This is a genomic window from Aquiflexum sp. TKW24L (genome assembly GCF_023502205.1).
Lineage (GTDB): Bacteria > Bacteroidota > Bacteroidia > Cytophagales > Cyclobacteriaceae > Cognataquiflexum.
In genome coordinates, this window is sequence record NZ_JAMFLG010000026.1 from 1 (window position 1) to 57,671 (window position 57,671).

The window sequence follows — 57,671 nt, forward strand, 5'->3', positions numbered from 1 at the left end:
CAGCTTACCCTTCATTTAAAATTGTTTCTCGGACACTAGTGATTATGAATTATGAATTATGAATCAATGTCGTTAAAATAAGCTTTTGCGTTATACAAACCTTTTCCAAAGTTGGGACCAGACCATGAAAATCTTAAAACATCCATTCCGAACTTCGGAAAAGTTTATCGAATTTCCCCTAACTACACGACATTGAATTATGAATTAAAAATTTAACCGATTATAAACGTTTAATCGGACCATAGATAAATGTATGTTTGGTATTTTAGTAAAATACTAAACCTAACATGAAAAACCCAATCCTTGATAAAAGTTATAATTTTGCAGAAAAGATTCTGAACGTCTATTTTTTCCTCCGCGAAAAGAATCATTACAGGCTAGCAGATCAAATTGTTGGTTCGGGCACCTCAATAGGAGCAAATGTGGTAGAGGCCCAAGCCGCACAATCAAAAAATGACTTTATATCCAAAATCAGCATCGCATCAAAAGAGGCAAGAGAAACGGCCTATTGGATCAAATTACTAAATCGAAAAGAATTGATCCAAGACCATCCTGACAATCTCTATTTACAAACGGAAATCGAAGAGATTATAAAAATTCTAAACTCCATTTTGATTTCCTCAAAAAATAACCGCTAACCACCTTCATTATTAATTCATAATTCATAATTCTGAATTAAAAAAACTCCCAAACCTTCCCCACATACAACTCCCCTCCAAAACTCTCTTTCCATTGGACGAGGCTTTCTTTTGGCAAACCTGTTTTTGGGTCACTCACACCGCCGAGGTCGATGTATTTTTCACCGATATTCCGCATCAGGTAACCTATCAGGAGATCGACCGCCCTGTTTTTCCTCCCTTCATCTGTCGAAGCGATATATTGGGTGCGGGCTACCATAGGATGGGCAAAGACAGTAACTCCGGCCAATATTTCTCCTTTGTGGTAAGCATTGAATTGCCGGATTTTCTCAGGATTATTGGCAGCCAAGGAAGTTATCTCCGCAAGCGTATGAACCGGTTCATAACCCAAAATCTGCCTGTGGTAGGGCATCAGGATTTCTTCCCAAAATGTTGTAAAGCCATCATCCTCTTCAATATGGATCCCTTTGTTCATGGCTTTTTGGACTCCCCATCTTTTGCCCCTGTCCGAGATCACTTTTGGCAGTTCGATGGCATAATTGGGATCTTCGTCCACCAAGACCCCGTCTGCTGAGAGCATGAGGGCATCGTTGTCTAGCTTTTCGGCATGGTAAAACTCCGGAATCGGTTTGACCCGGATCCTGTCAAATCCATTTGCAAACAAGAACTTAATGGAAGATTGGATGATTTCCTGTTGGAGTGCAGGATCAGTGCCTTTTCGGAATATCCAACCTCCGAAAGTCAAGCCCTGATGGGACAAAAACGTATGTTCGTAGCTGTTGCCGGGAAGAACAGAGATCAAATCATTTCCATGGTAGATCAGAAGAGAAGCATCGGTAAATCGGTCTTTATGGTAATCCATAAAACTCCTGGAATGAAGAAATACCCCATTGGAACTGTCTTCGACCAGCTCATTCCAGGCATCTATATCAGATGGGGTATAGGATTTAATTTTTAACAAGGTAATGGGGGATTAAGAATGAAATGGCTATGCCGTTGGGTGATAAATGAAATCAGCATTCAGAACCGGTGAAGTCCATTTACTGCGATTGCGGGATGATAATTAATACTAATTGTGTCAGCTAAAAAAATCAGAAACAAAACTGCTTTGGTTCATTTCAATATCTATTTAATATCCAATATCCATCAATATCCATTTAATATCCAATATCTATCAATATCCAATATCTTCAAATTGATTGTCGAATGGTTTATAGCAGGAATATATAGATATTTTTCTTTGTCTTTGCGCCTTCGCGTCTTTGCGGGAATAATTCTTTGCCTCTTTACCGGGAATTACCCTTTGTGCCTTCGTGCCTTTGTGGGATTTTCTTTTTCTTTCGCGTCTTTGCGGGAAAATTTTCTTTGTGCCTTCGTACCTTTGTGAGATGTTTTTTGAGCCTTCGCTGGAAATTACCCTTCGCGTCTTTGCGGGAAAATACTTTTGTGTCTTTGTGCCTTTGTGTCTTTGTGGGGAATTATTTTTTGCGTCTTCGCGTCTTTGCGGGAAAATACCTTTGTGCCTTCGTTTCTTTGTGGGAATTGTGTCTTAAATTTTTGCAGCAACCGACCTTCCCCTCACATACTCCTCCCGCTTATACCTAACCTTACCCCTGTATGCCAATACCAGAAGCCCAATAAAAACCACTGCGGCTACAGCATACACCTCAAAGGAAAACATATTCCCAAAGTGCATCAAATACCGCTGTGCCGGAAAACTTGACCAGAATTCCTTATTTCCAAGGGCATCCTCCATCCCAACCACATTGAGTGGCAACCAAAATGCAGAGAGCAGGACATTCAGCACACTGATGACAATCACATCCTTGTTGACGATGCGGTATTTCCTCGCAGACTTCAACAGCAATACAACAATAAATGGCAGAAACGCCAACAGCAGCCTCGACTCAGGATGCAAGACAAATACAAACATCAACAGACTTACGGCCATCATGCCCATACCGAGCTTGGCGGCTTCCCTGATTATCCTTGGAAAAAAGGCAAGGGTCAAAGGAATCAGGAAACCAAAAAACAGCATGTGTCCTACCAAAAAATCCCCCGGATAGCGCAGGGTATCTTGTAACAGGCTCATGAAAATTGCCCCAAAATCCAGGTTGATATTGCTGCCCGAAAGAAGAAAAATCACAATGAAATACACGAATAAGACCCCGACAAGCCTCCCTATTTTTTGCTGTTTCGCTTTCTTTTTAAGCAATTCAAAGCTTTGTGGCCAGTCTACCTGATTCCTGACCATCACCGCAAAAACAAACAATACCAAAATTATGACCGATGCAATATGCAACACAGTGGTCCAAAAGTCTTGACCTGAAAACCTTCCCGTAAGGATGCTTACTGCCAAGACAATTCCTAAAATGAGCAAAGACGCCAATACAGGAAAAAAGGATTTAGGCCCTTCTTTGGGGTAAACCACCAAAGGTTCACTCGGTAAAAATATCAACAACAACCCTGTCAGCATCATAGTCGGCCAGACAAACCCGGCGATGATAGAGACCAAAAACAATTTTTGCCTGTTGACCTTGATGAAATAATTGGCCTGACCGATAGCAAGCATCAGGGTAGGCAAATCTGTCGAAAACGGGTTAAACCAGGGATCCTTAAGGACGGCAAAGTTTGCAAAAATCAATACAAAACCCAGGACGGTGAGGTTGTCCCCAAGCCGGAGTTTGGTGGCCAAAGAGAAATACCAATACACCCCCAAACCCAAAAACAGAAAGTGCAGAATCAGCATGCCCCGCATCAGGTTATCATAACTCTTGAGGATATGCAAAGCGCCAAATATCACATTCACAAAAGCAAAAGGCATCAACCTTTGCATCTGAAACAAATTGTAACCTCCGTCTTCTATGTCCTCCAGAAAATTACCTGCAACATCCCTGAAAAACAGACCATCGCCCATAGCACCTTCGTTGACAGGCAATTTCTCTCCCGTAATCTGAAAAATCACTATGGTGAACAGCGCGGCAATTAATGTAAATCTTATCAAGTTATACTGGGGTTGGGTGAAAGGTTATTTTTGGAATTGGCAATTTTAGGAAGATCAAATTAGGTCTCAAATCCAAATCTAAATTATTTTTTTTCAATCAGTCTCTCAATATTTATCACAATCAATAATGTATATACGCTTCTTTGCAAGTTACCTCTATTCTTATTCAGTCGGGACGCCTGCCTGCGGTAGGCAGGGAAGACATAAAACAGTATTTACACAATTTCAATTTGAGACATTTAGCCATAATTTTTTAAATTATCATCGTATTTACTTCTTTTCGGAATACCCCAATATCCATTAATATCCAGTATCAATTAATATCCAATATCCATCAATATCAAGTTAATATCCAATATCATTTAATCATCCAAATACAAGAATTCCCCCAACCTCTTCAATTTCGGCTTCCATAACAGAAACCTTTATTTTCCTTTGAACCTTCTCATAAGTTTTATTGACCAGAAAATCCAAATACTCCAAGTCTATCTCCCTTCCGATCAAAACCAACTCAATGGTTCCTGAATCGATGCCTTTTGCATAATCTCCAACGATATAAGCCTTCTCCACATTGCCCAACCTCTGAACTACCTGCACCAGCAATTGGTCCAATCCCAAAAACTTCGACACCATATTCCTGATTTCCTGAAAGAAAGGATGCTCATCGTTGGCGCGGTAAACCTTGGTTTTCCCCTCATCCCCTGCCTTCAACAAACCCGCGTCAGTCAGGCGATTGAGTTCGACCCGCACCGAATTGGTGGATTCGTCAAATTCCTTAGCCAAGGAACGAAGGTAACTGGCATTGGTATGAGAGAAAAACTTCAGCAGGAGTTTTACCCGCGTTTTGGAGGTGACTAAAGAGTCAAGCATTTATAAAGATGGAGGGGGTGATATAATGGGACCGGGTGAGAGTCCTTGGTGAAAAAATCCGGAAAACTTGAGTCCCAAATGGACATTTTCCAAAAGACCATGAGCAAGAAAAACCCAGCTCCGCCCTTTCAGTCACATTAATGGACATGGCTTAACCGAGTAATTAAATTACTCATGAGTAACAAATTTACTCGGGGAAAATAAAAAAACAAGTAGCATCAAAAGAATTCTTGAAATCTTATAAGTAGCTGATAAATAATATTTTACAAATAAATACCTAAACAAAATGAAAAATGAAATTCAGTATGGAATAAATGGATTTGGTAGCTAAAACTGGTCACTGAAAAAATTTAAAAAAATTATGGGTGTAAGGTATCCTGCTTAAAACCTTTTGAACCCTATTCTTTTCCTAGTAACCTAATTTTCTTCTACAGTCGGGACGGAAGGCGGAAATTGTCTTTCTCACCCTTGAAGCCATCAGTTTCTTTTATAAATATTTCACGCAATATCAGATAATTACCTTTTTTATTGATGATTTTCAACTGCCTGGCCCTTAGGCTTCAAAAGCTAGATCAAATGTTACCTTCTGGTTCAATATCTATTAATATCCAATATCAATGAATATCAATTAAGTACATAACCAACACAATCACTCACAATTCCCCTCCACATCACAACTACTCCCATCCAGATTTTCTGCGACCTGAAGCACAGGATTTGTCTTCATATAATCCTCCCAAGCTTTGCGGATAGTCTGATCAAAAGCTTCCTTGGGTTGCGCCCCCGAAATCCCGTATTTCCTGTCCACTACAAAAAAAGGAACCCCTCGGACACCGATTTGCCTTGACTCATAAATATCCTGCTCGACCTTGTCGGCAAACTCATTGGAACCCAAACATGCTATAACCCTCTTTTCGGGAAGCCCGACTTCAACTGCCAACTTCACCAAAGTAGCTTGATCATCAATATTGGCACCTTCCGTAAAATAAGCCTTCAATAACCTTTCCTTCATTTCTCCCCCTTTGCCCAGCGTCTTGGCAAGTTGCAGCAGCCGGTGGGCATTCTTGGCATTGGCTACCACGGTCTTGTCCATATGGTAAGTCAATCCTTCACCCGCAGCCATTTCCACCACCTGTTGGGAAACCTGCTTGGTCTGTGCCATACTCCATCCCTTGGTTTCGGACAAATATTCCAGCGTGCTTTTGGAAGGGTCAGTCACCATATCAGGATTGAGCAGGAAGCTTTTCCATTCAATTTGGACCTGATCCGCAAATTCAAAATCCTCCAAAGCAGATTCAAGCCTTCTTTTTCCTATATAACAAAATGGACACATGATGTCCGACCATATTTCTATTTTCATAATTGAGATAAATTTACTTCTTTCATAAATCCATTTTAAAATGATATGGTTCAAAAACCAAATACAAAAGAATGTCCTTCCTGCGCCATGGACATAGATCCAAAATCGGAATTCTGCCCCATTTGTGACTACCATTTCCCAAAAAGAAATCCTTTGTTCCAATGGATTGCAATACTTTTGGCCATCCTGTTGCTTTTGCTATTGTTTTTTTAAACATCCTTCATTTTTCATTCTTAATTTTCAATTCTTCATTCCTTAAACCAGCTCCAAGTGTCTTTCAAGCGAATCCTTCACAGCATCCACCACCAGATGGTAAAATGCTTCAGGATTATTGTCTACCTGTACGGCTTCCAAAGCCTTGTAGTAAGCCAACCTTGAATGAAGGTCTCCTTTGAGATTGGCGATGGTATACCCTCTTTTGAGCAAAATCAGATTCATGACCAACCTGCTGCTTCTTCCATTCCCGTCAATAAACGGGTGGATACTGACCAATCTTTCGTGCATTTCTGCAGCCAAAATCACGGGATGCAACCGCCTCTTCTGTCTGTCATAATGAAGGAAATATTCTTCCATCATTTTTTGTAACAAAAAGGGCTGTGGTGGCACATGCTCACTACCGGAGATCCTCACCGGAACAGACCGATACTTCCCTGCATTGTCCTTATCAATCCCTTTCAAAATCAAATAATGCAATTCCATCAAAACCCTGGGACTGTAGTCCAATTGGTCGGTAACCAATTGCTCCATATAAGAAATCGCCTCGGCATGATTGATGGCCTCGAGGTGCTCCCTCATAGACTTCCCTCCAATGGTAATGCCTTCATTGACCACTAGGTGTGTCTCCTGCAAGGAAAGCGTATTTCCTTCGATCCTATTACTTTCAAATGTGTAAGCGATATGAAAGAATTCCTGCATCTTTTGGAGCTGGGTGATGTTCAAAGGCCTTCTGGATTGCCATTTAGCTTTCAGGTCATCGATCTGCTTCAGCTTGTCTTGAATAGACCCACTCAATTCCTCCATGGTCAAAGCCTGCTGACCCGAAAGATAGGCCACCCTTGACTCTGCCAAGGCAAGGATTTCTCCTGCATTTTCTTCATAGGCCAACAAATTATACACTTTCTCAGCCAGCCACATTTTCCTTGCTTCCTCAAAAGGAATCTGTAGTGCTTCTGTAAGCGCCTTCAAATTATCCTCTGTCGGTAGCCTGCTTCCTTTCTCATATTTTGAGATCAAAGCAGGGTCAATCCCTGATTGAAAAGCAAGGCTTCTCACAACGAGTCCTTTCTCATTTCTTTTTTCATAAAGAACTTTTGCCAATGCACTCATCTTGTTGATTTATTTATTGTTGACAAATTTATTCAACAAATTTCGGAATAAAAACTTTTCCCAATTTTTTTTTACATTTATACACCATGAACAAAAGGAATTTTCTCAAAAACTTGTCCTTAACGGCCATTGCTGCATCTGCTTCTATTGAAACCTTTTCTAAAACCCTCGATGCCTATGCTCAGATCCCTCCCTCAGACTTGGCAAGGGATGAAAATTTTTGGAAAAAAATCAGGGAAGGCTATAAGCTCAAGCCGGATTACATCAACCTGGAAAACGGTTATTATTGCTTTATCCCCACCGAAACCCTCGAAAACTACATCGACCACATCAGGGAGATCAATTTCCAAGGTTCTTGGTACTTCAGAACTGTACAATGGGAAAATAAAGACAAAGCTGCTGCAAGGTTAGCAGCCACATTCGGCGGAAGTCCCGATGAAGTCGCCATCACCCGAAATGCAACCGAATCACTCGACATCATCATTTCTGGATATCCATGGCAAAAAGGAGATGAGGCCATATTTGCAGAGCAGGATTATGGCAGTATCCAAAATATGTTTATCCTAGCGGGTAGAAGACATGGCATCACCAATAAAATCGTCTCTATTCCAAACCACCCCAAATCAGACGAAGAAATAGTCAAAATCTACGAAGATGCCATCAGACCCAATACCAAACTGATGATGGTCAGTCACATGATAAACATCACTGGGCAAATCCTTCCCGTCAAGAAAATCTGCGACATGGCACACCGGCACGGGGTAGAAGTAATGTTGGACGGGGCTCACTGCATTGCTCATTTTGATTTTAAAATAGACGAGCTTAACTGTGACTATTACGCCTGTAGCCTGCACAAATGGCTTAGCGTGCCCTTGGGTTCAGGACTGCTTTATGTCAAGAAAGACAAAATCAACAAGATTTGGCCGCTTTTAGCTCCTTACGAACTCGACCATGCCAATATCAAAAACCTCAACCATATTGGAACACATCCGGTTGCCACCGACCTCGCGGTTAACAACGCGTTGGATTACTTCCAAAAAATAGGTGCTGAAAGAAAAGAAGCAAGACTCCGCTTTTTACAATTGTATTGGAGTGAAAAAGTCAGGGACTTCCCCAAAATAAATGTCAACACTCCCGCCGATCCTTTCCGTTCATGCGGGATTGCTAATGTTGGCATTGAGGGTTTGGACCCAACTGAAATGGCAACAATCCTGATGGACAAATACAAGATCTACACAGTGGGTATCAATTACGCCGGAGTAGTTGGATGCAGAATTACACCTAACGTGTATACATCAACTGATGAATTAGATGTATTTGTCAATGCTTTGAAGGAAATGGCAAAATCCTGATGGCTAAAACCTGTTCATTTTATTTTAGAAAATCCCCTATTATTCAACACATTTCACAATGGCTAAAAGTAACAAACGCGCAATAAATTGCTAAAAAGCCAAACTTCCCCTTGATTTTTGCCCATCCATGTAAGATTGTACTTGCACATTGAAATAACTGAAATTATTGCTTGCATCTTATTTCAAACCTTTTCACATTTGCTCACGTTTTCAAAAGCATGTCAAACCTAAATCTCATAGCTCTAAATACTACCTCAACAAAAGCCTTGCTTTTGTCGGCTGTTGCTATGCCTTTTTTCACTCCTTTGAGGAGATTTAGGAACAGCTTCAGGGTGACATCCCCGATCTAACTTTTGGTGTCCTATGTGGACGACCTACAATAGCACGTTCAATTCCTATTTATTTCCCATCAGGCTTATTAGCCTAAAAATTCATTTATTCCCAATTGGACATAATGGAAAACATTCCTTCATTTATCATCAGACCTGCTACTGAAAAGGACATTACCTATGCGGAGACCATCACCACCGAAATGGAGGAGTCGGCCAAAGCGCGTGGCACAGGTATAGCAAAACGTTCTCCTGAATACATCAAAACCAAAATGCAGGAAGGCAAAGCTGTCATTGCTTTGACCAAAGAGGGTATTTGGGCAGGTTTTTGCTACATAGAAGCTTGGGGACATGGCAAATTCGTCGCCAACTCCGGTCTGATTGTTTCCCCGGAATTTAGAAAATATGGTTTGGCTACCCAGATTAAAAATGAGATTTTCAAGCTCAGCCGAACCAAATTTCCCGATTCCAAAATATTCGGATTGACTACCGGAGCGGCTGTCATGAAAATCAACTCAAGCCTTGGCTATATCCCTGTTTCCTATTCTGACCTGACCGAGGATGAGGAATTCTGGAAGGGCTGCAACAGTTGTATAAATGTCGAAATCCTAAAAAGTAAAAACAGACAAAACTGTTTGTGTACCGCCATGCTTTATGATCCTTCCAAAAAGGCTAAAGTGGAAGATGTGGCTTTGAGAACGGATTTCAAGAAAAATCTGAAGTTGTTTGAACGGTGGACAAGACTCAAAAAATACGTCATGCTCAATCTCAAAAAAACCAAAGACAAAACCTTCAATATATTTTAAACCTATCAAGCCAGCATGTAATGGCTTAAATAAAAGATATTACAGATGAAAAAAACAGTTTTAGCATACAGCGGAGGTTTAGACACCACTTTTTGTGCCCTTCATTTAACCAAGGATTTGGGATATGAAGTACATGCCGTCCTAATCAATACGGGAGGATTCTCTTCTACAGAATTACAGGAAATAGAAACCCGGGCAAATGGCCTTGGAGTAGCTTCCTTTACCGTCCTCGATGTAACCAAAACCTATTACCAAGAAGTGTTGAAATTTCTTGTTTTTGGAAACGTCCTTAAAAACGCCACTTATCCACTCTCTGTCAGTGCGGAGCGGATTCTCCAGGCTAAAACCCTAGCAGAATACGCCAAGAAAATCGGAGCAAAATCCGTCGCCCATGGCAGTACAGGTGCAGGAAATGACCAAGTTCGTTTTGATATGATCTTTCAGACCATTGTTCCTGACATCGAAATCATCACCCCTATCCGTGACCTCAAGCTCAGCAGAGAAGAAGAAATTGCCTACCTCAAAAAACATGGCGTTTCCATGAATTTTGAGAAAGCAAAATACTCCATCAACAAAGGGATTTGGGGTACATCAGTAGGTGGTAAGGAAACCTTGACCTCCAACGAAACTTTGCCGGAAGCAGCTTGGCCTACGCAAGTCAGTAAAACTAGTTCAGAGGAAGTTGTCATAGGTTTCGAAAAAGGAGAAATCAATTCAGTAAATGGATCCACTTATGACAATCCCGTGGACGCGATCCTGAAAATCCAGGAACTTGCCGCCCCGTATGGTATTGGGAGAGATATTCACGTAGGAGATACGATTATTGGGATCAAAGGACGGGTAGGATTTGAAGCTGCGGCTCCGATCATCATCATCAAAAGCCACCAATTATTGGAAAAACACACCTTGACCAAGTGGCAGTCTTTCTGGAAAAACCAGCTTTCTGAATTCTATGGCAACCACCTCCATGAAGGACATTACCTCGATCCTGTCATGAGAAATATGGAAGCATTTTTGGAAAGCACCCAGGTGTTTGTCTCCGGTACAGTCAAAATAATCCTCCACCCCTATCGTTTTCAATTAGTAGGAATAGAGTCCTCCCATGACCTGATGTCTTCCAAATTTGGCAGCTATGGCGAAATGAACAAAGGATATACCGGTGAAGATGTCAAAGGCTTTACTAGAATTCTTGGAAACCAGACTGCCATTTTCCACCAAGTCAACCACCATGAAGAAAATTAAAACAGCCATCATCGGTGCAGCAGGATATACCGGGGGAGAATTGCTTCGCCTCTTGGTCCATCATCCCTACTGCGACTTGGTGTATGTCCACAGCAATAGCCAAAAGGGCAAAAAAGTAATTGATGTTCATCCTGACCTGATTGGCGATACAGATCTTATTTTCACAGATAATGTCGACACAGAAGGTATCGATGCGGTTTTCTTAGGACTTCCCCATGGCGAGACCAAAGGGTTTTTGGAAAAGCATCACTTCTCCACCGACACGGTCATCATTGACCTGAGTACGGATTTCAGAGATGAAAGCAATGGTTTTGTCTATGGTCTACCTGAAGTCAACAAACCAAAAATCAAAACTGCCAAAAAAATCGCCAACCCCGGCTGCTTTGCGACAGGAATCCAATTGGCTTTGGCCCCTGCCATAGCAAAAGGGTGGGTAAAGGATACTGTCCAAATCTCAGGCATAACCGGAAGTACAGGGGCAGGCAAGAAATTGGCAGAAACCAGCCATTTCAGCTACCGCACAGGCAATATGTCTGTCTACAAACTCTTTACCCATCAGCATCTCAAAGAAATCAAACAGACTTTTGGGCAGTTAAACCCTGAATTCAACCAGGAATTATTGTTCGTTCCTTACAGAGGCAATTTCTCCCGCGGAATCTGGATTACAGCCTATTTTTCTTTCGATGGGGAATTGGAGGAGGCTAAAAAAGTTTACAAAGATTTCTACCATGATGCTCCTTTTATGCATGTGTCAGATCTGGATATTGACATGAAGCAGGCTGTCAATACCAACAAATGCATCCTCCATATCCAAAAAGAAAATGGCCAATTGGTCATCTATTCGGCCATTGACAATTTGCTCAAAGGCGCATCGGGTCAGGCTGTCCAGAACTTAAACCTTGCATTTGGACTTGAGGAAACTACCGGACTCAATCTTAAAAGTATCGCTTTCTAAACTATTGACCATGAACTTATTTGACGTATATCCTCTAATCAATGTCACTCCGGTCAAGGCCCTTGGATCCAAACTTTGGGACGACCAAGGAGATGAATATACCGACCTGTACGGCGGCCATGCCGTGATTTCTATCGGACACAGCCATCCACATTTCAATAAAAGGTTAAAGGAACAATTAGACAAAATCACTTTTTACTCCAATTCTGTCCATATTCCGATCCAACAGGACCTTGCCAAAAAATTAGGGGAGATGTCAGGATATCCTGATTTTAATCTCTTTATGTGCAACTCAGGTGCTGAAGCCAATGAAAATGCGCTCAAACTTGCCTCCTTTGCCACCGGGAAATCAGGCTTCATTTCATTTTCAGGTGCTTTCCACGGCAGGACTTCTGGGGCAGTAGTCTTGACTGACAATCCAAAAATCGTTGCACCATTCAACCAAAGAGCTGATGTATTCATACTTCCTTGGGAAAATATCCAAGCAGTAGAAGACCAACTAAAATCCGGAAACATCGCAGGAATTATCATTGAAGGCATACAAGGCGTGGGGGGAATTCAGGTTCCTTCATCTGGATTTTTGTTGGCACTTGACAGACTTTCCAAAGAATATGGTGCAAAACTGATCCTCGATGAAGTGCAGTCAGGCTATGGAAGAACAGGTAAATTCTTTGCCCACCAATGGGTGAAAGGATTGGTTCCCGACCTAATCACCATGGCAAAAGGCATGGGTAACGGTTATCCGATCGGAGGGGTTTTGATCCACCCGGATTTCAAAGCTTCTTACGGGCTTTTGGGAACCACTTTTGGTGGCAATCATTTGGCTTGTGCGGCAGGATTGGCGGTATTGGAAGTGATCGAATCTGAAAACCTGATGTCACATGCCGAGAAAATGGGAGAATACCTGATCTCGGAACTGAATAAAATCACGGGTGTCACCGAAGTCAGAGGCAAAGGATTGATGATCGGAATAGACTTAAATAGAGATGCTGCTCCTGTTCGTTCTGAATTAGTCAGTAAATACAAAATATTCACAGGCAGTTCAGCAGGTAAACAGACCATTCGTTTGCTTCCACCTTTAAATATTGGGCTCAAAGACCTATCTTCGTTTGTTGAAAGTTTGAAGAAAGTGTTGGTTTAATTTATTGAACAATTATCCTTTCCTTATTTTAATTTTAAGTATGTACGCAATGAGGCAAGGAGATTGGAAATCTATATTATTGGTGTATGCAGACTGGAATGCCCGGTACTTCCGTCTTCGTCCCGATAGTTCGGGATCCGTCCCGCTTGAAGAATAACATAGGGTTATTGGCAAAGAAACGGATAACCACTGTAATTTTAACTGAACCTGAACAAAATGATCCACTTCACAAAATTTGACGATTTACCTACTGCTGAGCTATTAATCCAAAAAGCGCTTCATTATAAAAGTGATCCTTGGATCGATCAGGCTAAAGGTCAAAGGAAAAGAATTGGCTGTATTTTTCTGAATCCCTCTCTCAGAACAAGGGCAAGCACGCAGATTGCAGCGCAACAACTTGGAATGGAAGCCATTGTCATGAATATGGACAAGGAAGGATGGGCATTGGAAATGAGGGAAGGGGTCACTATGAACAAGGGCACCGTGGAGCATATCAAAGATGCGGCGGGAGTTTTAGGTACTTATTTTGATATCCTTGCCATAAGGGCATTTCCTACCTTGACCAATAAACAAGAGGATTTGGAGGATTTTGTTTTCAACCAATTCATCAAATATTCAGGTATCCCTGTAATCAGCTTGGAATCGGCCATCAGGCATCCGCTACAAAGTCTTGCGGACATGGTCACTATTCAGGAAAATATGAATCTGTCAAAGAAGCCAAAAGTCGTCTTGACATGGGCCCCTCACATCAAAGCCATCCCACATGCTGTCGCAAATTCGTTCTCCGAATGGGCAGTTGGTTGTGGTCACGACCTGACCATTACCCACCCTATGGGATATGAATTGGATGAGAAGTTTACCAAGAGTGCAAAAATCGTAATGGACCAAAAAGAAGCCTTGGCGGGAGCGGATTTCGTCTACGTCAAAAACTGGTCAGGATTCAATGATTATGGCAAAATTATGAATACAGACAGTTCATGGATGCTGACTGAAAAGCATTTGAAACATGCCAAAAACGCAAAAGTAATGCACTGCCTTCCCGTAAGACGTAATCTGGAAATGTCAGATGAAATGTTAGACGGTCCAAGAAGTCTCGTTATGAAACAAGCCCACAATAGAATTTTTGCAGCACAAGCTGTCATCAGCCATATTTTGGATCAAAAGTAATTGTGGCTCCCCCACTTAATGGGCTTCACCGAAAGATCAAACCTATAGAACCATGAATATCAGCATAATCAAAATCGGAGGGAATGTCATAGACTTCCCCGCCAAACTGGAGGAATTCCTTTTTCTTTTTTCAAGGTTTCCCGGCAAGAAAATACTTGTTCATGGAGGTGGAATCATGGCAACAAAATTTGGTGAAAGCCTCGGGGTCATGCCCGAAATGGTCGACGGAAGGCGAATCACAGACAAGGAGACGCTTGAAATTGTCACCATGGTCTATGCCGGGCTGATCAACAAACAGATTGTTGCCAGACTCCAGGGCCTCAAACAAAACGCCATCGGGATGTCAGGTGCAGACGGTAACCTCATCAGGTCAGAAAAGAGACCTGTCAAAACCATAGATTATGGATTCGTAGGTGATATCAAAGAAGTCAATGTGGACCTGATCCAAACACTATTAGACAACGATATTACCCCTGTGGTCTGTGCCATCACGCATGACAAAAAAGGTCAATTGCTCAACACCAATGCCGACAGCATAGCCTCAGAGCTAGCAACAAACCTCTCCAAATACCATAAGGTAAATCTCTATTATTGTTTTAATAAATCGGGGGTCTTGATTGACGAGCAAAATGACAACTCCATCATTCCAATGATCAACGAGGACATCTATGCTGAGCTAAGAAAAGAAAATGTCATCCATTCAGGTATGATCCCAAAATTGGACAATGCATTTGCCGCACTCAATAAAGGTGTCAACTTCGTATGGATCGGGAAAGCAGAAAATCTCCTTTTGGCGGCAAAAGGAAAACTCTCAGGCACCACCATTGAAAAATACCGGTACGACCTGTACTGACATTATTCTAATTTGAAAAATGAGTAAGTCCTATCCCCAATTACAATCCCTTTTTGAAGATGCCCTGTCTCTGTTGGTTTCATTGATTGAGACACCTTCTTTGAGCAGGGAAGAGGATAAAACCGGAGATCTCATTGGCGGGTTTTTTGCACAGCGACATATCCCAACCCAAAGAAAAGGGAATAACATCTGGGTTTACAATAAAAACTTTGACCCATCCAAACCTTCAATTCTCCTCAATTCCCATCACGATACAGTCAAACCCAATTCTGGTTACACCAATGACCCGTTCCAGGCGATCACAGCGGAAGGGAAACTTTATGGGTTAGGCAGCAACGATGCCGGGGGTTGTTTGGTAAGCTTGATTGGTGCTTTTTGTTATTTCTACGAAAAGGAAATTCCCTATAATTTGATATTGACAGCTACGGCAGAAGAGGAAATTTCAGGAAAAAATGGCATTGAAAGCATTCTTTCCCACCTTCCGGAAATGGAATTGGCTATCGTCGGAGAACCAACCTTGATGCAAATGGCTGTTGCGGAGAAAGGTCTACTCGTCATTGACGCAATTGTAAAAGGCAAAGCAGGACATGCAGCGAGGGAAGAAGGGGAAAATGCGATTTACAAGGCTTTGGATGATTTAAATACAATCAGGAATTATCAGTTCCAAAAAGTCTCCCCGTATTTGGGGAAAACAAAAGTGACAGCCACCATTATCCAAGCTGGTTCCCAACACAATGTGGTCCCTGACCAATGCACCTTTACCTTGGATGTACGGGTTACAGACAGCTATACATTGGGAGAAGCCTTTGAAGAATTGAAAAGTATTTTAAACGCTGATTTGGTTCCACGATCAAGCAGACTCAATTCCTCAAAAGTACCAGAAGGACATAAAATCATTGAGGTTGGAAAATCTTTGGGCTTGCAAATGTATGGCAGCCCTACCCTCTCGGACCAGGCATTGATCCCCTATCCATCTGTCAAAATGGGTCCCGGTGACTCCGCCCGATCCCATACAGCAGACGAGTTTATCTGCATCGAAGAAATCAAGGAAGGCATCCAAGGCTATATTACTTTACTTGAAAAGTACTTCCACATAGCCTAAAATTATTTCCTTTTATATCTATCATATTTCAATTTTATATCTATTTATATCAACCATATTTCAATTTTATTTCAATCCTATTTCCATTTTATTTCCATCATATATCAACCATATTTCCATTTTATTTCTACCATATTTCAACCTTATTTCTACTTTATCAATTTATTTCGAAATAACCTTTCAACAAATAGGACAAATTTTGAATATACAATGAATCTGCCGTGGACTATCGACCATGGACCGTTGACAATTATCAATAACTCATTAACCAATAACCATTAACTCCCTTACCAACCATGAAACTCTGGCAAAAAAATACAGGATCAAAAATTGAAGTTGAAAGATTTACCATCGGTAGAGATCCTGAGTTTGATGCCATACTCGCTCCATTTGATGTTTTGGGTTCGATGGCACATGCCATCATGTTGGAGAAAATAGGCCTATTGGAAACGGGTGATTTGGTTTTGCTCAAGAAAGGCTTGAAAGAAATTTACCTTGAAATAGAAAAAGGCCAATTCAAAATCGAAGAAGGCGTGGAAGATGTTCATTCTCAAGTAGAATTTTTATTGACTCAGCGTTATGGCGAAGTTGGCAAAAAACTCCACAGCGGCCGCTCTAGAAACGACCAGGTTTTGGTGGATCTTAAGTTGTATTACAGAGCTGCAATCAGAGAAATTGTAGAGGCTACAGAGGAGCTTTTTGGGCTTTTGATAAAGCTTTCAGAAAAACACAAACATGACCTGATGCCGGGTTATACCCACACCCAACTGGCGATGCCTTCTTCTTTTGGACTTTGGTTTGGTTCATTTGCCGAAGGTCTGACAGAAGACCTTGATTTGTTGCAGACAGCTTATCGTCTTTCCAATAAAAATCCGCTTGGCTCGGCTGCGGGTTATGGCTCTTCATTTCCTTTGGACAGAACATTAACCACAAACCTTTTGGGTTTTGAAGACCTCCACCACAATGTCATCAATGCCCAAAACAGCCGCGGAAAAACAGAAAAGACGATTGCCTTTGCGATTTCAGGTTTGTCGGGAACATTGAACAAGCTAGCTTCTGATGTCTGTATTTTCATGAACCAGCATTTTGGATTCCTGACATTTCCTGATGACCTGACCACAGGAAGCAGCATTATGCCACATAAGAAGAACCCTGATGTGTTTGAACTGATCCGTGCAAAAACCAACCAACTCCAAGGGATTCCAAATACCATCACCCTGATGCTGACCAATACGACGACAGGGTACCACCGCGATCTTCAATTGCTAAAGGAAGCTATTTTTCCGGGTATCGAGACTTTATTGGATTGTATCAGGATGAGTACTTTTATGCTCCGGGAAATCAAGGTGAAAGAAAATATCCTCGCTGATCCTTTTTTCAAGCATGCCTTTAGCGTGGAAGTGGTCAATGAACTGGTTTTGAATGGGATGCCTTTCCGTGATGCTTACAAAAAAGTCGGATTGGATATCGAAAAGGGAGATTTTCATCCTGAGCAAAACAAAGTTGCACATACCCATGAAGGCAGTATTGGAAACCTTTGCACAGCTGAAATCGAAGCAAAAATGGAAAAAGCTGTCAATAAATTTGATTTTGGAAAAGTAGACAAGGCCCTAATCCAGCTTTTGTCGATATAAATTAGCTAAAAATTTAGCGAACTGAGTAAGCCAAAACAATCTCAAGGTCCAGATTTTCATCAACTTTGACCATTCCCCCCATCTTGCTTGGTGGAGCCAATCCCAATTGGGAAAATTGGATCTTTACATTTGCTTTGACACCCTCTTTGACCCTGACCAATTCAAGATCCCTGAAAACAAGATGCTTGCCGGCCAATGTCACGAACATGTTGCAATAAAATCTCCCATTTTTCCTCACCCAATTGTTGACTCTGACTTTAGCCATTGGGAATTCTTTGGCTTTGATTGTATTGCGAAAATCCTTGTTCAGTATAAAATTTCCGCAACCGAAATTTTCCACTATAATATTGAGATCAAGGTCGGGCAACCCATTTTGGGAATTCATAACAAGGGATTCTTTTAATCCCTTTTCGGAATATTTACAGGTAAATCCGCCCAAAGAGGTTTTCCCCTTGACCGAGATCCTCTTCTCCTTTACTACATAAGTTTCAGCCACTTCATTTGCTGTAAAGAAATTAAACACTAAAAAGAAAAACATGAAACTCATACATACCGATTTTGGGAATTCTAAATTTTAATTATTTCTGCCAATCTGGTTAAAAACAATATACCTTCCACTCTGCAAAGTCTTCGGTCATTGAAGTTCAAGAATTCATTTCATCAGAAGAACTTCATGAATAGTAAGACCTTATAAAATCTACCATGAAATGTAAATAGCAATAACCTTGCAAGGAATGTGGACATGTACTAATTTGCTCAAAACAAGAAATCAATTGCTTGGCTGAAAAGTGGTTTTGAAGACCATTCATACGACCTTGTAGGCCTTATCAATCCAATCAATGGAGCTAATTGATGAAAAAAAACTCTTTTAACTTATCAATCATTCAAGATAAAGAGTGGGTAATTAGCAGGAATAATTTAAAAACCCAAAGTAAAATCCAAGGTAAGCTTCTCTTCTACTTTAATCATTCCTCCCATTTTTTTGGGTGCTTCCAGATCAAGGTCATCAAAACTAAGCACCAGGTTGGCATGGAGTCCTTCAGGAACTCTTTTCAAAACAAGCGATGAGAAATCTAATTTTTTACCTACCAAAGTGACTGAAAGGTCGCAGGTATAATGCCCATAATTGGACTTGAGGTTCTGAACCCTGACTCTCGCTGAAGGATACTTGTCAGCTTTGATGGTATTTCTAAAGTCTTTATTGATTATAAAATTACCACAAGAAAAATCCTGAACAGGTATGTCAAAAACCATTTCCTTGAGGCTAGAAGAATGGTCAATAAAAAGCGTATCCTTCAAGCCCCCTTTTGAATAATCGCAACTGAATCCACCGATCGAGGTCTGACCACTTACTGTGATCATTTTTTTGGTGACTATTACCTCTCTCTCCTTTGGCTCAGTATTTAACAATATCAAAATCAGGACTAGAAGGATACGCATCATGCTTTTTTAGAATTAGAATCCAATCACGCCTTCAATCATTAGACCTTTGAATTGACCGCCGTTTCTGATATCAGTGGCAGCGAAGTCATTGAAGTTTTGTTGAACATATTCCAATTTGGCAAGGATGTTTTTGGTTACAAACCAACCACCACCAATCTGGATTCTGTCTAAGCTTACATCTAATCCTGAGCCTGCCAATTTACCGTTAACTTCGTTGTATCTTCCGGCTACGTAGTATTTTTCGCTTCTTCCAAATCTGTAGACTAAGTCAAGACCTGTTTGGTTCCAAGTTCTGTCTACTGTTTCGTTGGCAGCCCTACCTGTTGATTGTTCAAAGTTACCAAAGAGCTCCAATCCTTGAAATTTAACAAAGGGGTTAACCACAAAGGCAGTGACGTTATCTCTTTGACCCGGGTTGAAACGTCCTGAGGTGAAGTTACCAGCAGTAGTTGCCAAGGTGTTTTCCATAACCATGTAGTATCTTGAACCTGCACGGTCACCAGACCACAATGTGTTATTGGCAGAACTTGAAGTGGTATAGACGGAACCGGTTAACCTGATTCTCAAATCATCTGAAAGTTGTTTGTCATATCCCAATTTACCTATAAAAGCAGGTGCTCTATCAGCCGGTCTGGTCACACCACCTTGGATTTCACCACCTGTGACAGCAACCATGGCCAAGATACCGTTAGATTGGAAGAACAACTCTCCACCGACTTCTGTGGTAAAGGCATCCATGATGTAGTTTCCAATGAATGGGTTGTACATGGCATTACCGTTGTCTGATCTTCTGAATTGCGCGTCGCCATAGTTGATCTGCATGTGACCGACACGTAATGTCAGGTATTTATCAAACCAATCTGTGTTGCCTACATTCAGGAAAGTCAGTTTGTCCACCTGTAAGTATCCACCTTTTACCCATGTTTCTGGGTGGTGTCTTGAAGACAGGTAAGCAATCAGATTCAATCTTAAACCATCTGCCAAGGCCACGTCAATGTTAAGGTTGGCCGTGGCTAGGTTGGTACCAGCTCCGATGTCTATAAGTTGGTTTAAGTTTACGTTGTTGGCATTCAATACTGGGTTGGCAGTATTTGTATGACTTAGGTTTTGCCATTGTTGGGTAAAATGGCCACCGATACGGACTTTCATTCCTTCAAAGGCTACGGAATCATTTTTTCCTGTTTCGAAAATGTTGATACCTCTTTGGTCATACGGTCTCCAGAATTGTAAGTCCCTTTGAAGACCTTGGGCAAATGTGGATAAGGATAACCCCACAAATACGAGCGTTGCAATAAATTTCCTTTTCATGATGTAAAGATTTAATTGATAGGTTGAAATGTTGTTTTAAATGATATTTTGACTTCGTCTCTAGTTTTTACTGTTCCCATCAGAGCAGTCGGTGGAGTGATGGAGAAGTAGGTTAATTTGGTATCAAAGCTTCCCTCGAAAGTGAATTTGTTACCATTTTGGGTTACTTTCAGAGGAAATGATGCAGGTTTGGTAACACCGGCAATTGTGAAATCGCCTTTAGCTTGAAAACTGCTTCCACTTCCTGTGATTTCTTTTAGTGCAAATCTAATTTCTTTGTTTTTGCTTGTGTCGAGTGCTTTGTAGGCATTGTTGTCTAAGCCTTTGGTTCCACTTTTTAGACTTTCTGCTTGGGCAGAAACAGTGGCGCTTTGCACACTTTTCAATTGGTTGCCTTCTACTACCAGCAGGGCTTCCCCTTTGGCTGTGCTTGTGGTCATTGTCCAATCGTGAAGAGAGGAACCACCATCAATCTGTAATGTAGGAGAAGGGGAAAGTGTGTACTTGGTTTGAGCCTGAAGGGCCGAAATTGATGATATCAGGATAAAAACCAGTATCGTTGATATCTTCTTCATGCTATTTTTCATAATCAGTTGTGTTTGTTTAATGACTCAAATTTGAGGATATGCATCTCATTAAAACATGATCAAAGTCATTTAAAAGTATGATTTTAAGCACAACGATATTATATGGATTAAGTCAAAATAAAAAAACAGAATTTCCACCAAAAATCAGGTGAAAATTCTGTTGAATCAGTCTAAGACAGGATAAAATAAATCCTTTACTTTATTTAAATAATTTTTCCAAAATTTTATACGTTATCAAATAGGTCGGACGCACTCCCTCCATGCCCAATGCACCTGATGCCAAAGTACTTCCGGTCTCCAAAGGATTGTCAGAAGCATAGTAAGCGTACAATACTTTGACATTTTTTCCGATATTCTGTCGGATCTTACTTTCTGATTGGATAGCCTTTTGGTAGTGGGCACCTTCCATTTCAAGACCAATGGCTTGCCAACTCGATTCCATCAAGTAGCTGAGTACGTCCTTGTTTTGGAGTGATGTTCCCAATACAGTAAACATGGTCCCCTCGTATACTCCCAATCCAAAACCTTCGAAATCATGTTTTTTCAGTTCATTCTTGAGGGGATAATTATCTGCTGTGCCTTCAAAAACATGGCTTGTCGGGATCATGATATCCCCTTTTTTGCCTGTCAGGATACCTGCTTTTCCCATTATAGAAGCGGAAACCACATTTAATGAATAGGTTTTCCCGTTGGGATGGTCATATGATTTGAGCAATTCATCAAAGCATTCGTATGCCTGCTCGCCAAAGGCATAATCCATAATCAGAATCACAGGCTTCTTTTTTTCCTCTTTGGGAATTGTCACTCCGGGAATAAGGGTGGACTTTGACATTTTAGAGGTGTCAATGACCTGTACATTGATATTGGTACCCGAAGCATCATGGACTTCAATGAGTCCATTTTTTAAAGCAAAATTCCATATTTCTTTACCTTTATTTGTTTTAGCCCCGGTACTGATGCCCATAGCAACAGTTTCGATCTCCTCAAACGACTTCAATCCCAAAGCCTGATGGCCGTAAATGGTATTGGTCACACTGTGAAGATTGGCAGAAATGATATGGATAGGCCGGTCAATAAGTCCTTGGTCAAACAATACAGATTTGATGGTATTAGCCCAAAGCTCACCATAGACATGATGGCCTACCCTTTGCCGTAAAGTTGAAGAAAAAGAAATCTCCCTGTCTTTGCCGTTGAAAAATTCATCCATAGCCAGCTTCCCCAGATTATAGACTACCGAAAATAGACTGCTCGTATGGGGAGAGGTTTCGAATTTTTGGACAGCGGCATGGGTCTCATCAAAAGTCCTGCCGATGACATGACTCAGATAAGAGCAAGCCACTTCCCTATCAAATTCTTCTCCGTTTACTTCTTTTTCAACAGTTTTTTCCAACATTTCCCAATTAAGGTCAAACCTTCCTTTGTGGTCTGTGCTGTTGGATTTGATTTTTTCTGACTCGATATAAAGAAAAGTGATATGTGTCAGGATATCGTAAATATCTGACCTTCCACGTGTCATCTCGACATACATTTGGTCCTGATCTACACGGTAACAGTTTCTCTTTCGCTTAGCAGGAATGATGGCTGAGAAAGTGGAATTCTCATAACCTTCCCTACTGATCAACCTGATGTAGCGGCACTGTTCAATGCCTCTTGGTAGCCGCTCCATTACATAAAGCAACCCGTCTAATTCAATCTTTTCCTCGTCGCCCAACAGTCCGTAAATCTCCGGACTCAACACCAAAAGTGAATCTACAAGCGACTCTCCTGAAACCCCCATTGGCTTGTAAGACCCCCTCATAAACAAGTGTCTCATTGTGATATAGAGTTTTTCGATGGCTGCTCTTGATTCTTGTGCGCGTGTTCTTTGCATCTTTATTAAAATTATTGATTGGATAAATTCTACAAATTTAATGATTTTTGCCCAATCTGTCTTGTTAAATTATCATTACCCCAGTATCAATAGGTTTGATTTAGACATATCTCTGTCTCAAAATATTCAAATGGTGCTGTGAATGACCGGCTATAATATAGATCAAGGCACGAACCGAAACTTTGAAGCCATTGGCATTTCCGATATTGGTATAGGAAGATTCCGGTAGGTTTTTCGTAAGAGTAACCAAGGCTTTTCTTGACTGTTCAAAGTCCTCCAACAAATCAGAAAGCAGAACACTGTTGAAATCAGCTGTGGCGACATATTGATCTTGATCAAATCCCGGAAGGGCGGCTTTTTCTCCCCGTGCAAAGCACAAGGCCCTAAAAGTCATGATCCTATCTGTATCGATGATATGTCCCAAAACTTCCTTGCCTGTCCATTTTCCCGGTTCATAGGCGAGTAGGCTCTTCTCTTCTCCCATCTGCTCATAAAATTTCCTGATCTCATCTACTTGTTCCAAAAGCAGGGAAGGAATATCCTTTCCTATGACCCAATTGACATAGCCGGTATAATAGGATTCGTATTCACCTTCGCGGGGCACTAATAATTCGTTCATGTAATTCTGTTTTAAAATTGAAATATCTACAGGTAAATTTAACCCATTCACCTTGAGCATTTCTGATTATGAAAAGAATTTTACTCCTGCTTGCTTGTTTTGCTTCAAATTTCGCTGTTGCACAGACTCAGATCATCCACCGCGATGCCGAAATAGAAAAGATGGTCAAAGAAATATCCGCCACCAATCTTGAAAAATATGTCAGAGACCTTGCCGGATTCAGAACCCGCCATACTTTGAGTACAAACAATTCAAAAGAAGGTATCTCTGCCTCACAGCAATATATTCTTAACCATTTCAAATCTTTTGAACCTGCTTCAGGTGGCAGGTTGACTTCTTTCTTGGACCAATACACTATCCCTGCTGACAACAGAAGAATCCTAAAAGACAGCCAATCCGCCAATGTGATGGCAACGCTAAAGGGAACCGACCCGAATGATGATAGGGTTTTTGTCATCTCTGCGCATGTGGACAGCCGTGCTTTGGATGTGATGAATACAGAGATCGATGCACCGGGAGCCAATGATGACGGTTCGGGCGTGGCAGCAGTGATCGAATTGGCAAGAATCATGTCACAAAAATCCTTTCCCTCCACCATTATTTTTGTGGCTGTTTCGGGTGAAGAGCAAGGATTGAAAGGTGCTGCATATCTTGCTGAAAAAGCCAAAAAAGAAAACTGGAACCTAGTCGCCATGCTCAACAATGACATGATCGGCAACAGTAATTCTTCGGAAACCAACATCAATGACAATACCCGTGTCAGGATCTTCTCTGAGGGTGTTCCTGCTGCGGAGACGGAGCAAATGACTGCTATCAGACGTTACACCAATGGTGAAAACGACAGCAAATCCCGTCAACTCGCCCGATACATGAAAGAAGTCGGGGAACGGTATGTCGATCAGCTTGAAGTAAAATTGGTCTATAGAAATGACCGATTCCTCAGAGGTGGTGACCATACTCCTTTTGCGAGAGAGGGATTTACAGCCATCAGGGTATGCGAAATGAACGAGAATTACTACCACCAACATGAAAACGTCAGGGTAGAAAATGGCATCCAATACGGTGATTTGCCTGAATTCGTGGATTTTGAATATATGAGAAAAGTAACCGGAATCAACTTGGCATCTTTGTATTCCATGGCCTCTGCACCTTCAGAACCTCAAACCGTCGGTATTGATGTCAGAAAACTCAGCAACACCTCCACCCTCAGATGGGAAGCTCCGGCAAAAGGAAAAGCAAAAGGATACTATGTCATGATGCGTGAAACAGATTCTTCCAATTGGGAAAAGAAATTTTATACAGAAGCCACTACCCTGACCATACCCTATTCCAAAGACAACTTTTTCTTTGCAGTCCAATCAGTCGGGGAAGATGGGCATGAAAGTATGGCGGTATTCCCGCAGCCGATTACGAGGTAATTTTAAAATTAATGGATATAAGTAGAAATATGGTTAAAATAAAGTTGAAATAGGGTTGTTATAGATATTAGTGGATATTGGATATTGATGGATATTGATTTTGAGACAAGGTAGAAATATGGTGGAAATAAAGTTGAAATAGAGTAGAAATAATGAAATAGGTTGCCGAGACTAAATCTCAATTCTGTAAATCAGTTTTGATGCTTAAAAATTATATCGCCGAAGGCATATTTCAATTTATTTCGCGAAGGTTATATCTTTTAAATATCGCCGAAGGCATATATCCATCTATTTCGCGAAGCATATATCCTTTTATTATCGCCGAAGGCATATATCAACCCAATTCTCTTTTATATTGAGTGATATTCTTTAATGGATTCAATGCAATTCTAATTCGCTTAAGTCCCTTTAGGGACAAAATATAGGTAGCCTTATATTTGAAAACTATTCCTAAGTGCCTTTAGGTACGGAATATATTTTGTACCTAAAGGCACAATAACCAATCTTCGAAAACTTATTTCTACCAATATCATGTCCCTAAAGGGACTTTTTGATTGGTTGAAAAATAATATAAATTTCCTGCAGAATAGACTTTGAAATTAAAGGTATAGGTCGGATGCTTAAAAATTTTATCACCGAAGGCTTATATCCATTTATTTCGCAAAGCATATATCTTTTAAATATCGCCGAAGGCATTATATCCATCTATTTCGCGAAGCATTTATCCTTTTATTATCGCCGAAGGCATATATCAACCCATTTCTCTTTTATATTGAGTGATATTCTTTAATGGATTCAATGCAATTCTAATTCGCTTAAGTCCCTTTAGGGACAAAATATAGGTAGCCTTATATTTGAAAACTATTCCTAAGTGCCTTTAGGTACGGAATATATTTTGTACCTAAAGGCACAATAACCAATCTTCGAAAACTTATTTCTACCAATATCATGTCCCTAAAGGGACTTTTTGATTGGTTGAAAAATAATATAAATTTCCTGCAGAATAGACTTTGAAATTAAAGGTATAGGTCGGATGCTTAAAAATTTTATCACCGAAGGCTTATATCCATTTATTTCGCAAAGCATATATCTTTTAAATATCGCCGAAGGCATTATATCCATCTATTTCGCGAAGCATTTATCCTTTTATTATCGCCGAAGGCATATATCAACCCATTTCTCTTTTATATTGAGTGATATTCTTTAATGGATTCAATGCAATTCTAATTCGCTTAAGTCCCTTTAGGGACAAAATATAGGTAGCCTTATATTTGAAAACTATTCCTAAGTGCCTTTAGGTACGGAATATATTTTGTACCTAAAGGCACAATAACCAATCTTCGAAAACTTATTTCTACCAATATCATGTCCCTAAAGGGACTTTTTGATTGGTTGAAAAATAATATAAATATCCTGCAGAATAGACTTTGAAATTAAAGGTATAGGTCGGATGCTTAAAAATTTTATCACCGAAGGCTTATATCCATTTATTTCGCGAAGGTTATATCTTATAAATATCGCTGAAGGCATATTTCAATTTATCTCGCAAAGCATATATCAATTATATCGCGTAGCATATACCCTTTCACCCATAAATTTCATCCGGAAAATCAGAATTAGCAACCATATAATATTGGACGGTGATAAAGAATTAGAACGGATACCCGATTGCAAAATTGAGCACCATATTTTCTCTTCTCCAAGCCGCATCAAATACGTCAAAAGAATCTAGCCATCTGTCGTCTTCAGGAAGCCAAGGTTTACGGACAGGAATAGCCATGTCAAAACGCAGTACGAAAAGGCTGATGTCAACCCTCAGACCAAGCCCGGAACCCACACCAAGTTCTTTTGCCCAATCATTAGAAAATCTACCTCCCGGAAGCGCTTCGTTTTCATTGAACAACCAGATGTTACCCGCATCCACAAAAATTGCTCCTTTCAGGTATTTGTTAAAGGGAAATCTCAATTCCACATTTCCCTCCAGCCTGATATCACCTGCTTGGTCAAAGAATCCACTTGTACTTCCCCCTTCGGGTAAAAAAGTACCGGGACCCAGGGACCTGATTCTAAATGACCTCACACTCCTTGGACCTCCCGCAAAAAATTGCTTTACGAATGGAAGAGAAACCGAATTGCCCAAAGGAACACCCACGCCTCCATACAGCCTGGTGACAAGCATAGTTTCCTGGGTGAATTTGTGATAAAACCTCAGATCCATGTCGTTTTTGATGTATTGGGCATATTCCAATCCAAAGGCAAAACCGGGATTTTCTGCGTCAAATAAGGCATTGATCCCTTTCAAAAAATTACCAGCAAGGTCAATGGTGGTGGAAAAGAATATGGCATTCTTTCTTTGGGCATCGACGAGCTGGTTATAATTGAACGTGTAATTCATCCCCATGATAAACTGCTGCTCAAAACTCCTCCTCAGGAAGGGATTAGATTCCAAGATCTCATCGAATTCCGGCGTGGTGCTGACAAGGTTGACAATACTCACGCTGATAGGATTGAATTCGTGATATACGTATTTGTTGATGTTCCAAAAATAACCAAAAGCCGAATTGTAGGAATTGATAAGGTATAAATCAGTCCTATTTTGATATTCTATACCGGCAGTAATCCTGGTTTTTGGAATGGCCAATTTGAAACGATTCATCACAGGGACAGGGAATAGTACCCTCGGAAAAACCAAAGATCCTTGTAATCCCATTTCAATAGATTGCTGTGCCTGCCGTTCCCCTGATTGTAACTGAACTTCATATCCAAACTTTGCGGTCAGATTGAATGTCTCTCCACCGTGAAAAATGTTCCTGTTTTGGTAATTAAGAATCAACGCGGGGCCCACAAAACTGTTGGACTTGGTGACACCTTGGACTTCCGCCCTTACTGCCCTTGTATTGAGCGGTGACAATAGAATCCGGGCATTGAGCGGATAGGTGCCGTCCTCATTCCTGATACTATCTGTTTCTTCAAAAGAAATATTGACAAACTTAAAACTACCTATTGAAGAAAGCCTGTTTGAAGTTTGCCTCGAAATTTGCGGGTCGAATTTGGCTCCTTCCCTAAACAGCACGTAGTTTTCCAGTAAATGTGGTTTGAAAACCTCACCTGCCTGAATGATGTCTATCCCGTTGATAGTGACTGTATCCTCATCAGCTCCATCTTCATTGAGGGCATAATTTGGAAATACCTTGATATCCCGGATGGTATACGGGAATTTGGATTTAACAGGTGTATTGGTTTTGAGTCTCAAATAAAGGTCAAATCTTCTATCCTCATATTGGTTGGTATCAGCTTCGAAAACCAGCAAATCTGCATTGAAATTGTAATAGCCTTTTGACTTAAGGTCCTGATCCACCCTTTCCCTTTCCTTTTTCATGGCCTCCAAATTAAGCTTGCTTCCTTTGACCAATTCAGTCTGATCGAGGCTGTTTTTGATCTCTTGGATGACTTCCAATGAATCCCCAAGCAGCTGATAGGTCTCGAGTCGATAAGGCTCCCCAAATTCTATGGTGTATTCGATACGCGCAAATTTACCTTTCTCGATGATTTCATATTTCTCCTTTCCAAAAAAGTATCCCAGATTTTCTAATCTGTTAAACAAGATATTGGTGGTCCGCTCAGGCTGAACATCACTGAGGTAGACCGGTTTCTCTCCAAATCTCTTGCCCAAAAACCTATTTATGAATCCGGGTTTCTCTTTGCTGCTTTTGTAATGTGCCCAAAGACCAAACCTAACTCCCAGAATTTTGCCATTCGGATCAGGTTTGATAAGACTGTTGAGGTCACTTTGGAGTAATGACCTCTCTGATTTGGTAATTGGAGCCTCCAATTTCAACTCATGACCGGTGTATAGTTTCTGACCTTCGGGAATGAATTTTTTGACCCCACATGAAAAACTCAGGAGGAGAAATAATATAAATATATATCCCAGCCGCTTACTCATTTCCGGTCTTCTTTTCACTTTCTAACTTTTCTTCCGATTCCTCCACCTCATTATTCTCCTCTTTTTTTACAGCTTCCTCAACACTTTTTCTCCAAAGCTCTTTGAAAGCATTGAATTCCTTATTGAAAATAAAGGATATTCCAGTTACCACCAATTGACCGTCTATGACGGATTCAAACTGGTTTCTGCGGTACGCTTTTGCCCTCCATTGTCCCCTCTGATCGAGCAGGTATTCGACACTCACATCACCAAAAAGCGCATCACCCTGATTCACTTCCTGATTTCCCCCTTCTACATCCACTTGGCCTCCAACGGAGATCACCAATCGGTCATCCATCAGGGATTGTTTGGCGGCGACATTGAGTTGTGTCCTGTCTTGCGCTGCACCCGTCTGAAAATCCGTGTAGGAATCCAAGTCAAAATCCAAAGTGAATCCGGAATCACCAAAGAGTTTTCCCGAGAGCGCATTGAGTTGACTGGAAAGAACTTGGCTGACAGAAGACCTCGCAAGGTTAACAGAACCTCCGGCAGAACCATCATTGCCTACTACAGGGAAAAACTGGTTGAGAACCAACAGAGAGAAAACCTGTTTTGTCAATTCATCTTCCTGTTCATTGATCTGCTGGATCATGCCATACACACTTCCCCCAAAGGCTCCCCTCTCCTGTTCGGCGAGGTCTAGCTCAAATGAAATTTCAGGCTTCATCAATTCCCCGTCAATGTTCAAATAAACCATAAACGGTAGCACCTGTCTGAATTGGGTTGCGGTACTTTTGTCCGTACCACTGAGCTGGGCCTGCATCAATTCAGCTGCCGAAGTCCTGATGTTATAGATGGCAGTAAGGTCGAGAGTTGCATCCATCGGATCACCATTCCAATTCACCGTACTGCCTGGGGCAAGTTCAAATCTCCTGTTGACCAAGTTAAATAGGTTCATTTCATAATGTCCGTTTTTCACCTCATACCTTCCCGAAAGTGATACATCTCCATTTGGATTCATCAGCATATTGAGGTCAGCCTCACCTTGGATTCTCAGGTTGTCATTGGTCCTTTCATCTACGATAAGGTTGAAAATTGTCTTTGGGTCTATCTTCAGATTCGCTTTGACATCAAAGCCTTTGATTCCCTGCGTTACGTTTTCGCCCTCCCTCCTGTATATAATATCGTAGGGATCCTGATGGTTTACAAAAATCACAACCCCAGTCCGCTCCACGAGGTCAATGCGGTCTTCAGGTACGATGAAACTCACTTCCGTCCCCTCATTGACTTTGAGCTGCATATTCACGACCGGCAAAATGACGCTTCCTCCGATCTGCAAATCAAGGTCAACCGAAGCTTTACCAAAGAAAAGGTCACTGTCTGCCCTAGTGGAATTCATGATCTGAAACCCTTTGGTTTGAAGCTTTAAGTCAAAGCCGACATTTGCGAGATTATCCGTGATGACTTTCCCATTGATGACAAAATCATCTCCCAATGCATCTTTGATTGTGAAATTTTTGAAATAAACTCCACTGTTGTCCAATTCAATCAATTCATCCGGAAAAGTAAAACTCGTATTCAGTTGTCTGACCAAAAATCCTGCTCCTTTAAAGCCAATTTCTCCCTCATAGACAGGTTCCTGTGTGGCCCCTGTGACTTTAAATCCTCCTGTAATAAATCCTTTGGGCTGGGTAAGCGCACTGTCCGAGAGAATTTCCAAAATTGACATTTGCAGTGCATTTAAATCCACTTTGAGGTCCAAGTCTGTTTGTACTGAATCCTTCAATATGGTCCCGAAAACATCCAGATCAACTTTTCCTTCTTTCAAGGCCAGACTAAAATCATATTCCATAAGGCTTAAGGCCGTAGCTTTCAAGTCCAACCTTCCAAGAGGAATGTCAACCAACTCAAATTCCCTGATAGTCAGATCAGCTAAAAACCCTAAAGCATCATAGGGATTAACTGCTGTAAGGGTTCCATTGACAATCCCTTCGACAAGGGGATTTTCGGGGTTTAGAAAACCGAGAATGGAGTGTAGCGTAAAGTTTTTGAATTCAATACCGAGATGCTCTTCATCTTCCTCAATAAACTCATTTTTAAAGCCTAAAGATTGGTCACCGTTGGAAAACACAAAATTTTGAAATTGCAATGACTTTGGGGAATAAGTCACTAAATTGTCCTCAGGTATATCCCATATTTCTTTGTTGAAAATAAGGTCTTCCGTCAAAAACCGCACTTGAATCGAATCACCCCGGTTGGTGACCTGCGATGCAAGGTTGATGACCGTCTCCTCCATATATTCGGAATTAAATAAAAAGTTGACTACTTGGTCTTTGAAATCAGCATGCACTTTTGTTTTTCCAATATTAAAAGGAGAATATAAAAGGCTATTAAATCCCAAATCAAAATTGAGGGAGTTTGCATCCCCGTTTAGGTCAAGGCTGAAGGTGTCTAAGGCGGCATTTAAGTAAAGCAAATAGGGCATCCGGATCCTAGTATGGAGATTTTGGACGGAGGAGTTGAACCCAAACTCAAACAGAAGGGTGTCCATTTCGTCTATATCTGCCAATAAAAGCTGGTCAATAAATGGCGTTGGATGGAATTTGAAAGCTGACTCGGCTACTATTTCGCCTACAAAAAGTGAATCTGAACTTCCCACAATGACCTGATTAAAATAATCCTCCATGGCCAAAGCAAGATTGGCCATTGAACCATTTACAGTAAAAAATCCGTCCAGAAAATCAGAATTAACCTTCAGGTCTGACAAGGTATCTAAAAGCGTGGCTTCTATAATAATGTCACCCATCGGAAAATCCCTATCTTCTAAGTGGAAAGTCCCGTCAGAAAGCGCTATATCCGCCAAAAATCCATCTGGATTTCCGGACATGTTACCTGAAATTTGGAATTTGGTATTGATATCCTGTCTAGTCACTCCGATCGTTTTGGTATTGAGTTTTTTGACATCCATCATGAAATTTAACTCAGGGTAAACTGTATCAATTTTCACGGTGGAATTCAAAGTGAAATCGAGGTATTCTTTGGCATATCCCATTTGCAAGGTGGCGACTGTATCCTTTGCGGAAAGCGCCATCTCAATTTCGGACAGGTCGATATCGGCCCAAGCCAATTGGCTAAAATCGACTTTCATAAGGCCTTCTATGTCATACAATCCCGTTCCTTGGCCATCAAGGCTAGACACCATGCTGATTGGCTTCAGATCGGGCAATTCAAGTATTTTTCCAAGATCTAACTCGACTATCTCCAAATTCGATTTTACAAAATACCGGCCTTGGTCTAAGATTGTTCCATTTAAGGCAACCGTTCCATCGCTTGTTTCGAGCAGCAAATCAGTCATGAAATCTGCCAAGCTTCCATTCGCCATCACTGTCAGTTGAATTTCTTCAGGCAGCGAGTAAGATTCCGAATCAAAAAATGGCTCTAGGACTTCCCCTTTGGTCTTGAATACCATTTCAGGAATATCGACATTCAGCCTATCCAAGTCAGTGGCATTCCGGATCTGTGCAGACCTGATTCTCATGCTGGTATTCGTACCATAAGCAAGGTCAAAACTCGGGATTCTCAAGTTGGTCATTGTGCCGGAGACATTGCCCGAGGCTCTGATGCCGTTTTCCCTCAATTCCTTGAAATAGATATCACTTGCCAATTCCGGCACAAAGTAAAGGGCTTCTGATGCATCAGTCTCCAATTGCTTCAAGCGGATCTCAAAACCGGAGTTTTCAGGATTGTTGATAAAAGCATCTAGGCTTTGATATGAAACCATAAAATCACCGGTCAGAGTAGATTGACCAGTCCTAGCATCAAAGTCTTCAAACCGCAATCCACTTTCATCCACCGAGATTTTGGTGTTGAAATTTTCCACCATCAAACCACTTCCTTCCTTGAAGGAGATGCCATCGATGACCACTTTTGCTTGCTGGTCTTTCAGCAAAAGGCTGTGGATTTCAAAGTTTAATACGGTCAAACTGATCGCATCAGGGTTGAAAACCCCATTTTGTATTTTTTCACCGTCAGAAGTATAATTAAATTCATTGTTTTCCAAAGAAATCATTCCAACTTCAACCCACCACTCCGGCCAAGAAAAAGTCGTTGTGGCCATTGTCTCTTTTTGTGGAAGAGTATCGGCGACAGTGGTCAAGTTCAAGTCAATTTTCGAATCCGATAAAGTGAGAGATTTCATCAGGATTTTTTGCAATTCCAGGTTTGCCTCAGGAAGGGAAAATGAAAACTCACCGATTGCCATTTGGGCTGCTATACCATCAGGGACAGAAGTGTATGATATGTTACTTTTTTGTATCAGTACTTTATCCAAAACCAAAAGTATGGAAGGTGCGGATGTTATTGTATCGGTTTCTTCTGAGGCTGGAAAAGCATGGGTTTGAAGGTAGGCGATATCCGCATTGTCAAGGAGGATATTTTGAATCCCAAAATCCATCTTGTTCAGATCGATTTTGTCAGACTCGATGCTGATTTCATCCCATCTTGCAGTGAGGTCTATCCCCAATACCCGGTCATCGTATTTTACCCTAAAGTTTTTTAATTCAACCTTACCAATAGTAAGGTCAGGAAATGGGGCAACACTGTCTGGCTGCTTGACAAGTTTTGCGGAATCGGCGGGAGTTACAAAAGCATCAATCAAAAACCCAAAATTGAAATCCTCAGAAACAGAATCCCTTGTCACATTGGCCACCAACCCGTCCCACCAGATCTTGGAAACTTTGATTTCTCCGTCCCTGATCAAAGGCATAATGGCAACTCCAGATTCAAAGTCTTTGGAATACACCAAGGTATCTCCCTCGGTATCCTCAAGATATAGTCCATTCAAATAAATATTGCCCCCAAAAGTGATGAAGAGCTTTTCAATACTTACATGCGTTCCGGTCTTTTTGGAAATATATGAAGTCGCTTTTTGAATGATTACATTTTGCCCCCAAGGGCTCCTTACAAAAAAGAAAAGACCTACCAGCAAAAGCAATATTACCGCTAATGTGATGCCTAAAGTTTTGAAAAGTATCCGAACAAACTTTTTGATAGGTTTTAAAATTTTAATGTTTTTAGCTAATCCCAAAGATAAGGTTTAAAGGCCTTTCAACCGAATTTTAATAGTATTTGTCATTATTGGAATCCAGTATGGAAATGAAGAGAACATCACCTATCGGTTATTAAATCATTACCATTTTGAAAAGGAGATAGTTTAAAATTTGGAATTTTTAAATTGTAAAAATCAAATACTTGAGATGATGATGGATATATTCTTCAGTTTGACATTTCTTTTGGTCATTTACTTTTTGACAACTTTAGGATTGATCCAAGGTTATATTCCCGGTGGCATAACATACATCAAAGAGAAAAACGGGAAAACCCAACAAATCATACATTACGGAAGGATAATTGGAATCAGTTTAATTATCGCATCTGCATTTTCAGGAGTGGTATTCTATTTTTTCATTTACCCCAACTACCAGATTTCGTAAAGATTTTATTGATTCTGTTTTAGAGATATCAAAAATTTTGCCCATTTTTCCAGTCAAAATAATTGTTTCATCCTTATCCCAACAAAATCCATGGAATATATAATCAGACCTTGCGAGGAAAAAGACCTAACTGACTTGGTAAAATTATGTGCCGCTCATGCCGAACATGAAAAGTCTGAATATTCAACGGAAGGCAAATTAGAAGGACTAAGGAAAGCCATCCTCGGAAAAAACAAGAAGCTAAACTGCTGGATTGTTGAAATCGCAGGAAAAGCGGAAGGATTTACAACATTCACTATAGATTTTTCAACCTGGGATGCGGCACCTTTTCTATATATGGATTGCCTGTTTTTGAATGATAAATGCAGAAGTACGGGAATTGGAGCTGAAATCATGCGCAGAATCAGGGAAGTCGCCAAAGAAAACAATTGTATCAATATCCAATGGCAAACTCCCGAATTCAATGTACGCGCCATCAAATTCTATGTTGGATTGGGAAGTACCGGCAAGCAAAAAATGAGGTTCTTTTTGAAGCCCTAAAAATTGGTTATTTGGTTATTGGTTATTTGGTTATTGGTTATTTGTTTAATTGGTTAATGGTTAGGGGTTAATTGGTTAAGGGTTAATTGAGAAAGTCTTTAGTTTATTTTAAATTCAAAAGAAATAAAACAGAAAAACCTCCGAAATCGGAGGTTTTTCTGTTTTCAATGGGATTTAAGCTTAATTAAATAAGTCAAATTTTACTCCGAAATTGATACGTGCACTGTAAAATTCTTCTTGTGCAGTTCTTTGCCTGATTCCCTGATAGTATCTCAAAGGCTGATTGGTCAGGTTGTTTGCCTCAGCAAAAACCCTCCAGTTTTGGGTGATGGCATAAGATGCATTGACATCAAGGAACGTCTGACGGTCATAGAATATATCTTCAAAATTGGACCCGCCTATCTCATCAATGTATCCGCTCGCATGATTTACTGATACCCTAAGAACCAATTTTTCGGTTTCAAATGACAAGGAAACGTTGAACATATTTCTTGCAGTTCCCGGCAATTTGAGGGCATCCTCTTCTCTTCCTTCTATCCCTGAAGTTCTTGAATCAGTGAAAGTGTAATTGGCAAAAATCCCAAGACCTTTCCATATTCCCGGCAGAAAGTCAAACTGTCTTTGGATGGAGGTTTCAAAACCATAGACATCGGCAGTTCCGCCATTTTCAGGCCTGGAGGATTCGATTAGGTCCCCAAACTGTGGATCCGTGATATTCAATTGGGTATTTTGGTAAATAAAATTATCTACATCTTTATAAAAACCTCCCGCTGTAAATACTCCGACAGATTCGTAGTAGTTTTCAAACATCAAATCAAAATTCATTGATGTAGTTGGCACCAAGTTAGGATTTCCCCTTTGTAGGGATTGGTTATCAGGGCTAAATATGGCAAAAGGAACCAGGTCGAAATAATTTGGTCTTGCGATGGTGTTGGCCCAGGCAAACCTTAAGATTCTATTATCACTGATATCATATTTAAAGTGGGCTCCCGGCATAAAGTTGGAATAATTTTGGGTAACAGACGCTGACTGGGTGAACGTCTCCTCGTCCTCATCCAACTCAAAGCCCCTGTATTCTAAACTTGTGTTTTCGAGCCTCAATCCAAAAATACCTGAAAACTTAGAATTGAACTGGTAATCAGTCATCACATAACCTGCTGTGATTATCTCCGAAGCTTGGTAGTTGCCAGTAATATATTCAGCAAAAGCATCCTCAAAATCAAACAAAGATTCGTTTTTAAGATCCAATCCTCCTAAAAACTCTTTGTCCACGAACCTTCCCGGTACATACTGAGGTCCGTTGAGAAACACCCTGTCATTTTGGAAGCTGTAAGGCAAAGAACCCAAATTATTGCCTCCCGCACCCAAATTTCCAATTGGATCATAAACGTCATAAGAGTCTGTTCTTTCCTTATATTTTGACCTTACCCTTCCGCCAAATTTAAAAATCCCTTTGTTGGCAGCATAAGGCATTGTAAAATCGACTCTACCATTGAGGTCTTCTTCAAATGTATTGTTGTTGGATTCATAGATTTCATTGAGACCTAGTCCCAAAGCAGCATCTTGGTTGACTAGGGTGGTCAAAACCTTGAACGGATCCCTGATATCCAAAATCACGTCTGCATTGCCTCTATGGGTGATGTACCGCTCGTTTGGTCTGTTTTCTGAAGCTTTGGCATACGTTCCGTTCCAAGTCATTTTCAGCTTGTTGAAAATATGGCTACCGGAAAGCGTGGTGTTGATTACCCTTTGGTCTTCCAGACGGGCATTCTTAACCCTATCATTGTCAATACCACCTTTTGTCTGAATGGCAGTTCTTCCACGCATCTGAAAAAGATTTGGAGCCAACGTCGTAAAATCTCCTGATTCAAAAGGCCTGTCAGTACGGTCTACTCTAAATCTGTACCTGTTTTCCCAATCATCCCTCCAATTGTACATGGCATTAAATACAATGGAGTGATTTTTATTGAAATCATAGTCCAAAGCGAGGGTTGCAGACCTTCTTACCCTTTGGACATTATATTTTCTTATATCAAAATTATTTACAACAACAGGATTGTTAGGATCGTCAGTCTCTGCCCATTGTGCTTCATAATTGTCTGATCCGAAGTTATGGTTATTGTAGGAACCGGAAAAAATCACTCCCAATTTGTCATTGGCAATCCTATCACCTAAAATCAGTCCACCTGTCCAGATCGGTTTGTTTGTCAACAGATTGATACCTGATGCAGCTGTACCTGAAACCCTGAGTCCGTTGGGAGCTTTTCTCGTCACTAGGTTAACTGCACCTCCTATAGCATCAGCATCCATATCAGGAAGTACACTTTTATTGACCTCGATCGTCTGGATCATATCAGAAGGAATCAAATCCATCTGAACTCTTCTGTTATCACCTTCTGCAGAAGGAACTCTTTCTCCATTGATCATGACAGAATTCAACTCAGGAGCCATCCCACGGATGATGATGTTCCTAGCTTCACCTTGGTCATTTTGCATGGTGATGCCTGGAATCCTTTTGATGGCATCACCAATATTGGCATCCGGAAATCTTCCGATCTGATCTGCGGCAACAATGTTGGTGATATTGGAATTGGTTTTTTGTTGGTTCAAAGCCCTAGCCTGACCTTTGAGCCTGTCACCAAAAACAATAACTTCACCACCTTCTAATGTTCCGGGCATCATTTGGAATCTCATATCCAAAGTTTGTCCATCCTGAAGGGTGATTTCTTTGGTGAGTGAAGTATACCCCAAATAGGATACAATGACTGTATAATTTCCCGCAGAGATTCCCTGAATCACGAAGTCACCAAGCTGATTGGTCACTGTACCTTTGTTGGTTCCTTCGAGGATGATATTTGCTCCGGGAAGAGAGAGGTTTTGGTTGTCGATTACCTTACCCCTAAATGTGGATTGGGCCAATAATTCTCCTGAAAACAGGAGAAATACCAATGCCATTATTAATTGTAAATTTGTTTTCATATAATCTTAGTTTGTTTTTTTATTTTCTAGATTTTAAAAGATCACCAGCAAGGTCTTCCCATTTATATAACTGGAATGTTTTGTCGTCCGACATGGCCACAAAGAGTCCTTTTGTGAAAGTACTATTGAGGGGCAGACTAGTGACCTCGGAGCCATCGCTTGAGACGGTGGATGTTTTGATGATGGTGATCAGGTCGTGTTGGTGAGGATTGGTTGGTGCGCCCTCTCTCGGGAAAACATGGAATTGGTTGACCTCCTGATCGGATACAAGAATATATCCGGTGGCATCATCCAATTTATAGATAGAGATTCCCTCATGGTCTTGGGTAAAACCTTCGGTCGCAAAAAGTGCCAATTCGTCATTTCCTTTTGCCGGGTCAGCATAATATTTCCTGACACCTACTCCTTCATCTGAATAATAGATGAAGCCTAATTCATTGTCCACTGCAATAGCTTCGATTTCTTTTTTGCCACTGTAGTTTCCAAATTTTCGGACTAGATCCAATGTGATTCCTGTCTCCGAACCTTTGATTTCATATTGCCATAAATAGGTACCGTCTGTAGGTCCTGTTTTTCTCCCCGCGATGACATAATGTTTTCCATTTGACTTATCATGATAAACCGCCACGCCCATCAGGTCACGGTACATTTCTCCTGTCTCTCCTTCATAGATTTCAATTCCACCGACTTGGATTTCTTTCATATCGGGCAAAGAATAAAATCTCAATTTTGAAGTCATCCTTTCACCTGTAACCGCAAAATCTACCAATCTATCTCCCATTTTGAGTCCATAGGAAACATCCACATTATTTGGACGCTGAAGCCCTCTTACAATAAGGGAATCAATTTTTTTTCCCGTAAGATCAAAGACAAACAAAGCGCCATCTGCATCTTTGTCAGTTCCTATAATCAGGCTTTTGGAAGGATCGGTCGGGTTGATCCATATGGCGGGATCGTCCGTATCATATATAACTGAATCAGTGACAAATACTGGTTTCACTACTTCAGCGATCGATTCAGAGACCTTTTCAGTATTTTCTGAAGATCTTTGACAGGACGCAACAAATAATGACACAAGCAATGTTAAAACGGTAAATTTTTTCTTCATTTTGCTTTTTTTTCTTGAAGATCAAAATTAGATACAGCCCAAATGCTTGCCTATTTTTTTGTGTTATCAAAAAGGTAACAATCGAAGAAGATACGGTTAATAAAAAATTAATGTGGAATTAAAAAAATCAATTTAAGTAATTGAAAAATTGACAGTTATACTATATTAATTTAAAATTAAGCAAACCAATAAGCTTTATATTAGATAAAATTAAATTAACATTGGGCGTTTTAAAAAACATGTTTAGGTATAAAAAATATTTTTTTTTGGTAAATTCCATGTTTGATGTGACCGGTAGTTGAGTTTATCATGACTGCCATCTTTGTATGCTGATTTTGAATGTGGGAAAAGAATCTGCGCCTACAACTTATGTTGGTAGGTAAAAGGAAAGAATAGAAAATGTCTTTGCCTTAAGTGGATTCTATCAGCATAGTAAAAAATTAATGAAGCACTTGGTTTAAAAAACATAGCCAAATAGTGACTAATTGGCTATGTTTTGATAAAAAAATGGTTACAACTTATTCGCTTCTTTCAGGTTTTCTTTTGCCAATTCAAAATCTGCCTGCAGTTCCAATGCTTGGTTCAAAGCGGCGATTGCCTCCGGTTTATTTTTCTGGTACATATATACCATACCTTTCAGATTCAAAGCTGCAGCTTTGAGGCTAACTTCCTGATTCGTATTGTCAGCTTTTGGGAATCCTACTTTTTCTTCAGATGATTTGGGCGCTTTGACCAACATGTTGATAGAATTTAATGCCTCATCCTGTCTGTTAAGCGAATACTGCATATAGGCGGTTTTATATAGACTGAAGAGGTTATTTGTAAGCAGGTAATGTCTTTCAAAATTGGGAAGGGCTTTGTCCAAGGCACCTAATTGCTCCAAAGAGTTGGCAGCAACTTCAAGAGCAACGAGGCTTTTATCATTCCTTTCCAAAATATCCAACGCTGATACTGCTGCCGAGGTATTTTGACCTGCCTCAAAATACAGCGAAGTCAAGGTCTCCTGATAGGTGATGTTGGTAGGATTTCTTTCGATCAATTCAAAAAGCTTCATCCGGGCAACCGCCAAGTCGTTGTACCGCAATGCCAATTGGTAAATCTTCCTGTCAAGTTCATTTCTTTTTTGGACCGTTTCTGTTTCTGCCGGTTTATCCTGAGCAAAACCCAAAGTGGCTGATACCATCATCATAGCCACAATTATCATTACTTTATTCATCTTTCTATTGTTAATTCGTTTTTATTCCCTTAGAGGCGGCTAATTTATATAATAAGTCCATAGCTTCTACTTTATTGTTTTGAATTTGTCCATCCAAAATCGCCTCCTTGATTTCCTCTTTAAGTTCGCCCACTACTTTTGAAGGCTTCAGGTCAAACAAAGCCATAATCTCTTCTCCAGAAACGGGTGGCTGAAAGTTGCGGACTTGGTCATTTTCCTCCACTTCCTTCATCTTTTGCTCTACATGGTCAAAGTTGGCCAAAAACCGCTGAACCTTATTGTTGTTTTTTGAAGTAATGTCTGCACGACAAAGCTTCATCAAATCCTCAATGTCATTTCCGGCATCAAAAAGCAACCTGCGGACAGCTGATTCTGTAACTTTCTCTGAAACCAATGAAATCGGCCTTAGGTGCAATCTCACGAGCTTTTGGACATATTTCATCCGATCATCCATCGGGAGCTTCATCCTGCGGAAAATTCCCGGAACCATCCTTGAACCTTTGTCCTCGTGGCCATGAAATGTCCATCCGACTTTTTCATTGAACCGCTTGGTGGCCGGTTTCGCTATATCATGCATGATCGCTGCCCACCTCAGCCAAAGGTCATCTGACACATGAGATAGGTTATCCAAAACCTGCAGCGTGTGGTAAAAATTGTCTTTATGTGATTTATCGCCTACCGAATCAACGCCCTGCAGCTCCACCATTTCGGGGAAAATCTCTTGGAGGAGTTTACTTACAAAAAGTAGTTTGAACCCATAGGATGGCTTTTCAGTAAGGATGATTTTATTGAGTTCGTCTATAATACGCTCTGCTGATACAATCTGAATCCTATGTGCATCATGTACGATGGCGAGAAATGTATCGGGTTCGATGTCAAATTTCAGTTGGGTTGCAAAACGGATCGCCCTCATCATCCTCAGGGGATCATCAGAAAAGGTGATAATCGGATCGGTGGGAGTTCGGATTGTTTTTCTTTTGATATCTCCCAAGCCATCAAAAGGATCAATCAATTCCCCAAAATTATGGGAATTGACAGATATCGCCATGGCATTGATGGTAAAGTCCCGACGCTCCTGATCTTCCTGAAGGGTGCCATCCTCTACGATGGGTTTTCTTGAATCGTGACTGTAGGATTCCCTCCTCGCACCTACAAATTCAACTTCCCAATCTTCCAAACGGATATTTGCTGTACCAAAATTCTTGAAAACTGACAACGGAACATGCTGTTCAAAACTGTCGGCCACTGCCTTTGCCAAAACGATACCACTCCCCACACAAACAAAATCAATGTCTTTGCTGGGTCTTTTCAAAATGAGGTCACGGACATAGCCTCCGACGACATAGGTTTCAAATCCAAGTTCATCGGCAATCTTCCCTACCCTGCTGAAAATTTCTAACTGGTCTAAATCGGATTTAAAATTCATGCTCTAATTATTTTGACGTCCCCTTCAGGGCTCAAAAACATTTCTTTGGTACCAGCACTCAAAAGCGGAAAAAATTCCTCAGTCACCATTTCAGATTCTTTGGATTTGGTAAATTGAAGGATCAAGGGTTGGGAAAATGCAAATAATAGCTTGTTCCAAAATTCTTTCCTGATTACCGAAAACCTGACCTTGCCATCAATGATTGGCCCATTTTTCAGAATTCTGTTGACCGGAGTATGGTATATCGTCGGCTTGGTGGCATACTCAATGATGTCCAATGACACCTCCGAAAACTGCTCTGCGACATTTCTGATCTGAAATACATCAAAAAATAAAAAAATGCCCTCCTGATCGTCTTTTGCAGCATCCCAATGCTGAGAGGCAACCAACTCCAAAACGGTTCCATGACCGTCCTTGATTCGGATTCTTCCCTTTTCCTTGAGGATATTGACTGCATCTTTGATTTCCATTCCGATTCTTTTGTTTCAAAAATAAGAGAGAATATTGGAAGGAAGGTAATCTTGATCGAAAGATTGTAAATTTCGTAGCCCTTGCGAGGCCGGGATATAAAAAAACAACCAAAATCCTATTCGCCTCTTTTATTTATTTTTCCAGAGTTATTAATTTTTGATTTTCCAAAAAACTGAATCAAAGCCAATTATTAGCTAAATTAAGATTTGAAATAACCAATTTAATTCTTCACAATCGCTTATCTCAATTTCTACTTTTCAAAGCCCGATGTCAAAATTTGAAACACAAATTGAAAAAATCAGTGAATGGATTGAAAAAACCAAGTTTGAGGACATTCCATTGCACGTCATTGAAATTGCAAAATTCCAGACATTGGATATAATCTCAGCCATATGCGCAGGATATAGATCCCCAATGGGTCAAAAAGTCTATTTAAAACTGAAAAAGCAAAATATTAAAGGTGAGGTAATGATCTTGCCAACAGGTGAATTCTGGACTGTCCAAAATGCAGCTTATTATCATGCAGCAATGATCAATGCCCTGGAAATGGACAATTTCTCTTTTCTTGGCCACTTGAGCCAATCCTCCATTGGTGCGGCTTGGTCATTATCATTTAAAAATAACCTGAGTGGAAAAGATTTCCTTCTAAGTTCCATTATCGCTCAGGAAGTTTCCGGAAGATTAGGTGCTTACCTCTCCTCCGGTCCGCTTCAGGGCCATATGCGGTCATTTATTCATAGAATTGCCGCAGCCGTAGTGGTTACAAAAATTCATGGCTGCCCGGCCCCAATTATTGCCAATGCAATCGCCATTTCATTATCCGGCCCGGAATTTTACATGATTCCCAGTTCCTTCTCTGCGGACACCAAAGTCACGAGTACCTCGAGCCCAACCGTGGAAGGAATCAACTCAGGGTATTTGGCAATGGAGGGTGCCACCGGGCCCTTGGATCTTTTGGAACATCCTGCAGGATTTGTGGCGATGTTCAGCTATTTGAACTACGTACCTGATTTTTGGAAAAGGATTGGTACAACATGGGTAATGGAAAGTATATCTTTTAAATATTACGCATCATGTGCTTATGCCCAAGGCCCAGTAAATGCGGCGATGACTATCAGAAATCAATTATCGGAATGGAATACTGAAAAAATCAAAAACATTAAAGTAAAATCGCCCATTCTGAGCTTGGTAATGGAGAATTTTTCAATGCCGCATTACAATTCCGGACTCAATCAGGTAAACATAAATTTCAGCACCAAAAAAAGCCTTGCCCTTGCCATATTATTTGGAGAGCCAAACGGTGACTTTTTCAGTGAACAGGATCAAGATCAAAGATATAGGGAGATCGAGGCGCTGACCCAAAAAATCAGTCTTCACCATGACTGGAAGCTGAGTATTGATATGATAATGGGTTTTGACAAATCAATAAATAACCCTGGCTACCCAGGAGTTTTTGGAATGTCAGATTCCCAGAAAGCCTTAAAACGAACACAAAAAGTATATCAGAATAGATCCTTGTTTGAATGGGGTGATTTGATCCAATTTCTCAGCTTACCAAAGGGCTATTTAAGATATCTCGGTATAAGATATCTGAACAGTTTCTCCGGAAAATATTTTAAAAAAGATAAGAAATCCCATGAAATGGACCTTTCAAAAATGGAATTCCATATTGGTTCTGAAATTACCATAACATTTAATGATGGAAGCCAAATAAAGAGCCATTGCGGCATTCCAAAAGGCTTTGCCGGTGATCCCGGTAAAATAGAGGCAGTTTTAGAAAAATATGAAAGAGAGACAGTCCCCATTTTAGGCAAACAAAAATCAGATTCACTGAGGGAAATCATTATGCATATGGAGAAAATGAATTTGAGGGACTCCATGGTTAAAATAATAGAAATCCGCTAAGTGATTCATTCGGCCTATTTTTTTCAAAAATTATATAATTCTTTAGTAAATACTGCAAAATAAAATACTTACATAATCGATTTTTATCGAACAAAAGATACTTTTTATTAGCAGTGATTTCAATTTCATTCTAAATTTAATATAATTATTACAGAGGAACACAAGGCCCTTTCTTAACGGTTGGGTTTGCCTTCCATCATTCCCGCGCGAGTTCCATTTTACTCCAAGTCAATAGTATACCCAAATCAAATATGGTAATCAGGAAAGCTATAGAAAGCGATAACTTGGGTCTATTATCCCTAACAAAATCTTGCCCAATGGATGGTAAGATTAAATTAATGATCGATAGACAGCCGGACTATTTCTCGCTTTTGAGGCTGAAAGGGGATTATTTTTTATTGGTGGCATTGGACAATGACAAAATTGTAGGCGCTATTGCGTACCATATAAAGCAGGTTTACATCAATCACTCTCCTGAAATCACAGGGTACATTTCGGACCTCAAGGTCCTTCCGGAATACAGAAACTCATTGACCACCTACCGCTTGTTAAAGGCCATTGTTGAAATTATTGAACAGCAGAAGATTGAGATAAACTTTATTCTGACAGCCAAGGGGAATGAATTGGTCGCAAAGGTTTTGGAAGGAAGGGCGGGATTGCCTCTTGCCAAAAAGGTCTGTGAGTTTTACGTATTCCAGTTTTTGCCAAAAATTAAACCGGGAAATTCAAAATATTCGATCGTTCCCTTTCAAGAAAAATACAGAAAACCATCCATAGCATTCCTGAACAGCCGCAACAGCAAATTACAATTTGGTACATTGGTAGATCACAAAGAAAAAATAGAAGGAGATCAAGCTTGGATGATATTCCACGATAGTCAAATCATTGGCTTTGTCAGTGTTATTGACATGGAGCCTTACAAACAAAATGTGGTAATGAATATTCCGCTTTCGGTAACCTGGCAACTTAAACTTTACCGATTGTTCTTTCCCTCTTTTCAGCCTCCCAAAATAAATAAACCCATCAGGATGCATCATGTCAAGCATTTGGCTGTGGCAAAAGGAAATATGGATTGCACCATTGCTCTTATTCATCAGGCCAGGCATTATGCCCATCAAAAAGGCATGACTTTTTTGAGTTATGGTCTGGACAAAAAAAATGAGCTCACAAAAAAAATTCAGCCCTTATCCACAGCAAAATTTGAATCTGAAGGCTTTGTCCTTCAACGGCCCAAAATGAAGACTGTAAATATTTCAATGCCCTTTCATGAGAATTTTTACCTAGTGTAATTTCTAAACCAAAAACCGTATGAAAAATCAAGTCCAAATGCCCGAACCTGAAGTGCTGCACAGCGGAATAATCACAGACATTCTTTCCCAGGCCATTACGGGGGAATTGATAGGAATGTCAAACTTTGCTTCATTGGCAGGCACCATTGATGATTACCATGAAAAAATGGAGTCTGTGGAACATGCGAATTGTGAAAGGCAACATGCGGAAGGTTTTATATCTATCTGTGAAAAATATGGGCTTGAACCCACCATCAACTTGGAGGGATATTATTGGAAATCTGTAAGGGAATCCTTTTTGAAATATGCCAGACAGAAGGATTATATAGGCTGTCTTATTATCCAGGAAGTAATGCTGGAGTGCTTTGCGGTAAGCATGTACCATGATGTGGGAAAATCAATTCCCGGTTCTATTGGAGAGCTTTTTCTAGCTATTTCCCGTGAAGAAGAGGAACATATTGAGCATTCAATTGATATCCTCAAGGCTGAAATGGAAAAAGACCCAGAGAGCTTTACCCAAAAAATGAAAGAAATCCATAAAGATTGTATGTATATCCTAGCAGAATGGACCGCAAAAACTGACTTGAAAGGACATTGTGGGGTATGCAAAGGAGATTGTATGAAGAATTCACTGAATCAAATTGACCTCGACATCACTAGTTTGAGAGGAAATGCGATGAATCTTTACTTGAGAACCTTAGATAGAATCGGTCTTCCCTCCCAAAAAACTATTGAATGGATAATCAACCTCCCCAATTGAAATTTGCTGTTATTGGGCATCAAGACAACTGGAAAAAAATCATCGGCTTTGTCAACAGCATCAGAAAATCCGAAGGAAATTCAAATCTTTCCCTTGAATCAATCAGGGAAATCTACCATTACTTTCCTCCTTCCAAGCTCTTTGATATTGAAATCAACTCCAATTCCGGGAAAATAGAAGGATACTATATCGAATCTTTCATGCCTCCCGACGGATTGGGAGTTGGTAAAATTTGGGATAACCTGGGCAAAACAAAGGCAGCTTGCGAAAAAGCAGCTGTCCTTGGGGCTGACATTGTTGCGTTGGGAGGATTTACCTCAATTGTATTGGAATCGGGCACAGAAAAATTCACTGCCATTAACAATACCAAATTCACAACCGGAAATACCCTGACAGCAGCAATCATAACAGATAGCATCCAAAAAGCAGCTTTACGTTGGGGACCCTCATTAAAGGAATCAAATCTCCTTTTCATTGGCTCAACAGGAGATATTGGATCTGCCTGTGTAAGGTACTTTGCCGGAAAAGTAAAAAAGTTGCTTCTCAATGCACGGCAATCGGGGCCGCTGACTTCCCAAGAATTTGAATTAAAAAAACAGGGATTTGATTGCGAAAGTGATACTGATGTCCGCACCATCCTGCCAAAGGCTGATTATATTATCTGTGTGGCAAGTTCAGTTCTTCCCACTAATTATGGGAATTTATTAAAGAAAGATGCTATCATCTGTGATGCCGGATACCCCAAAAATCTCAGTTTGGATGATATAAATTCAACCCAAAAAATCTATGCCGGTGGCATGTGCTTGGTAGAAAATGGGTATCGATTTTACCCAGATCATTTTCAAAAAAACATCTATGAGTTTCCTTTGCCCAATATTTCACATGGTTGTACAATGGAATCGGTGGTATTGGCACTTGAAGTCAAGGCGGTTTCATTTTCCCAAGGCAGGGGAAATATTACGGTAGAAAATATGGATTATATACTTAAGGCAGCGAAAAAACATGGAATCGTAACTGCACCATTTTTTAATTCTTCGGGACTATTAAATTAATAAATCATGGACAAGAAAACTTCAGGACAAGTTCAGATCAACAACTTGATTTTTACTAACAACTGGGAAGACCCATTGGTAGATGAAAAAGTCATGCAAATCGAAAAAGGTGATAATGTATTTGCCATCACCTCAGGGAGTTGTAACGCCTTGGGCTTTCTCAGGTTTGAACCGGCAAATGTTTACTGTGTGGACATCAATCCTACCCAGAACTATTTGATGGAATTGAAACAAGCCGCTTTTAGAAGGCTTGAATATGAAGAAATGATGGCGTTTTTTGGAGTATTCCCATCGAAAAAAAGAATGGAATATTATCACATATTGAAAAAAGACTTATCTGAAAATGCGCTTCAATTTTGGGATGGACAATCCTCAATAATCTGTAAAGGTATTTTAATGAATGGGAGGTTTGAAAAATTTATAAAAATGGCAGGACGCACCATCCGAATCATCCAAGGTCAGAAAAAAACCAAGAATTTTTTTGAATTAAATGATTTAGAAAAACAAAGTGATTTTTACTTTAACCATTGGAACAACAGATTTTGGAAATGGATTTTCGCCCTATTGTTCAACAAGAAAAGATTGGCCAAAAAAGGGTTGATTGCCGACTACTTTCATTTTGACGATGGGAGTAGTTCATTTTCAGAGAGTTTCCAGAAAAGGGCTGCACATGCCTTTTGCGATATCCCTGCCAAAGAAAATTACTTTCTCCGCCTGTATCTGTTGGGAAATTATGATATAAAAGAAACCCTGCCTCCCTACCTTCAGCAAGAGAATTTTTCTACGATCAAATCTAGGGTAGATCGAATCAAAACGGTAACCGAAGACAGTAAATATTGGCTTGAAAAACAACCTGATGATTTCTTTGATGCCTTGGCACTATCTAATATTTGTGAGCTTATGGATGAAAAAGATACTGAAAAACTGTTTTCTGAGGTTTTGAGAACATCAAAAAATAATGCAAAAATTGTCTTTCGTAACCTTATGATTCCTAGGGAAGTACCGGCCAATCTTCAACCCAACATCATCAAAGATGTGGAGCTAAGCAGGCATATCCAATATTTAGATAGGTCATTTGTTTATGGAAAAGTTGCAGCCTATACGGTATCAAAACCGTAGGTTTCTAGTCCATAGAGCATGAAAATTGAGGTTCATATTTTAGGAGTTGAGAAAAATTATTTAGCTAAAAATAAAATCAACCGCCGACTCTGCATGAAGCTGCGTCGTGGAAATCAAAGGGAAATCAGTTTCCACCTGTTTGATCAGTAGCGGCAATTCGGTACAACCCATGATCATCCCTTCGGCTCCTTTTTCTTTCAAAAGTTTCATTTGTTCCAAATAGAAAGCTTTGGCTTCATTGGTAAATTTTCCAAGTGTGAGCTCCTTGGAGACGTAATAATGCGATTGGTCCAAGTAGGCAGCATCAGGAATATTGGTGTCAATGTCAAAATAGGATTTGAGGTACTTGGGAATGAAATCACCCGTCATCGTCGGTTTGTTTCCTAACAGTCCGAGGGTTTTCAACCCTTGTTTTTGGGCACTTTTTCCGATGGCATCAGCAATATGGAGAATAGGGATATTGATTTTTGGTTGGACGAAATCATATACCATGTGGGGGGTATTGGCACAAATGATAATCCCCTCTGCTCCGCCTGATTCAAGTTTTTTAGCAATTTCCAAGTAAGTTTTGTTGATCAAGTCTTTGTCCTGTTCCCGCATCAGTTGGATGTTTTGACTGTAGATCAGAAGGGGTGGATTTTGGTCATGACCCATGCGTTCGCCGGCAAGTTCATTGATCAATTTGTAGTATTCTATTGTGGAGTGCCATGATGTCCCTCCAATCAATCCTAGTAGTTTCATGATGGGAAAGTAAGTTTTTTGTCGGGATGGCTTTGTGAGGAAAGGTACAGTTGGAATTAATTCTCTCGTAAAGACGCTGAGGCGCAAAAATTGAAAAGAGCAATTTTGTTATCCTGCTTCTCCAGAAGCTGGATTTATAATTTCTCGCAAAGACGCTGAGTCGCAAAAAAAATTCAAGAGAAAAAAACTCATTCCATCCTGCTTCTGCAAATGGATCCGTTATCCAGCTTCTCCAGAAGCTGGATTTAATTCTTTCGCAAAGACGCAGAGGAAAAGGAAAAAAAATTCAAGAGAAAAAAACTCATTCCATCCTGCTTCTGCAAATGGATCCGCTATCCAGCTTCTCCAGAAGCTGGATTTAATTCTTTCGCAAAGACGCAGAGGAAAAGGAAAAAAAGAGGAGAATTAAAAATGCTGAATGAAAAATGTTTGGGAGGCACTATCATCGGCGGGGGATATAATCCTGAACGGGTCAAATAATAATAACCCCGAGTTACTCCCGAGCTATCGGGAGCAACTCGGGGCTAGAAACGAAAACCGAGATTCTGCTTTTTGGCCGAAACAATGGAAATTATGAATTAAGATCTCCGCCAAAAACAGGGATGTTCAAAATCCTTTGCGCCCCATTGCGAAACCTTCCATTCCTTGCATTAAAAAAAGTGCCTCACGCCGAGGCGCAAAAAATGAAAAGAGAAAAAAGCTAACGCTATCCTGCTTCTCTAGAAGCTGGATTTAATTCTCTCGCAAAAGACGATGAGGCGCAAAAAAAAATCCTCCAAAAACCTATCCAAAAACCACCTCATTTATTTTTTACTTTCGCCATCTCACCTCCAAATCAAATTTTTCTCCTACCTTTGAATCCCATAAGAATCCAAACAATATTCTCCATCCTACCCTTCTTATGGGCTCAACCACCAAATATATCTTTATCACCGGAGGCGTCACCTCCTCTCTCGGGAAAGGCATCATAGCCGCTTCTTTAGCCAAACTGTTGCAGGCTAGAGGCTTTAGCGCCACCATCCAAAAATTCGATCCTTACCTGAACATCGATCCGGGAACACTCAATCCATATGAACACGGAGAATGTTACGTCACCGAAGACGGTGCTGAAACTGATCTAGATTTGGGGCATTATGAGAGGTTTCTCAACACACCGACTTCCCAAGCCAACAACATCACGACAGGAAGGATCTATAACAATGTCATCACAAAGGAGCGAAAGGGAGAATATTTGGGAAAAACTGTTCAAGTAATTCCCCATATCACGGATGAGATCAAAAGGAATTTTTTCAAACTTGGCGAGGATGGAAAATATGATGTCGTCATCACCGAAATCGGTGGCTGTGTGGGTGACATCGAATCGCTCCCCTTTATCGAAGCAGTAAGACAAGCGAAGTGGGATATTGGTTCAAACAACATTTTGGTGGTGCATTTGACCCTTATTCCCTTTTTGGCAGCTGCCAAGGAATTGAAGACAAAACCCACCCAGCATTCCGTAAAGCAACTTTTGGAAGCTGGTATTCAACCAGATATTTTGGTCTGCAGGACCGAATATCACCTTCCTTTGGAAGTGAAAAAGAAATTGGCGCTGTTTTGCAATGTGCAACTGAACTGTGTCATTGAAGCCATGGATGCTGAGACCATCTATGATGTTCCTTTATTGATGAAAAAGGAAAAACTCGATGAAAGGGTCATGAGCAAATTGAAGCTGACTTCTAGGGTCAATACAGACTTGGAACAATGGAAGGACTTTTTGGGTAGGCTCAAAAACCCAACCAATGAAGTCAATATCGGTCTGATCGGCAAGTACGTTTCTCTTCCTGATGCATACAAATCAATCATTGAATCCTTTGTACACGCCGGTGCAGCATGCGAATGCAAGGTAAACCTGAGGTTGATTTCATCAGAAGAATTGCTTCCGGAAAACGTCGCCAAAAAACTGGAACACCTTGACGGTGTCCTTGTGGCTCCAGGATTTGGTGAAAGAGGGCTTGAAGGAAAGATAGAAACTGTTAAATTTGCCCGCGAAAACAATTTGCCCTTCTTCGGAATTTGTCTAGGAATGCAGGTAGCGGTAATCGAATTTGCCAGAAATGTGCTTGGACTCAAAGGAGCGAACAGTACCGAAATGGACCCAAATACCCCACATCCGGTTATTGATCTGATGGCTGATCAAAAAAATATTGAGATGAAAGGAGGCACCATGAGGTTGGGTTCTTATCCTTGCGAACTCAGAAAGGGTAGCAAAGCGGCACAGGCTTACGGCAAATCCAAAATCAAAGAAAGACACAGACACAGGTATGAATTCAATAACAAGTACCTGAAACAAATAGAGGAAAAAGGAATGATTCCTTCAGGGATCAATCCGGATAGTCAGTTGGTAGAAATTATTGAGCTTAAAAACCATCCATGGTTTGTAGGTACACAATTCCACCCTGAGTATAAAAGTACTGTTATGAATCCTCACCCTTTATTTGTGAAATTTGTAACAGCGACAATTGATAACAAAAAATCAAATATTTGAATCCCAGCCAATATTAAGTGATAGGTAACAAAAGGTAAAGAGGGGTTTCTCCTTGTCACTTTCTGTTACCTTTACTTTTCAAATGGCATTTTAAGTAATAATATGGACAAAAATCAAGCGGCAGGCTTAATCTTATTTGCAGCAGTATTGCTGATTTATTCGGTTTTCTTTGCTACCACTCCCGAACCACTACCGGAAGAATCTAATCCTGTGACACAGACAATCCCTCAGGAAACCACGGATGTCGACACCATTACCCAAGAGATAATCGAGCCTGATAGTATTCAAGACCTTATTGCTCAGCGTCAGTTTGGGATTTTTGCTGCCATGACCAAAGGAACTGAGGAAGAAGTGGTATTGGAAAATGACGTGATGGCAGTTACTTTTTCTACCAAAGGCGCCGAAATCACCAAAGTCGAACTGAAGGAATTCAAAACCTGGGACCAGAGACCTCTGATTTTGCTAGACAGTGAAACTTCAGACCTGAGTTACTCAATCCAGACCGATAAAGGATCTTTAAGCTTAAACGACTTCTACTTCAGCCCTTCGGCTTCAACTGTGGATGTAAAAGGGACTCCTTCCTCAATTCTAACTTTTATTGCAAAATCAGGAAATGGGGCAATCACAAGGACTTATTCCCTTACGGAAGGTTCTTATGTTTTGGACAAATCACTTGAGTTTTCCGGACTCTCCAATAGTTTGAAAGACACTACTGTTCAGATCAATTGGGATAACAGACTAATCAGACAGGAGCAGGATATTGAAGAATCCAGAAGAAAAACCAACATCAACTTCTTTACACTTGAAGGCAGCCATGATTACCTCAGCGCAACCTCGGATGAGGCGGATGATGAAGTAACGGAACCTTTGAAATGGGTTAGTTTTAGCCAAAGGTTTTTCACCAGCGGGATCATTGCGGGGGATAATTTCCGATCCGGCAAGATGAATCAGCAGACTCCGAAAGACACCTTATCCATCAAAAATGTTCAGGTTGGTTTGGTTCTTCCTTTGGTAGACAACAAAGCTGACCTGAGTTATTATTTTGGTCCAAACAGGTATAATACCCTGAAAAAGATCACTCTAGGGTTTGAAAACAATGTTGATATGGGCTATTTCTTTGTCAGCTGGGTAAACAAGTACATCATTGTCAACCTTTTTCAATTCCTTGAAAAATACTTCTCCAATTACGGGATTATCATCATACTCATCGTCTTGATCATCAAGATTGCCCTGACACCATTGACCTACAAGTCATATATCGGCATGGCAAAAATGAGGGTAATCAAACCTGAAATCGATGAGCTAAAAGCAAAATATCCTGACGATCCTACCAAGATGCAGCAAGAGCAGATGAAGCTCTTTGGGCAGTTGGGCGTGAGTCCGATATCAGGATGTCTTCCTTTGGTATTCCAGATGCCATTTCTTTTTGCGATGTTCTTTTTCTTTCCAAATGCGATCGAACTCAGACAAGAATCATTCCTTTGGGCACATGATCTGTCCACTTATGATTCCATCCTGAGGTTGCCGTTTACGATACCTTTCTATGGTTCACACGTGAGTTTGTTCACCATATTGATGACAGTGTCGCAGATAGCTTATACCCACTTCAATAACCAACTGACTGCACAGACCGGTCCGATGAAAAATCTGGGTTACATCATGCCTGTGGTATTTATGTTTGTGTTGAATTCCTTCCCTGCGGCATTAAGTTTTTATTATTTTGTCTCCAACATGGTAACTTTCGGACAACAGGCATTGATCAAATTGTTTGTGGATGATGCGAAAATCAGAGAAAAAATAGAGCAGAACAAAGTGAAAAATGTCGACAAGAAAAAGTCAAAATTTCAGCAAAAGCTTGAAGATGCCATGAAAGCGGCGGACGCCAATAAGAAAAGTAAATAACAAATGAGGCCTGAAAAGGCCTTTTTTGTTTTTTCCTCTTGGTCGTTAAACCTCAGACTATTAACATTATCAGCCAAGGACTGTGGATAACAATTCGTTTCAGGCAAAAATTTAAATGATATATTTGTAAGTAGCGCATTAAAATTATTCTCGCAACCATGATCAAACTGACCTATTTTGGACATTCGTCCTATCTTGTAGAAATCAACGATACCAAAATTCTTTTTGACCCATTTATCAGCCCCAATTCCAAAGCTGCAAAAATAGATGTCGCTTCTATCAAAGCTGACTATGTATTGCTCAGTCACGGACATGAAGACCATGTCGCAGATGCTGAATCCATCACCAAGGCCAACAACGCTGTCCTGGTTTCCAATTATGAGATTGCTGTTTGGTTTGCCCAAAAAGGAGTAGAAAAGTACCATCCCATGAATATCGGAGGCAGTAAGGTCTTCGATTTTGGTAAGGTAAAATATGTGAATGCCATCCACAGCAGCACTTTGCCGGATGGCTCTTCCGGTGGCAATCCCGGCGGATTTGTAATCAAGCATGCTAATGGATGCTTTTACTATGCGGGTGATACGGCCCTTACTTACGACATGAAGCTGATCAGTGAGGAATTTAAAATTGATTTTGCCATCTTGCCCATCGGAGATAATTTCACCATGGATATCCATGATGCCATCAAAGCCGCAGAATTTGTCGGAACAAATAAGATTGTTGGGATGCATTACGACACCTTCCCTTACATTGAAATAGATTTGGACGCTGCAAAAAAAGCAGTTTCCGAGGCAGGAAAAGAATTGATTTTGCTTAATATTGGTGACAGTATTACCCTCTGAAATATATATGGGAAAAGTTATCGCAATTGCTAACCAAAAAGGAGGCGTAGGAAAAACCACTACCGCCATGAACCTGGCAGCAAGTCTCGCAGTTTTGGAATTTAAAACATTGGTCATTGATGCGGATCCGCAGGCCAATACGACCTCAGGCCTTGGCCACGATCCAAAAGAAATAGACACAAGTATATATGAATGCATGGTGGATGGGATCGATATCCACACCATCATCCTCAAAACAGAAATAGAAAACCTCGAACTCGTTCCTTCCCACATTGACCTAGTGGGTGCAGAGGTAGAGATGATCAATCTCGAAAACAGGGAAGAGAAAATGAAATCTGTGATCCACCTTGTCAAAGATAAATATGACTTTGTGATCATCGATTGTTCTCCCTCATTGGGATTGATTACCATCAATGCCCTTACGGCTGCCAATTCGGTAATTATTCCTGTTCAATGCGAATACTTCGCCCTTGAAGGCTTGGGCAAATTACTAAACACCATCAAAATCATTCAGACGAGACTGAATCCGGATCTGGAAATCGAAGGAATCCTTCTGACCATGTACGACGTCAGGCTGAGACTTTCCAACCAGGTCGTAGAGGAAGTAAGGATGCATTTCAAAAATCTGGTTTTTGACACCATCATCCCAAGAAACGTCCGTCTGAGTGAATCTCCAAGTTTCGGTCTCCCTGTGATTGCCTTTGATGCAGAAGGAAAAGGAGCCGTTGCTTACCTCAACCTTGCCCACGAAATCGCAGTTAAAAACGGCAAGGAGAAAGTTAACTGATCGAACACATACTATGACTGATAAAAAACCTACACCAAAGAAAAGCGCGCTAGGAAAAGGATTGGGAGCTTTGCTGCAGGATTCTCCTCAAAAAAACAAAAGTGATGCACTTATCCCAACTTATCCGACTGCAGGGATTTTTGAGATCTCCCTAGGCGAAATCCAGGTCAATCCATTTCAGCCAAGGACTCACTTTGACAAAGATGCCCTTCAGGAACTTGCGGATTCCATTTTGACCCAAGGCATCATACAGCCGATTACTGTAAGAAAACTGGATGAAAACGAATACCAGCTCATCTCGGGCGAAAGGAGATTTCAGGCTTCTAAAATTGTCGGACTGAAAAAAATTCCAGCCTATATCAGGACAGCCAATGACCAGCAAATGCTGGAAATGGCTTTGATCGAGAATATCCAGAGGGAAAATCTTAACTCATTGGAAATCGCACATTCCTACCAAAGACTCTTGGCAGAATGTAACCTGAAGCAGGAAGAACTCGGTGAGCGTGTCGGCAAAAACAGAACCACGGTAAATAATTACTTGCGATTACTCAAATTACCCCCTGACATACAGGCCGGATTGAGAGACAACAAAATCTCCATGGGTCATGCGAGGGCATTGATCAATGTGGAAAGTATCGACAAGCAACTAGCCATCTTCAAAAAAGCCATTCTGGAAGAACTCAGTGTCCGTCAGGTAGAAGCTTTGGTGAAATCCATCAATGGTGAGCGGGAAGAAAAGGAAAACAAAAAGGAATCACCTTTGGACCCGGTCAGAAAATACGAGATCAATAAACTCCAACAAAGACTTGCAAGTCATTTTGGTACCAAAGTGAATCTTAAATCGGATGCCAAAAACAAAGGAGAAATCAAAATTCCTTTCCATTCTTCCGAAGACCTAAACAGAATCCTTGAAATATTGGAGATCATTTGAGTCTTGGAAAAGAATATTATAAAACGGCAATTGAGTAAAAATAACAAAGCAATGATGAGCGTTTTCATCATTGCTGTTTTTGTTTTACTGCCCCTTTGTGAAATAAATGCCCAAACAATGATCACCGGATCAGATACTCTCAAGGTTGATTATACTGATCCCGCAATCAAAAACCCTAAAAAAGCAACCATTCTATCAGCCATCGTGCCAGGTGCAGGACAGATATATAATGGCAAGCCATGGAAAGTCCCGATCATTTATGCAGGCTTTGCGGCGAATATTTATTTCATTGAATTCAATGACAGAAGGTATAAAATCTTCAGGGATGCTCTATTTGCCTATGATGAGCCTGGAGGTCCCACTGATCCGAACAGAGCGTTTCCCAGTCTCAACCGTGACGGATTGGTCCGCAATGTAAATTATTGGAGAAGGAACCGGGATTTGAATTACTTCTTGTTTATTGGTATTTATGCACTCAATATTATCGATGCCAATGTGGATGCACATTTATCTGCTTTTGACGTCAGTGACGACCTTACTTTCAGGTTTGAACCTAGTTATGAATCCCTGAGTGCGGGAGGTGGAAATATTATAGGCCTATCATTAAAAATTAACTTTTATTAAAAATGAATATTCTTCTCTTAGGTTATGGTAAAATGGGGAAAATCATCGGTGACATCGCTGAGTCCCGTGGACACCATATTGTAGGAAAAATAAATATTGAAAACCGACAGGATTTGGATTTGATGGACCTGTCACAAATAGACGTGGCCATAGAATTCAGCACGCCGGAATCTGCTGTAGAAAATATCAACTGGGCCATCGAACGTGGCATTCCTGTCGTCTCAGGCACTACAGGCTGGTTGGACAGTAAACCCATGGTCGAGCAATTGACTAGGCATTACAATACCGCATTCTTTTATGCATCCAATTTTAGTATCGGTGTCAATATTTTCTTCAAAGTCAACCGGTTTTTGGCTTCTCTGATGAAAGACCAGCCTGAATATAAAGTCAGCATGGAAGAGATCCACCATACTGAAAAAAAGGATGCCCCTAGTGGCACGGCTATCACCCTTGCCGAAGGCGTAATCCAAGAAATACCACGGATCAATAATTGGACACTTGACTCCGGATTGGTCGAAAATGAACAAGTTTTACCGATCATATCCAAGCGTATCGACCCAGCTCCCGGAACCCATATCGTGAGGTATCAGTCTGATATAGATGATATTAAAATCACGCATACAGCACACAGCCGCAAAGGTTTTGCGCTTGGTGCGGTTTTGGTAGCTGAATGGATAAAAAATAAAAAAGGTGTATTATCAATGGACGAATTCCTATCTTTCTGAAATTTTAAACTATAATGACTGAAGTAAAAAAGAAAAAATCTGCTGCACGCGAATGGGCAGATGCACTGGTCTTTGCAGTAATTGCTGCGAGCTTAATCCGTTGGCTTCTACTTGAGCCATTTACTATTCCCACTGCCTCTATGGAGAAATCCCTGCTCGTCGGAGATTTTCTTTTTGTAAGCAAAATGCATTACGGAACAAGGATTCCAAGAACACCCCTCCAAGTTCCTTTGACCCATCAAAAAATCTGGGGAACAGATGCCAAATCTTACTCTGATGCGATTCAATT

45 protein-coding genes (1 of these 45 running past the window's edge) are annotated in these 57,671 nt (G+C 40.6%); 26 read left to right on the forward strand and 19 right to left on the reverse strand.

The genetic code is table 11. The features are described 5' to 3' along the window. The first annotated feature begins 287 nt into the window (after positions 1 to 287). Positions 288 to 638, forward strand: coding sequence for a four helix bundle protein (locus M3O96_RS15695; RefSeq protein WP_249722095.1), 351 nt, complete (start codon positions 288 to 290; stop codon positions 636 to 638). A 37-nt stretch (positions 639 to 675) separates the two neighbouring features. On the opposite strand, the gene M3O96_RS15700 is transcribed toward M3O96_RS15695, so the two are convergent. The 5 genes from M3O96_RS15700 to M3O96_RS15720 all read right to left on the reverse strand — a co-directional run bounded on the left by M3O96_RS15700 (position 676) and on the right by M3O96_RS15720 (position 7,198). Next, on the reverse strand, positions 676 to 1,599 hold the full coding sequence (locus M3O96_RS15700; RefSeq protein WP_249722097.1) for a GNAT family N-acetyltransferase: 924 nt from the start codon (positions 1,597 to 1,599) through the stop codon (positions 676 to 678). 588 nt (positions 1,600 to 2,187) lie between these two features. After that, complete coding sequence (locus M3O96_RS15705; protein ID WP_249722102.1) at positions 2,188 to 3,642, reverse strand: hypothetical protein; 1,455 nt, start codon at positions 3,640 to 3,642, stop codon at positions 2,188 to 2,190. 366 nt (positions 3,643 to 4,008) lie between these two features. Continuing rightward, the gene (locus M3O96_RS15710; RefSeq protein ID WP_249722107.1) at positions 4,009 to 4,512 is read right to left on the reverse strand and encodes a winged helix-turn-helix domain-containing protein; all 504 of its coding nucleotides are present in this window, start codon (positions 4,510 to 4,512) and stop codon (positions 4,009 to 4,011) included. Between the two features lie 649 nt (positions 4,513 to 5,161). Then, complete coding sequence (locus M3O96_RS15715; RefSeq protein ID WP_249722113.1) at positions 5,162 to 5,872, reverse strand: DsbA family oxidoreductase; 711 nt, start codon at positions 5,870 to 5,872, stop codon at positions 5,162 to 5,164. A 255-nt stretch (positions 5,873 to 6,127) separates the two neighbouring features. Beyond that, entirely contained in the window at positions 6,128 to 7,198 is a 1,071-nt protein-coding gene (locus tag M3O96_RS15720; RefSeq protein ID WP_249722120.1) for a Fic family protein, read from the reverse strand. A gap of 86 nt (positions 7,199 to 7,284) precedes the next feature. On the opposite strand from M3O96_RS15720, the gene M3O96_RS15725 reads away from it, so the two are divergent. The 9 genes from M3O96_RS15725 to argH all read left to right on the forward strand — a co-directional run bounded on the left by M3O96_RS15725 (position 7,285) and on the right by argH (position 17,779). Then, on the forward strand, positions 7,285 to 8,550 hold the full coding sequence (locus M3O96_RS15725; RefSeq protein ID WP_249722124.1) for an aminotransferase class V-fold PLP-dependent enzyme: 1,266 nt from the start codon (positions 7,285 to 7,287) through the stop codon (positions 8,548 to 8,550). Between the two features lie 454 nt (positions 8,551 to 9,004). After that, complete coding sequence (locus tag M3O96_RS15730) at positions 9,005 to 9,685, forward strand: GNAT family N-acetyltransferase (RefSeq protein WP_249722126.1); 681 nt, start codon at positions 9,005 to 9,007, stop codon at positions 9,683 to 9,685. Between the two features lie 45 nt (positions 9,686 to 9,730). Beyond that, positions 9,731 to 10,927 (forward strand): argininosuccinate synthase, encoded by a 1,197-nt coding sequence (locus M3O96_RS15735; protein ID WP_249722127.1) that lies wholly within the window; start codon positions 9,731 to 9,733, stop codon positions 10,925 to 10,927. After that, positions 10,914 to 11,882, forward strand: a complete 969-nt coding sequence (argC, locus tag M3O96_RS15740) for an N-acetyl-gamma-glutamyl-phosphate reductase (RefSeq protein WP_249722130.1) — start codon at positions 10,914 to 10,916, stop codon at positions 11,880 to 11,882. The genes M3O96_RS15735 and argC overlap by 14 nt, the downstream gene beginning before the upstream one ends. A 10-nt stretch (positions 11,883 to 11,892) precedes the next feature. Then, positions 11,893 to 13,023, forward strand: coding sequence for an aspartate aminotransferase family protein (locus M3O96_RS15745; protein ID WP_249722133.1), 1,131 nt, complete (start codon positions 11,893 to 11,895; stop codon positions 13,021 to 13,023). A gap of 216 nt (positions 13,024 to 13,239) precedes the next feature. Beyond that, positions 13,240 to 14,190 carry an N-acetylornithine carbamoyltransferase gene (locus M3O96_RS15750; RefSeq protein ID WP_249722136.1) on the forward strand — a complete coding sequence of 317 codons (951 nt, stop codon included), beginning with the start codon at positions 13,240 to 13,242 and terminating at the stop codon, positions 14,188 to 14,190. A 52-nt stretch (positions 14,191 to 14,242) separates the two neighbouring features. After that, positions 14,243 to 15,043, forward strand: coding sequence for an acetylglutamate kinase (gene argB, locus M3O96_RS15755; RefSeq protein ID WP_249722139.1), 801 nt, complete (start codon positions 14,243 to 14,245; stop codon positions 15,041 to 15,043). 19 nt (positions 15,044 to 15,062) lie between these two features. Beyond that, positions 15,063 to 16,145 carry a M20 family metallo-hydrolase gene (locus M3O96_RS15760; protein ID WP_249722141.1) on the forward strand — a complete coding sequence of 361 codons (1,083 nt, stop codon included), beginning with the start codon at positions 15,063 to 15,065 and terminating at the stop codon, positions 16,143 to 16,145. A gap of 296 nt (positions 16,146 to 16,441) precedes the next feature. After that, complete coding sequence (gene argH, locus M3O96_RS15765) at positions 16,442 to 17,779, forward strand: argininosuccinate lyase (RefSeq protein ID WP_249722143.1); 1,338 nt, start codon at positions 16,442 to 16,444, stop codon at positions 17,777 to 17,779. 13 nt (positions 17,780 to 17,792) lie between these two features. Here argH and M3O96_RS15770 read toward each other — a convergent pair whose 3' ends face one another. From M3O96_RS15770 to M3O96_RS15795, 6 genes are all read right to left on the reverse strand, one after another. Then, positions 17,793 to 18,326, reverse strand: coding sequence for a hypothetical protein (locus M3O96_RS15770; RefSeq protein ID WP_249722146.1), 534 nt, complete (start codon positions 18,324 to 18,326; stop codon positions 17,793 to 17,795). 371 nt (positions 18,327 to 18,697) lie between these two features. Beyond that, positions 18,698 to 19,222 carry a hypothetical protein gene (locus M3O96_RS15775; RefSeq protein ID WP_249722149.1) on the reverse strand — a complete coding sequence of 175 codons (525 nt, stop codon included), beginning with the start codon at positions 19,220 to 19,222 and terminating at the stop codon, positions 18,698 to 18,700. Between the two features lie 12 nt (positions 19,223 to 19,234). Further along, positions 19,235 to 20,530, reverse strand: coding sequence for a hypothetical protein (locus M3O96_RS15780; protein WP_249722151.1), 1,296 nt, complete (start codon positions 20,528 to 20,530; stop codon positions 19,235 to 19,237). Positions 20,531 to 20,541: 11 nt separating this feature from the next. Next, entirely contained in the window at positions 20,542 to 21,105 is a 564-nt protein-coding gene (locus tag M3O96_RS15785; RefSeq protein ID WP_249722154.1) for a YceI family protein, read from the reverse strand. Between the two features lie 211 nt (positions 21,106 to 21,316). Continuing rightward, positions 21,317 to 22,987, reverse strand: a complete 1,671-nt coding sequence (locus M3O96_RS15790) for a DUF6909 family protein (protein WP_249722156.1) — start codon at positions 22,985 to 22,987, stop codon at positions 21,317 to 21,319. 100 nt (positions 22,988 to 23,087) lie between these two features. Next, a complete protein-coding gene (locus tag M3O96_RS15795) occupies positions 23,088 to 23,606 on the reverse strand; it encodes a DinB family protein (protein ID WP_249722158.1) in 519 nt (172 codons plus the stop codon). Positions 23,607 to 23,674: 68 nt separating this feature from the next. Here M3O96_RS15795 and M3O96_RS15800 point away from each other — a divergent pair, with 68 nt between their 5' ends. Next, on the forward strand, positions 23,675 to 25,024 hold the full coding sequence (locus M3O96_RS15800; protein WP_249722160.1) for a M28 family metallopeptidase: 1,350 nt from the start codon (positions 23,675 to 23,677) through the stop codon (positions 25,022 to 25,024). 1,651 nt (positions 25,025 to 26,675) lie between these two features. Here M3O96_RS15800 and tamL read toward each other — a convergent pair. Together tamL and M3O96_RS15810 are read right to left on the reverse strand one after the other, a co-directional pair. Next, on the reverse strand, positions 26,676 to 28,970 hold the full coding sequence (gene tamL / locus M3O96_RS15805; RefSeq protein ID WP_249722162.1) for a translocation and assembly module lipoprotein TamL: 2,295 nt from the start codon (positions 28,968 to 28,970) through the stop codon (positions 26,676 to 26,678). Next, complete coding sequence (locus tag M3O96_RS15810) at positions 28,963 to 34,035, reverse strand: translocation/assembly module TamB domain-containing protein (protein ID WP_249722163.1); 5,073 nt, start codon at positions 34,033 to 34,035, stop codon at positions 28,963 to 28,965. The genes tamL and M3O96_RS15810 overlap by 8 nt, the downstream gene beginning before the upstream one ends. Before the next feature lie 169 nt (positions 34,036 to 34,204). Here M3O96_RS15810 and M3O96_RS15815 point away from each other — a divergent pair, with 169 nt between their 5' ends. Both M3O96_RS15815 and M3O96_RS15820 read left to right on the forward strand, forming a co-directional pair. Next, positions 34,205 to 34,441, forward strand: coding sequence for a hypothetical protein (locus M3O96_RS15815; protein ID WP_249722166.1), 237 nt, complete (start codon positions 34,205 to 34,207; stop codon positions 34,439 to 34,441). A gap of 90 nt (positions 34,442 to 34,531) precedes the next feature. Then, entirely contained in the window at positions 34,532 to 34,981 is a 450-nt protein-coding gene (locus M3O96_RS15820) for a GNAT family N-acetyltransferase (RefSeq protein WP_249722167.1), read from the forward strand. A 180-nt stretch (positions 34,982 to 35,161) separates the two neighbouring features. On the opposite strand, the gene M3O96_RS15825 is transcribed toward M3O96_RS15820, so the two are convergent. The 5 genes from M3O96_RS15825 to M3O96_RS15845 form a co-directional block, all read right to left on the reverse strand. Then, positions 35,162 to 37,960 carry a TonB-dependent receptor gene (locus M3O96_RS15825; protein ID WP_249722168.1) on the reverse strand — a complete coding sequence of 933 codons (2,799 nt, stop codon included), beginning with the start codon at positions 37,958 to 37,960 and terminating at the stop codon, positions 35,162 to 35,164. 19 nt (positions 37,961 to 37,979) lie between these two features. Beyond that, positions 37,980 to 39,068, reverse strand: a complete 1,089-nt coding sequence (locus tag M3O96_RS15830) for a phytase (protein ID WP_249722169.1) — start codon at positions 39,066 to 39,068, stop codon at positions 37,980 to 37,982. 511 nt (positions 39,069 to 39,579) lie between these two features. After that, positions 39,580 to 40,284 (reverse strand): tetratricopeptide repeat protein, encoded by a 705-nt coding sequence (locus M3O96_RS15835; protein ID WP_249722170.1) that lies wholly within the window; start codon positions 40,282 to 40,284, stop codon positions 39,580 to 39,582. A gap of 10 nt (positions 40,285 to 40,294) precedes the next feature. Continuing rightward, on the reverse strand, positions 40,295 to 41,710 hold the full coding sequence (locus tag M3O96_RS15840) for a CCA tRNA nucleotidyltransferase (protein ID WP_249722172.1): 1,416 nt from the start codon (positions 41,708 to 41,710) through the stop codon (positions 40,295 to 40,297). Further along, a complete protein-coding gene (locus M3O96_RS15845; RefSeq protein ID WP_249722173.1) occupies positions 41,707 to 42,180 on the reverse strand; it encodes a hypothetical protein in 474 nt (157 codons plus the stop codon). Before M3O96_RS15845 ends, M3O96_RS15840 begins: the two co-directional genes overlap by 4 nt. A gap of 268 nt (positions 42,181 to 42,448) precedes the next feature. Here M3O96_RS15845 and M3O96_RS15850 point away from each other — a divergent pair, with 268 nt between their 5' ends. From M3O96_RS15850 to M3O96_RS15870, 5 genes are all read left to right on the forward strand, one after another. Then, on the forward strand, positions 42,449 to 44,086 hold the full coding sequence (locus M3O96_RS15850) for an MmgE/PrpD family protein (protein WP_249722174.1): 1,638 nt from the start codon (positions 42,449 to 42,451) through the stop codon (positions 44,084 to 44,086). Positions 44,087 to 44,403: 317 nt separating this feature from the next. Continuing rightward, positions 44,404 to 45,375, forward strand: a complete 972-nt coding sequence (locus M3O96_RS15855) for a GNAT family N-acetyltransferase (protein WP_249722176.1) — start codon at positions 44,404 to 44,406, stop codon at positions 45,373 to 45,375. Between the two features lie 19 nt (positions 45,376 to 45,394). Beyond that, positions 45,395 to 46,135, forward strand: coding sequence for a long-chain fatty aldehyde decarbonylase (locus tag M3O96_RS15860; RefSeq protein ID WP_249722178.1), 741 nt, complete (start codon positions 45,395 to 45,397; stop codon positions 46,133 to 46,135). Beyond that, positions 46,111 to 47,187, forward strand: coding sequence for a hypothetical protein (locus M3O96_RS15865; RefSeq protein ID WP_249722180.1), 1,077 nt, complete (start codon positions 46,111 to 46,113; stop codon positions 47,185 to 47,187). The genes M3O96_RS15860 and M3O96_RS15865 overlap by 25 nt, the downstream gene beginning before the upstream one ends. 6 nt (positions 47,188 to 47,193) lie before the next feature. Beyond that, on the forward strand, positions 47,194 to 48,306 hold the full coding sequence (locus M3O96_RS15870; RefSeq protein WP_249722182.1) for a DUF3419 family protein: 1,113 nt from the start codon (positions 47,194 to 47,196) through the stop codon (positions 48,304 to 48,306). Positions 48,307 to 48,366: 60 nt separating this feature from the next. Here the strand turns inward: M3O96_RS15870 and M3O96_RS15875 are convergent, their stop codons facing one another. Continuing rightward, the gene (locus tag M3O96_RS15875; protein WP_249722183.1) at positions 48,367 to 49,047 is read right to left on the reverse strand and encodes an aspartate/glutamate racemase family protein; all 681 of its coding nucleotides are present in this window, start codon (positions 49,045 to 49,047) and stop codon (positions 48,367 to 48,369) included. A 901-nt stretch (positions 49,048 to 49,948) separates the two neighbouring features. Here M3O96_RS15875 and pyrG point away from each other — a divergent pair. The 8 genes from pyrG to lepB form a co-directional block, all read left to right on the forward strand. Beyond that, the gene (gene pyrG, locus M3O96_RS15880; RefSeq protein ID WP_249722184.1) at positions 49,949 to 51,571 is read left to right on the forward strand and encodes a CTP synthase; all 1,623 of its coding nucleotides are present in this window, start codon (positions 49,949 to 49,951) and stop codon (positions 51,569 to 51,571) included. A gap of 102 nt (positions 51,572 to 51,673) precedes the next feature. Further along, complete coding sequence (yidC, locus tag M3O96_RS15885) at positions 51,674 to 53,473, forward strand: membrane protein insertase YidC (RefSeq protein WP_249722185.1); 1,800 nt, start codon at positions 51,674 to 51,676, stop codon at positions 53,471 to 53,473. A gap of 158 nt (positions 53,474 to 53,631) precedes the next feature. Continuing rightward, entirely contained in the window at positions 53,632 to 54,315 is a 684-nt protein-coding gene (locus tag M3O96_RS15890; protein ID WP_249722186.1) for a metal-dependent hydrolase, read from the forward strand. A gap of 7 nt (positions 54,316 to 54,322) precedes the next feature. After that, positions 54,323 to 55,102 (forward strand): ParA family protein, encoded by a 780-nt coding sequence (locus M3O96_RS15895; protein WP_249722187.1) that lies wholly within the window; start codon positions 54,323 to 54,325, stop codon positions 55,100 to 55,102. A 13-nt stretch (positions 55,103 to 55,115) separates the two neighbouring features. Beyond that, entirely contained in the window at positions 55,116 to 56,033 is a 918-nt protein-coding gene (locus M3O96_RS15900) for a ParB/RepB/Spo0J family partition protein (RefSeq protein ID WP_249722189.1), read from the forward strand. Between the two features lie 51 nt (positions 56,034 to 56,084). Then, a complete protein-coding gene (locus tag M3O96_RS15905; RefSeq protein WP_249722191.1) occupies positions 56,085 to 56,657 on the forward strand; it encodes a DUF5683 domain-containing protein in 573 nt (190 codons plus the stop codon). A 2-nt stretch (positions 56,658 to 56,659) separates the two neighbouring features. Further along, on the forward strand, positions 56,660 to 57,382 hold the full coding sequence (dapB, locus tag M3O96_RS15910; protein WP_249722194.1) for a 4-hydroxy-tetrahydrodipicolinate reductase: 723 nt from the start codon (positions 56,660 to 56,662) through the stop codon (positions 57,380 to 57,382). Between the two features lie 14 nt (positions 57,383 to 57,396). After that, positions 57,397 to 57,671, forward strand: partial view of a signal peptidase I gene (gene lepB, locus M3O96_RS15915; protein WP_249722197.1) — the beginning only. The gene runs 802 nt beyond the window's last position; 275 of the gene's 1,077 nt are visible here — the first part of the coding sequence; the start codon lies at positions 57,397 to 57,399; its stop codon lies off the right edge, out of view.

What these genes read in the sequence shown, in the direction of transcription:
- M3O96_RS15695 (WP_249722095.1), top strand. Translation starts at nt 288, where the DNA reads ATGAAAAACCCAATCCTTGATAAAAGTTATAATTTTGCAGAAAAGATT.
- M3O96_RS15710 (WP_249722107.1), bottom strand. Translation starts at nt 4,512, where the DNA reads ATGCTTGACTCTTTAGTCACCTCCAAAACGCGGGTAAAACTCCTGCTG.
- M3O96_RS15715 (WP_249722113.1), bottom strand. Translation starts at nt 5,872, where the DNA reads ATGAAAATAGAAATATGGTCGGACATCATGTGTCCATTTTGTTATATA.
- M3O96_RS15720 (WP_249722120.1), bottom strand. Translation starts at nt 7,198, where the DNA reads ATGAGTGCATTGGCAAAAGTTCTTTATGAAAAAAGAAATGAGAAAGGA.
- M3O96_RS15725 (WP_249722124.1), top strand. Translation starts at nt 7,285, where the DNA reads ATGAACAAAAGGAATTTTCTCAAAAACTTGTCCTTAACGGCCATTGCT.
- M3O96_RS15730 (WP_249722126.1), top strand. Translation starts at nt 9,005, where the DNA reads ATGGAAAACATTCCTTCATTTATCATCAGACCTGCTACTGAAAAGGAC.
- M3O96_RS15735 (WP_249722127.1), top strand. Translation starts at nt 9,731, where the DNA reads ATGAAAAAAACAGTTTTAGCATACAGCGGAGGTTTAGACACCACTTTT.
- argC (WP_249722130.1), top strand. Translation starts at nt 10,914, where the DNA reads ATGAAGAAAATTAAAACAGCCATCATCGGTGCAGCAGGATATACCGGG.
- M3O96_RS15745 (WP_249722133.1), top strand. Translation starts at nt 11,893, where the DNA reads ATGAACTTATTTGACGTATATCCTCTAATCAATGTCACTCCGGTCAAG.
- M3O96_RS15750 (WP_249722136.1), top strand. Translation starts at nt 13,240, where the DNA reads ATGATCCACTTCACAAAATTTGACGATTTACCTACTGCTGAGCTATTA.
- argB (WP_249722139.1), top strand. Translation starts at nt 14,243, where the DNA reads ATGAATATCAGCATAATCAAAATCGGAGGGAATGTCATAGACTTCCCC.
- M3O96_RS15760 (WP_249722141.1), top strand. Translation starts at nt 15,063, where the DNA reads ATGAGTAAGTCCTATCCCCAATTACAATCCCTTTTTGAAGATGCCCTG.
- argH (WP_249722143.1), top strand. Translation starts at nt 16,442, where the DNA reads ATGAAACTCTGGCAAAAAAATACAGGATCAAAAATTGAAGTTGAAAGA.
- M3O96_RS15770 (WP_249722146.1), bottom strand. Translation starts at nt 18,326, where the DNA reads ATGAGTTTCATGTTTTTCTTTTTAGTGTTTAATTTCTTTACAGCAAAT.
- M3O96_RS15775 (WP_249722149.1), bottom strand. Translation starts at nt 19,222, where the DNA reads ATGATGCGTATCCTTCTAGTCCTGATTTTGATATTGTTAAATACTGAG.
- M3O96_RS15780 (WP_249722151.1), bottom strand. Translation starts at nt 20,530, where the DNA reads ATGAAAAGGAAATTTATTGCAACGCTCGTATTTGTGGGGTTATCCTTA.
- M3O96_RS15785 (WP_249722154.1), bottom strand. Translation starts at nt 21,105, where the DNA reads ATGAAGAAGATATCAACGATACTGGTTTTTATCCTGATATCATCAATT.
- M3O96_RS15790 (WP_249722156.1), bottom strand. Translation starts at nt 22,987, where the DNA reads ATGCAAAGAACACGCGCACAAGAATCAAGAGCAGCCATCGAAAAACTC.
- M3O96_RS15795 (WP_249722158.1), bottom strand. Translation starts at nt 23,606, where the DNA reads ATGAACGAATTATTAGTGCCCCGCGAAGGTGAATACGAATCCTATTAT.
- M3O96_RS15800 (WP_249722160.1), top strand. Translation starts at nt 23,675, where the DNA reads ATGAAAAGAATTTTACTCCTGCTTGCTTGTTTTGCTTCAAATTTCGCT.
- tamL (WP_249722162.1), bottom strand. Translation starts at nt 28,970, where the DNA reads ATGAGTAAGCGGCTGGGATATATATTTATATTATTTCTCCTCCTGAGT.
- M3O96_RS15815 (WP_249722166.1), top strand. Translation starts at nt 34,205, where the DNA reads ATGATGATGGATATATTCTTCAGTTTGACATTTCTTTTGGTCATTTAC.
- M3O96_RS15820 (WP_249722167.1), top strand. Translation starts at nt 34,532, where the DNA reads ATGGAATATATAATCAGACCTTGCGAGGAAAAAGACCTAACTGACTTG.
- M3O96_RS15825 (WP_249722168.1), bottom strand. Translation starts at nt 37,960, where the DNA reads ATGAAAACAAATTTACAATTAATAATGGCATTGGTATTTCTCCTGTTT.
- M3O96_RS15830 (WP_249722169.1), bottom strand. Translation starts at nt 39,068, where the DNA reads ATGAAGAAAAAATTTACCGTTTTAACATTGCTTGTGTCATTATTTGTT.
- M3O96_RS15835 (WP_249722170.1), bottom strand. Translation starts at nt 40,284, where the DNA reads ATGAATAAAGTAATGATAATTGTGGCTATGATGATGGTATCAGCCACT.
- M3O96_RS15840 (WP_249722172.1), bottom strand. Translation starts at nt 41,710, where the DNA reads ATGAATTTTAAATCCGATTTAGACCAGTTAGAAATTTTCAGCAGGGTA.
- M3O96_RS15845 (WP_249722173.1), bottom strand. Translation starts at nt 42,180, where the DNA reads ATGGAAATCAAAGATGCAGTCAATATCCTCAAGGAAAAGGGAAGAATC.
- M3O96_RS15850 (WP_249722174.1), top strand. Translation starts at nt 42,449, where the DNA reads ATGTCAAAATTTGAAACACAAATTGAAAAAATCAGTGAATGGATTGAA.
- M3O96_RS15855 (WP_249722176.1), top strand. Translation starts at nt 44,404, where the DNA reads ATGGATGGTAAGATTAAATTAATGATCGATAGACAGCCGGACTATTTC.
- M3O96_RS15860 (WP_249722178.1), top strand. Translation starts at nt 45,395, where the DNA reads ATGAAAAATCAAGTCCAAATGCCCGAACCTGAAGTGCTGCACAGCGGA.
- M3O96_RS15865 (WP_249722180.1), top strand. Translation starts at nt 46,111, where the DNA reads ATGGATAATCAACCTCCCCAATTGAAATTTGCTGTTATTGGGCATCAA.
- M3O96_RS15870 (WP_249722182.1), top strand. Translation starts at nt 47,194, where the DNA reads ATGGACAAGAAAACTTCAGGACAAGTTCAGATCAACAACTTGATTTTT.
- M3O96_RS15875 (WP_249722183.1), bottom strand. Translation starts at nt 49,047, where the DNA reads ATGAAACTACTAGGATTGATTGGAGGGACATCATGGCACTCCACAATA.
- pyrG (WP_249722184.1), top strand. Translation starts at nt 49,949, where the DNA reads ATGGGCTCAACCACCAAATATATCTTTATCACCGGAGGCGTCACCTCC.
- yidC (WP_249722185.1), top strand. Translation starts at nt 51,674, where the DNA reads ATGGACAAAAATCAAGCGGCAGGCTTAATCTTATTTGCAGCAGTATTG.
- M3O96_RS15890 (WP_249722186.1), top strand. Translation starts at nt 53,632, where the DNA reads ATGATCAAACTGACCTATTTTGGACATTCGTCCTATCTTGTAGAAATC.
- M3O96_RS15895 (WP_249722187.1), top strand. Translation starts at nt 54,323, where the DNA reads ATGGGAAAAGTTATCGCAATTGCTAACCAAAAAGGAGGCGTAGGAAAA.
- M3O96_RS15900 (WP_249722189.1), top strand. Translation starts at nt 55,116, where the DNA reads ATGACTGATAAAAAACCTACACCAAAGAAAAGCGCGCTAGGAAAAGGA.
- M3O96_RS15905 (WP_249722191.1), top strand. Translation starts at nt 56,085, where the DNA reads ATGATGAGCGTTTTCATCATTGCTGTTTTTGTTTTACTGCCCCTTTGT.
- dapB (WP_249722194.1), top strand. Translation starts at nt 56,660, where the DNA reads ATGAATATTCTTCTCTTAGGTTATGGTAAAATGGGGAAAATCATCGGT.